Raw genomic sequence first — 47,154 nt, forward strand, 5'->3', positions numbered from 1 at the left:
TTTACAATGGATTTTTTTATTTAAAACAGTAACTTTTTAAACGACAACTTCTTCATTTTTATTATACATCAAACAAATATAACTATCTAATTCTTTTATTTTGAGTGTAAAACCTCTTTTTAAAGAAAATACTATCAAAAAATGATAGTATTTTATAATAAATATGCATTTTTTAAATAAATTCCCCTATCCCACCCATTTATCAGTTAATGTCTGGTAATAAACTTTACACAATGAATTGTACTCTTGTAACAATACTGAGTATATCAATAAAATAATTCTCACTCCGTTGAAGCTCTTTTATTTGTTAGTTCCATTCTCCACTAACTAGAGATAACATTCACCCTGATAAATTGACCAATTTTTTTAATCTTGTAATTCAGTTGTCCAGTTTAATTCTTGAATTTTCATGTCAGTTTCTCTCAAAATTTTTGAAAGCTTATCTATTTCTTTTTGTTTTTCACGAATATCAACTGTACTTAAAATTTTTACTTCTGTATTTGAATATCTATCTATTTTTTCACTTGCATCTGCTAAAAATTCTCTTTTGATAGACAGATTTAAGGATAAAACATCTCTCTCAGCAATTAAATCAGTAATAGTTTTTCCATTATAGAAAGAACAACTATTTGTTTTATTAATTTTTTTGATAAGAGTTTCTAATTCTATTAAATTACCATTTAATTCAGCTAATAAATCTTCAGGATTTTCAGACGGAACTTCTCCCTCTTGAACCTTAGAATTTTTTAAAAGTCTTGATTTTAATTGTGAAATTCTTTGTCTTAAATCTGCTCTAATATTTAACGCTTCTGCTAGTTTCATTTGGTTCCCCTCCAATATAAAAATTAACTAAATTATATTATATTAATAGTATAGTCTATAATTGTGATAATTGCTAGAAAAAATGTAAAATAATATAAATATTTAAATTCCTATTGCTAAGCATAATTTTTATTATTTAGATTTCAATTTTTTCAAAATTTTTCTTTAAATAAAATTCTAAAGATTTTTCTCTTATTAAATATTTCTAGCATAATATCAGCCTCTTTTAAAGTTCTTCAGTTAAAAACTTTTCAACAATTTCCTCACAATTATTTATAAAATAACTCCAATCTCCTATTTTATAAATTTCTTCGTGTTCTCCGTCAAAAATATACAATGTTTTTTCTTTAGAATACCATAAAAGATGTAGCCAATAATTTTCCAAATCTTTTACCAGAGAAAGATATTTTTTCCTTTTCCAAATCATTTCAACTGCATCTTCCAATTTAAAAAACTCAATATATTTGCTATCAATATTTTCAGAGAACTCTATCTTTAAATCTCCCTTATCAAAGAACTCTACCATATCTTTTGGTAATTTATATTTTTTTATTATACTTTTTCTAGCTTCTTCATTATGGAAATCTACTGGCTCTAAGCTTTTAATATACTCTATCATCTCTTGGTTTTTATTTAAGACTGCTATTGTATATGGTCTTTCTCCAAATCTGTTTTTAATTGTAATATCAGCTCCCTTTTCTACTAACCACTTTACTAATTTTAGAGAATTTTTTTGAACTGCTACCATTACAGGAGTTGAATTATCAGTAAAAACCATTTCATACTCGTGATAATTTATATCAGCTCCATAGTCTAAAAACATTTGAGCTAACTCTTTATTTTTATCATAGATAGCTTCTCTTAAACAATTATTTCCATATTTTTTAACTGTTACTCCATATTTTTCAAAAATATCTATATTTTCAAATTTTTTTCCATAGTAAATATCAGCAAAAATTCTTTCATATTGCCTTTTAGTTAAATTTTCTAATGCTCCGTGTTTTATTAATAATTCACACATCTCTGGAGATAAAAAACGTCCTACACTTGAAATAGGAGTTACCCAATCATCTATTTCAGCTTTTACTTTTACTCCTTTTTCTAAAAGCCATATTATAACTTCTTCTTTTACACATTGTACAGCTATCTCCAAAGGGGTCTCTGTTGTAAATTCACTTAAAGTAATTTTTTTATTTATATCCCAACCTTTTTTATACTCCTCTTCCAATTTTTTAATATCGCTATTTATAATATATTCTACTACTTGAGGTACTTTTTCAAAAGTTCCAAGATAACCAATCTTATACATAAGATCCCTCCAAAGTTTTTTATTCTCCTCTATACAAGATTATTCTATATTTCCTATCAAAATCCTTTAAAAGATAAAAAAATTAATTTAAAAACTTTTTAACCATTATTTTTTAATTTTTGTTTTTTATATTCTGTTTTTAATAAATTCCCATCTTCACTATAATATTTCCAAAGTCCTATTTCTTCCCCTTGAAAAACTTCTCCCTCTTCTTCAAGTTGTCCATTTGGATAATATCCTCTGTATTTTCCTTTTCTCTCTTTTAAATTTTGCTCAAATTTTAAATTTCCATTTTCATAAAAGACTTTTATATTTTTCATATCTCCATTTTTAAAACTTCCAATTTGAGATAAATTTCCATTCTCAAAAAACTCTTTAAACTCTCCATTAAGTTTTCCATTTTTAAAATTTTCTATTGAGTGTACTTGCCCATTTTCATATTTTTTTACTATCTGCCCTGTAAAATTTTCTTCTATCTGATAACCAAAAGAATAGATTATAAAGCTAAAAAATATTAGTAGTATTAACTTTTTCATAAATTTTACCTCTAATCAACATCATAATACAAAAAATATTTCCCACAATGTAAACATCTGAATAAATATCCTTGCATACTTTCACCATTAACCATAGTTTTTATTAATTCTATCTCTTTCTCGTCCCAATCATATTTCCATTGAGGATTTCCATTTTTAATTACTTCTTCTAAAATCCCCATTTCTTCTAATTCTTTAGCTCCTACATAACCAATAAAGGCACAAAAATCATCACAATGAGCTACCCAATATTCTTGTTGCCAACCACAATAACCAGGAGTTCTATGTATTAATTCATCTATTTTTTTCTCATCACTAACCTCTCCTATTGAGCAATCATCTTGAAAATCTCCTTCAAATTTTTTACTTGCTTCTCCATTAGCTATACATTCTGGACATAAATGTTCAACATCTTCAACTGAATAAAAAGGTCCAGTATAATAAACATCAGTTTCTTTTCCACAACAATCACATATTACAGTTTCGCCTGTTTTAAAAATTCCTGTTTTTAAAGGTTCTGGGTGATATTTAAAAAATGGTAATTCTTTTTTCATAAAATTTCCTCCTTATCCAGCTAATCCATTAACAAAAAAGTTTCCATTTTCGTCAATATAACATTCTATACAATGCCCTGCAAAATAATCAGGCTCAAAAGTAATATATATTGATATATCTTCTATTTCTCCATCTGAATAAATATCTGTTGCAATCTCTCCAAAATTCATACTCTTTTCAAAATCTTCTTCAGTTATTGGAATATAAACTTTAGTATCGTCTATTAGATAACAATTTTCTTCCCCTTCAACTTCTTCTGCTCCTTCTACCCAATCGGTTGCAAGATTTATATAATCTCCTTCTTTTAAAAGTTCCATAAGTTGTGGTTTATTTTTTTCAGCTTTTTCAAGAATATTATTTATTTTTTCTAAAGACTTATTTAAAATATTTTTTAATTCAATTTCAGAACCTTCCTCTTCTGTATCATAGATTAAAAGCACTTCTGATTCCTGTTCTAAAAAATTAATACAAGAAGTAAAATAATATCCCCAATCATTTTTCTCTATTTCAAAATCATCTACTCTTAATTTTTCCATATTCCACCTCTAATCAAAGAAATTTTTTATTTCTTTTCTCTTATCTAAGATTTCAAAAAGTTCGTCCATATCTAAATCAAACATCTTGCTATCATCATCTATATTAGAAAAATAATAATTTACTTTTTCCTCTCCAAAATCTTTTTCTAATTCTTCCCACTTCTCTTTAGCAAGAGGGACAAAAGCTAAAGTATCGTTTCCTAAACTTTCCATAAATAATTTTATTTCGTACTCTGGCTGTATTACCTTATTTAAAGTCTTTATAGTCGTATCTCTATCAGAACCCTCTTCGTTGGGATAAGATATTTTATACTCTTTTCCTTTCCATTCTATAATTATATTAAATCCCATTTTATTATCAGCATTTTCATTTTTCCCAATAAGTTTTCCAGTTTGAATAACTTTCTCCACATAATTAATTATACTGTCATCTTCTTCTCTCCAATCTATCCAAACAAGTTTTTTACAACTTTCCCACAAGTTATCAAAATTTTCTCTATCTTCATTTTTTAGAAAATCTTTTATATATTCCATAGTAATCTCCTTAACTTTTAAAACTCTCTAAATCACTATAAAGTTGTTTATTAATTCCAGATTCTCCATAGCCACAGATTTTAGCTATCAATTCCATTCTTTTTAAAGATAATAAAGCTTTTTCTTTTAACTCTTTATCTATCTTACCTGTTATTTTTATTTGTGCAAAGGCTGTAGCTATAACTACCTCATCACTTTCATTAATTATAGATTCTCTACTTAGTCCTTTATCTTTTATTTAATAAGTAGAACTTATTATTTTAAAGTTCAAATTTATATCTTCTTTTACTATGTTTGTTTCCTCTACTGCTTGAATTACAAATTCAAATGTTGGTTCATAATAACCATTTTCTAAAATTTCTCCACCTAAAATTTCAATATGATACCAGCCATTTGGAAGTTCAATAAGAGGTTTGTTATATTGTTTATAGTAAGTAATTAGATTTTCTATGTTATCATAAGTAAATTTCTCTAATATTCTCCATGTAAAAAGCATAAGTATATTATTATCTACTTTAAGATAATAACCATTTTTTCTAAATTGTAATTTATTTTCTTGTTTACATAATTCTGGTATATCATTAGAAAGATTAAATAAAACTATATAAGGATAATTTTCAATATCCATCATAGGAATAGCAATATTTTCATAAAAAATTCTATCCCCACTTTCATTTGAAATAAATTCTGTTCCTAAATTATTAGAAAGATTATTCTCTTCTTTCCATTTTTCTAATAATAAAATATCACTAAGAAAAAAATAATTAACTAAATCATTCAATACTTCTGTAAATTTATATATCATAATTATCTCCTTTTTTTAGTAACATTGAAGAATTAGCCATATATTATCAAAATTTCTATTTTTTAAATCTTCTTTTCTAATATTAAAATATATCTTTCCACAATCTCCAAAATATAGTCCATAATCTTCAAACTCAATCTCACTCATTTGCATAAGTAGTATCCAATTCTCAGCATTTTCCCTTATCTCATCTTTTAAATCTCCATATTTTATAGGAGCAGAGCCATAATAAAGATTTTTCCTAGCAACTCCCTCACACTCTTCAAAATACTCTCCTTGAATAAGTTCTGGGTGTCCTAAAAGTTTTGTTGTATCAGTTTTATATCCCAACTCCTCTAAATCTTTTTCAAACTCTTTCTCTTTTCTGCTTATCTCCTCATCACTATCCTCATCATCATAGTAATCTAAAAAGTCAATAGGATAATCATTCATACTTTCAAAATCTATTTTAACTTCAGGAATTATACAATCTTTTTCCATATCCTCTGGAAAATCAGTAGACACCAAATCTTCTATATCTCTATCATAATAAAAAACTCTTGCACTTCCTCTATCATTAGGAGAAAATCCCCAAGTCATAGTCATCAACTCATAGAAAAAATATAGTATTCCCTTTTCTGGTAAAAGACTTTCTTTATCATATTTGTGAACTTCTTCACAATTAATTTGCATTAAAAATGAAAGTGGTCTATTTACAACTCTTTTTTTATAATCTTCTCCATTGTAATAATACCATTGAAAATTTTTTGGCAAATCAGGTTTACCCCCAATCTTTGAACTTCCTTTTGGTAATTTTTCTTTGATTTCATCTTCAAAATAATTTATTAAAATTGCATTTCTTTTTAAAGATTCTAACTCTTTTTTATCTAGCATATTACCACCTCTAATCCCACCAAAAATACCAAACACTAGAATTAACTAAACTACCAGCATATTTTCCAATAGAATCAAAATTTTGGTCTATATCTGAACAATATCCATACATTTCAATAGCTGTTTCCATAGCAATATCTTTATCAGTTATAACTTTTTCAACTCTGTATTCCACCACATCATGTGTCATACTAATTGGTACAGCACCAAATTTTTCAAACCAATATTTTGATACTGCCATATGTTCTGATGTAGTAGGACACTCATTCCAATTTCCCATTGGTAACCAAGCAAATATCTCCCAAGGATTTTTTACAGGAACTTTTACTATAAATAGTTCTTCTGGCTTATCTGTTCTATAATTTAAAAATCCTATTGGAAAATTTAAACTATTATTTTCATCTTCTTCAAATTCCCCTATTATTTCCTTTTCCCAATCTATATCATCATCTTGAGCTTCCTCTTTTCTTATATTTATTAAATCATTTATTATATTTTTTCCACCCTTTGAATAGACAGATGAAATATATTTTTTTCTATATTCTCTTGCATCTTCTATATTAAACTCATCATCTTCTGATACATTCATAGTAAGACATTCCAAAAGAGTTTCATCAACAGTTACAATCATAGGAAAATATCCTTTTTCTTTTCCCTCTTCTACATATTTCTCAAATTTTTCCATAATTTCCTCATAAGTATTATTAGGAAAATACTCATATTCACAATCAAAATATTCTATAAACTCTTTTACTAAATCACTCATATCTAACATAATTATTCCTCCTCTTCTTCATCAGAATATTCTTTTTCAATATCTATAAAATGGATATAGAAGCCACAAAGTTCTCCTTTTTCATCATATCCAAAATAACTTGGATAATATCCATCTCCCCAACCTGATGCAAAAACAGGAATATTTAAGTCAGTATTAGGAATTATAAAGTTAGCCCAATCTCCACAATCTCTTTGATATTTAGGAAACTTTTTAAAACTTTCTTCTAACAATTCTTCAAAAATATCATCATAAGGATTGTCTACCTCTTCCTCCTCTTTAAGTTTTTCCCAATATTTTATATACTCCTCTTGTGTTTTTTTATCCACAACACAACCCATTCCAGCATCTACACCAAAACCATAAAATTCATCTTCCTTAGCTTCATCCATTTCTTCTTCATTTCCTGTTACAGCTAATTCATAAACTATTGGTTTATTTTTATTAAATTCTACTTTTACACAAGCATATCTATCTCCATACTCTTTACTTGGAACTACTGCTATTTTTACAGGATATTTTCCAACAGGAACTTTTTGAATATATGTTTTTGCATCTTCAAGCTCTACTAAAGGATCACAAGCTAAAATCTCCCCAGTAGGAAAATTTACCTTTCCAATATCTAAAGTATCAACTTCTATTTCTCCTATTTTCTTTTCATTAAAATAACTTTCTAAATCTATCTTACATCTAAATTTTTCTCTATTTCTTTCATACATTTCTAACCAATTTTTATCCATAACTGTTTCCCCCTCTGAATAATTTAAAATATCTATCTCTGTATTTATTTTCTTTCCTAATTCTCTTAATTTTTCTAAATTTTCTTTAGATATAGGGAAAATAGAATAACTATCAGAATTAGTATTGATATTTCCAATAAAAATATCTTTTTCACTTAAAATTTTGTTAAACTCTTTACTCCAAACCTCTATATCATCATCTTCATTTAAATTTAACTTATCAAGATTACAAATATTTTCATCTATACCAATTTTTTTTATTACATCAACAACCATTTCAAAATCTTCTAATTCACATCTCCAATCTAAATAACAGATATATCCATTTTCACTTAAAAGCAAAACCATAGCCACAACTTTTAAATTAATCATTTCTTTTTGTGAAATAGAATTTATATCATTAGAAATATAGTAAAAATTTTCATTATTTTTTAAATAGTTATGAAAATCTTCTAAAATCAACTCTAATTTTTTTATAATCTTTCTATCATTAGAAGAGAGAATTTCAGCTATTTTTAATAAAATTTTATCTGCATAAGAAGTTCTATCTCTTTTTACTCTTGGTTTTATAGCCCAACATTTTTCCAATCTATCATTATTTAATTTAAAAATATAGACTTTATCACTATTATAGTCATATTCAGAATAAGTAGGAAATTTTATATTCTTATCTTTTATTCCAAATGGATTTTTAAATAGTTCATCTTTTGATATTTTTTTATCAGATAAAAGAAAATCTAACTCTTCATTTTCAAAAGTTAAAAAGTAAAATTTACTATCTTGTAAATTATCTAAAACTTGTAATAAAATAAAGGTATCAATATTATCTGTTACCTTTTCCCAAGAATATAAATCGTCATTATTTGTCATATATACAGGGGGATTTTCTAAGGATAAATCCTCTTTTTTTATTCCAGCATTCCATACACCTTGATTTTCAGTCCAAAATATTAAAAAATTATCTGTTTCTTTTAAAATATTTTCTATTTCATTTTCAGAATACTCATCATCTTCTAATATCTCTCTTAATAAATTATGAGAAAAATCAATATCTTCTAAATTTAACATATCACTAAAACAATGATTTATATCAAAATCTCCACATTCGTGGTAATATCTTCTCAAAACTCTAGGTAAATTAACTTTTAATTTAATTTCTGTTTTATTTATCTGTTCCCAGCTTATTTTATAACCAGTTTTGTTATTACTGAAAACTTTTTTTAACATTGTGTTATCAAAGAAAGAATTATTGTCTAGATTATCCACTCTATTAATCTCTTTTCTATATAGTAACTTAACTATTTGTTCTGCTGATAAATTATATCTTTCCATATAGCCTTCCTTTATATAAAAAATGCCCATAACAAAAATATTTCTTGAATTTATCAAAAAATAATCCTTGTTATAGGCATCACCTCTCTTTAAGTTTTATTTATTTTTTACCAATCTCTTTCTCTTATAGCTTCTTCTATATCAATATCTATTCAAAAATAATTAAGAATATTTTCAACAGTTACTCCTATACTATCTCTTGCTACTGTTTCTATTTCACTATCATTTTCATCAAATTCTTCTTGTAAGTCATTAATTTTTTCATAAATTCCTCCTATTCTTCATCTAATGCTTCATAAAGTTTATCTAATATAGGAATAATTTCATCAGGTATTCCCTCTCCCCAATTTGGACTTTCTAAAACTTCTCCATCTAAAGCTATATACATCTCTTTAGGTATCTCAGCTTTCATATCACTTTCATCTACTTCCTTTGTCCAATCATAGCCAGAATATACATCATTTTTAGGATTAAAAGCATATTTTTGATTTTTATAAAATCCTGAAATATAATTTTTCTCAAGAGTTTCTACAATATCAAAATCTTCCAAAGCCCAACTATCATTTTCTTCCCACTCTTCTCTATCTTTATATTTTTTAAAATCTTGAGGATTCATATACCAATATAAAAATAGTGCAGTTCCCCTGTCTGTATCTTCTTGTTCTGCTATCCATTTAATAACTTCTTTTGAATTATCAAAGTTCCAATCTATTGCTAAAAGTTGTCTCTCTTTTGGAGAATTTTTCTTTAAATAATCAATAATTAATTCTGTTTCAATTTCATCAAACTCATCATCATCAATTTCTAAATTTTCCCAATCAAAATCTCCTCTTAAAATATCTTCCACTTTTAACATAAAATCCCTCCTATACTTTTTCTAAAATTTATAACCATTCTATATTAATTTCTTTTCTAGGAACAGTACGTTGATAATTTATATTTGGATATCCTAATAACATACAAGCACAGATAGAATTTTTATTTAAGTTAAACTTCTTAATAAGTTCTTCATTGTGCATAATTCCCATTTCTATGAATCCACTAAAAAGTACACCTAATCCCATCATATTAGCCATCAGTTCAATTTTATCTCCTGCTAATATTCCATTAATTTTATTTGAACTTGTAATAACTAAAACCATTGGAGCTTTAAAGAAAAGTTTATCATCTGTTTTATAATTATTGTACATTTCTTTAAATCTATTTTTATATTTTTTTAAAAATAGGCTTTTTTCATCTGAATTGACAAAATTATTTATTCCCTCCCATACAAGTGGTTTAAACTCTTCTAAACTATCTTGAATAACATAATATTTTACATCTTGTATATTAGCACCTGTTGGACTATATTTTCCAACTTCTAATAATTTTTCAACAATATCTTTATCTATTTTTTTATCTTTAAAATGTCTAATGCTTCTTCTTGATTTTACAAAATTTAAAAAAGTATTTGGTTCTATCTTTAAATTTAATTCTTTTAAATCTTTTGTCTTCTCATATCCTTCAAAAATTATTGCATTTGTTGGACACACAGCCACACAATGCCCACACATCATACATTCTCCCTTTATTTTTATTTTTTGATCTTCAAATATAATATTTTCTGGAAAACAATCCTTAATACACATTTTACATTTGATACATTTATTATAATCAACCTTAATCAATTTAATCCTCCTTAAAATTTTCAATGTTTCTTGTAATATACATCATCACATAAAGAACTGCCATAAGTAAAAGTGTTCCTGTCATTAAAGCATATTGCTCCATTTTTAAGATGGAATATAGTACTGCATATATTCCAGATAAAAATACAAACATTCCCAAACCATAATTTTTATTTTTTGTTACTGCTTTTATGTATAATGAATTTGGAATTACAACCATTAAAGTTGCTATGATATAAGCTAAATTAAAACTAAAATATTCAGACATTGAAAGTAGAACTAAATAAAATAGTGTCAATGAAAATCCAACTACACCATATTGAACATAGTGAGTAAATCTCTTACTAGTTACTTCAAAAATATATACTACAAAAAGACTTAACATTATAAAGAGCATACTATATTTTACAGCTCTCATAACTTGTCTATAATGAGTTATTCCCTCATATAAATCTACACCAATTTTCCCTTCTGATATATCAGAATAAAATCCATCAGCAAAATCTTGCTTATAATTTCTTACAAAAGAAGATACGTCCCATTCTGCTCTAAATCCATTTTCATCAATTAATTTTGTACTTGGTAAAAATCCATAAAAGCTAGGAGATTTCCAAGTTGATTTTACTTCAAAGTGATTTTCTCTTCCAAGAGGTAAAATTTCAATACCACCATTTCCCCTTAAACTAAGTTTAACAGAAAAATGTATCTTATCTTTTTGTAATAAATTTTCTCTTATAGTTCCAGATATTCCTGTATTCAATGGATATTGTTTAATACCTGTTCCAGACTCTACTCTTATATCTTTTCCCTCTACTTTTATCTCCTCAATCTTCATTAGAGATTTAGTATCTGTTATTCCTATTCCAACTCCTATATTATACGGGTATAAATTATCTGGTAAAATATCTTCTAATTTTGGAAATTCTCCCTCTAATATAATATCTCCATTATAAACTGTTGTTTTATATACTCCTCTTTCTCTTATCTCATCTTTTAAATTGATTTTTACATTTAATTTTTCTGGTAAAAGAATCCAATCTTTAGCCACTGTTCTTTCTATTTTCTTTCCAGAATCATCATAATCTACTATCTTATCACTATAAGGAATTATTAAAAATGCTCCTGAAATAGTTTGTTTTCTACCCCATTCATTACCTATTTCCTCTATCATATTTCTATATGAATAATCTCTTTCATCTATTATTCTATTTATAAAAAACATTGGTATTTGTAATAAAATTGCAAGTAGAAAAAGAAATCCTATTTTCTTTACAAGAGAGTTATTATCTTTTAAATTAATCATAAAATTCTCCTTTGTATTTTTCATTAAAATTTCTATTTAAAATATTTTAAATAATTATAAAGACAAATTAAGCCTAAACCTATTACAACACAGATAAATATAAATAGTGTATATTTAAAATTGTATCTTAATTGTTTTATAATAAAAATTCCAGAACCCACTATCATAAAAACAACTATTATACAATATACAAAAGCTACTATATCAAAATCTTTCATTTTTATCACTCTCTTTTATTAAGTTTGTTGATGAAAAACTGTAACAATCTTACAATCTGGGCATTTATATTCTAAATTCATAACTACCTCCTATATAAAAAACTAGACTAAAAAACAACCCATATAAATTATTTTTTTATCCATTCAAATATACAAATAATAATTATTATTGCCCCAAATAGTCCTGTAAAAAATCTAAAACCTCTTTCTCCAAAAATTTCATATACAGTTAACATAAATCTTTTTGAGCCTGTAGGATCACAAATCCATTTCCAATTAAAAATTCCTCCAAAGAAAAATAATCCTCCTATAATTATTCCCAAAAGATAAGGATATTTCTTTAAATAAGGCTCTATATTTTCCATAAATTTTACATATAAATCACTGATTGGATTAATCATATTCTTCCCTCTTTTTATGGTTATAAAAATTAAATAAAAAATGCTCATGACAAAAGTGTTTCTTGATCTCTCAAAAAACACCTAGTATCATAAGCATCACCTCCTACTAATAGAAGCCTTTTCAACAGTTAAAACTATTCTAATTATTCATATCTTGTCCAGTACTGTTTTTTCCCTATAATTCCTTTCTTATCTATAGACCCTTTTACAAGTAATTTTCCATCTTCTTGAAGTTTCATATAGCTATTATATGTTTTTCCATTTATTGGATTATATATTTTCCCATTTTCAAATTTATCTTCATTTTCAGAATAGTCAAAACCACTTACAAAATCTATCCCTCTTAAAGTACGATTTTTTAATTTTTCATCTGGATTTTTTAAGTCCATTTTTTCCTTTCCAACAAACTCTCCATCAGTATACACTGGCATAGTTAATTCAACTATTTTCCCATTATATTTTTTATCCTGTGTTTCATAAATTTCAACAATTATTTGATTTCCATTTTCAGCCTTCTCTGTAATCCATTTACCTATTACTTTTTCTGCTCCTGCCAATATAAGAGTTGAACTTAACATAAACATTAATAATACTTTTTTCATTTTCCCTCCTAAAAATAAAGAGTTTTCCTCAATATTTTATCTTCTCAATTTATATCTACATTTAATACATTACCTTTTATAACTATTTTTTGCCTCCTCATCATTAAGTTCTATGCAATAATTATACCATTTTAATATCTAATATACAATTTTTTTCCAATTCATATCCCATTTAAGAAAATAAAAGATTTTTGAAAGATTTTAAGATAAAAGACAATATATTTTTCTATAAGTTAAAAGAGGAATCATAGAAAATCTATAATCCCTCTCTGAATGGAATTTAAATAATTTATAATGAAATATTTTACATAGCTTTTATTTTTTTTATCTCTTCTATAAGTAATGGCACAACTTTAATAGCATCTCCTACAATACCTACATCAGCTACATCAAATATAGGTGCATCTTCATCTTTATTTATTGCAACTATATATTCAGATCCAACCATTCCTGATAAATGTTGAGTAGCCCCTGAAATACCACAAGCAATGTATAATTTAGGGGAAACAATTTTTCCAGATTGACCTACTTGATGAGAACGAGGAACCCATTCATCTTCTATAGCTGGTCTAGTTGCTCCTACAACCCCACCACAAACATCAGCTAGTTTTTTTACAAGTTCAAAATTTTCTTTTGATCCCATTCCACGTCCACCAGAAACTATTACTTCTGCTTCTTCAAGATTAACTTGCTCTCCTATCTCTTTTACTGCTTCTAAAACCTTTGTCAATAGAGTAGACTCAGGAACTGAAATATCTTCTTTTATAATCTCACCTTTTCTACTACTATCAATTACCTTGGAAAAAGCTCCTGAACGAATTGTCATTACAATTGGAGATTCTTTAATAACAATATCATTTAATACTGTTCCTCCATATACAGGACAAGTCATTACAAATTTATCATCAGTTATTTTTATATCTATTACATCAACAGCACAACCACTTTCAAATCTCATAGCTAAAACAGGAGTTAAATCCTTTCCTAGTGGAGTTGCCCCTGCCATAACAACTGATGGCTTATATTTTTTTATCACTTCAAGTAAAATACTTCTATATGCCTCTACTTGATTACAATCCCTATCTACAATAATAACTTTATCTGCTCCAGCTTGAATGCTAAGGTCTGTAGCTCTTTCTAAATCTTTTCCTATCAAAACAGCAATGACCTCTTCTCCTCTTGAACTAGCAATTTCACTCGCCTTTCCAAGAGCCTCTAAAGCACAATTTACAGGAGCTTTATCTGCTGTCTCAACATATACCATTATATTTTTTGTATCAGTAAGTTTCATTCCTATAACCTCCTAAAATACTTTAGCCTCTGTCATTAATTTTATTGCCTGTTCAACTGCCTCTTCAGCAGTTTCAGTTTTTATTTTAACCCCTGCTGAACGTTTAACAGGTTCAAATACTCTGACAACTTCCACAGTATTTTCTGGTTTTTCAGCTGGTTGAAGTTCATCAATAGTTTTTTTTCTAGCAGCCATCTTAGTTTTTATAGTTGGATATCTTGGCTCATAATTAGGTTTTTGAACTGTTACAACACAAGGAAGTGAAGCCTCTAGTATATTGTATCCATCCTCAGTTTCCTGTCTTATTTTAGCACTTTCTCCCTCTGTCTCAATATCTACTACATTTGTAACCACAGGAAGAGAAAGTTCATCTGCTACCAATAGCCCAACTTGTCCCAATGCATAGTCTGTAGCTTCTTTTCCACAGAAAATAATATCAAATTTTTTACCAAGATTTGCTTCTATATCCTCTTTTGCCTTTATTAAAAATTTAGATACAGATTTTGGATCAAGAGATTCAGAATCATCTTTTACAAGAAAAGCTCTATCTCCACCTACAGCAAGACAGTTTTTAAGAGAGTTTTTTACACTTTCATCCCCTATAGAAACTACAGTGATCTCTCCACCTACTTTTTCCTTTAGACGAGTTGCCATTTCAAGAGCATAGGTATCAAAGGCATTAACTATTTGAGTAACTCCTTCTAAATTTGGTTTACCTGTTGATGAATTAAGATTTATCTCTACTGAATCATCAGGAACTTGTTTAATACAAACTAATATTTCCATAATTTAATGTCCTCCTTAACTATCTTCCAATAGTGTTGTTTGCTACTACTATTCTTTGTACTTCGTTAGTTCCTTCAAAGATTTGGAATATTTTTGCGTCTCTTAAAAGCTTTTCAACTGGATATTCACGACTATATCCATAACCTCCAAATATTTGAATTGCTTCTGAAGCTACCTGCATAGCTATATCAGATGCATAACACTTAGCTATTGCTGATTCCATACTATGAGGTAATCCCATATCCATTTTAGTTAAAGCATGAGCAACCATTTGACGAGCAGTCTCTGTTTTTATCTGCATATCAGCTATTTTAAATTGAATTGCTTGATTTTTTATAATTGGTTTTCCAAATTGTACTCTTTCTTTACCATATTTTATAGCTTCATTTATTCCTCTCTGAGCAATACCAGTAGCTACACAACCCATCCAAGTACGAGCTTGGTCAAGAGTTTTCATTGCTATTGAAAATCCTTTACCTTCTGCTCCAATTAAATTTTTTGCTGGAATACGACAATCTTCAAATACAACATCACAAGTATTAGAAGTACGTATACCCATTTTATCCTCTTCTTTACCTGTACTTACTCCAGGAGTTCCAGCTTCAACAAAGAACATTGATATACCTTTTACTCCTGCTGATTTATCAGTCATAGCTGTAACACAATAGAAAGACGCCACTGCTCCATTTGTTATAAAGCATTTTCTACCATTTAATACATAGTAATCTCCATCTTTAACTGCAGTAGTTTTTCCTGCTCCAGCATCTGAACCTGCCCCTGGCTCTGTTAAACAAAATGCTCCAAATCCTCCTTCAAGTATTAGATCACAAGCACGTTTTTTTAATTCATCTGAACCAGCTATCAAAACTGGCTTCATTCCAAGCCCACTAGCAGATATTGTAGTTGCAAATCCTGCATCAGCAATAGCCATCTGTTCTATAAGTGCTGCTACATCTACTCTACTAAGTCCTGGTCCACCATATTCTTCAGGAACTTCCAAAGCTTGATAACCTTGCTCTATCGCTTTTTCATATATCTCTTTTGGCCACTCACCAGTTTTATCATACTCTTTACATTGCTCTACAACTTCTTTTTCACAAAAATTTTTAACGTCTTGTAATAAATCTTGAGCTTCCTCTGATATTAAATATGCCATAGTAATCCCTCCTAAAAAATCCAATGAATTTTCTAACTTTCTATTTAAAACTACAATTTATAACAAACTTTTCCAGGATTTAAAATCATTTTTGGGTCAAATACCTGTTTTATATCTCTCATTAAACGCATACTTGTCTCTCCAGCAAAATCTGCTAAATAGTTTACTTTACCATGTCCTATACCATGTTCTCCAGAAATAAGTCCTCCACATGCTGCTGCTTCTTTATATATAGTTGACATAAATTCATGAACTTGCTTTTTAAATTCTTCTTCATCCATATCATTTGCACACTCATAAATATGCAAGTTACCATCACCAGCATGTCCAAAACTTTTAATTTTGAAATCATACTTATCTTCTAGTGATTTTACAAATGTTAAATATCTAGCTATTTGATTAACTGGAACAACAACGTCACATTCATCTAGAAGTTTTGTTTCTGCTTCAATTGCTTCCAAGAATGAACTTCTTGCTGCCCAAGCATCTTTTTTCTTAGCTGGTGTATCTGCTACAAGAACATCAATAGCTCCTGCTTCTAACACAACTTCTGATGCTGCCTCTGTTATCTCTTCTAATTCCTCCATACTATTTCCATCAAATGTTACTAATAAATATGCTCCTATATCTATTCCTTCAAGTTGTTGTGGAAAAACACTTTTTCCTAAATATCTTTCAGAAGATAATACTATCTCTTTCTCCATAAACTCTAAAGCTTGTGGTTGTAAGTGTGCCATAAAAAATTTAGGTACAGTTGCTATACAATCCTCAAGATTTTCATATGGTATAATCAAGCTTATTGTTTCTTTTGGTGCTGGAATTAATTTTAGTGTTAAATCAGTTATTATACCTAATGTTCCTTCTGAACCAATCATTAAATTAAGAAGGCTATATCCTGTTGAAGTCTTTGACACAGTAGCTCCCAATTTTACAATTTCACCTGTTGGTAATACCACTGTCATTGCTCTAACATAGTCCCTTGTACATCCATATTTTACTGCTCTCATTCCACCAGCATTGGTAGATACATTCCCTCCAAGTGTAGCAAATTTTTCTCCTGGATCAGGTGGATATAAAAGTCCTTGTTTTAAAGCATCTTCAGCTAAATCATTTAAAAGAACTCCAGCTTGAACATGAACTACAAAATTTTCCATATCATAACTTAAAATTTTATTCATCTTACTCATATCTATCATAACCCCACCATGGATAGCTACGGCAGCACCTGTAAGTCCTGTTCCAGCTCCTCTTGGTATTACAGGAATAGAATTTTCATAACACAACTTTACAATAGCAGCAATATCTTCAGTTGTAGTAGCTTCTATCACAACATCTGGCATTCCCTTACCATAAATTGGCATTTCATCATGTGAATAATCATCATTGATATCTCCACTTGTATGAACCTTTCCTGGAACAATATTTTTAAACTGCTCAATTAATTCAGGTGTAACTTTGTTATAAACTACTTTTTCCATATTAAATCCCTCCTTGAATTTATATAAATAGTTTCAAATTACTCACTTAAAATATACCTACACCAAAATATGTTACAAGTCCATAAATCAATATAAAAATTATATAATATTTTATAACACCAGTAAGAATTTCACTCTCTTTTCCTACAATTCCTGCTGCTGCAGTTGCTACTGCTATACTTTGAGGAGATATTATCTTACCAGCTGTACTTCCTACAACATTTGATGCTACCAACCAAGTAGGACTCATATTGAGAACCACTGCTGCAGTGCATTGAAGTTTTGTAAATAATACAGTACTTGAAGTTGCACTTCCTGTTACAAATGTTCCAACTGATCCTAAAAATGGAGCTACAAACGGATAAAAACTTCCTGTTATATTGACAATAAAATCAGCTATTACTTGAATCATTCCACAATATCCCATAACTTTTGCAGTTGCTATAACAGACATAATTGTAATTACAGTTTTTGACATCTGCTTAATAGTTTTAAACAAAATTGCTATTATATCTTTTACTGGACATTTCTGAACTAAACCACCTATAAAGGCAGCTACTATAATCTGCACACCAGGAGTAGAGAGCCAAGCAAATGTATATGGTGCTGCACCTTTTCCACTATAAATAATTATACTACTTTTTACTGCTGCTAGTGGCTTATGTATTATTGGTACAAGTGAAGAGGTGAATACTAAAAATAAAAGTACAAATATAAATGGACTCCAAGCTATAAATGCTTGTTTCAAATTTACACTTGAAATAACCTTTTCAGTTTTTATATTAAAATCAGGATTATTAATTTTAAACATCTTAGTTAATATTATAATCACAGCCATACAAACTACAGATCCTAAAATAGAAGGTAATTCTGAACTAATAAACTTAGCTGTTATATATTGTGCTACTGTAAAAGATAAACCTGACATCAAAGTTATCAACCATATTCCTTTAAATGCCTCTAATCCCTTCTTACCTTTACTAAGTCCTGTCATATAAACTACCATAAATGGAACAAGAACTGACATTATAGATGTCTGAATAATAGTATGTAGAGCTATTTCTCCTGAATTCAATCCTGCTATACTAGCAGCTGTAATTTCTGGAACACCAATAGATCCAAAAGCGACTGGTGTTGTATTAGCAACCAAACATACCATAGCTGCAAATAGTGGATCAAAACCAAGTCCCATCAATATACCTGCTGGAATAGCAACTGCAGTACCAAAACCTGCCATACCTTCCATAAAAGCTCCGAACCCCCAAGCTATAATCAAAACTAAAATACGTTTGTCTGTAGATACTGATGCTAACATATTCTTTATTACCTCTATATTTTTAGTATATACAACTAAATTATAGGTAAACACAGCAGCAATAATTACAAGACAGATAGGCCATATAGCCATAACAAAACCTTCAATAGTTCCTGTTACAACATCCATACCACCCTGTTTCCAAATAAAAAGAGCTTCTAAAATTGTAATTAACAGAGCGAGAGGACAAGCTTTATGACCTGGTAATTTAAGTACCATCAATGCTACAACTAGAAAAATAATAGGCAATATAGCCAATAAGAACATAAACATATTGTTACCCCCCTTTATATATTTCAATCACATTAAATTGGTCCTACCAAAATTTATATCAAAAATTTAAAGGTAAAATAATTTACCTTTACTAAATATAACTGAAAAAATAAAAAGTCACTAACTATATCTTTAAACAACTACTGATACTTCTTTTAATCCATAAATTGGTAGTACCAATTTATGGATTAAAATTAAAAGTCAACCATTTCAAATTGACTTTTAACTTCCTAACAATTTTATTATATACCTTATTCTACTATATGTCTAGTTATTTTTAATTTGCTATGTTTTTTATGAGGACTTATTTCCATAAAACGGTGCATTTAAACAGATTAAAGAACTGAAAGTATACATCTTTAAGTTTATTTATATCTATAAATAATCCATAATAAAAATTTAATTTTTTTACTACATCCATTAATTATCTTGGTATTTCATTATATATTCAAAATGGTGATTTAATCCTTCTATACTCTTTTTCAAATTCCCTTCTATTACCCCTTCAACTATCATCCTATGTGCTCCACTTAAGGCTTTATCTCCCTTCATTCCTAAAATAATTTTTTCACGAAGACGTGGAATATAAAGATTCATAATCTTAGTTAAAGCTTGATAACTAGTTTTCATATAATCATTATTCGTTAATTCAACTAAAAGATAGTGAATTTTTTTATCATATATAACTGCCTCTTTTTCACACTCTGACTCCTCTAATTTATTCAAATAATAGATAAGTTCCTCCTTACTCTTTGTGGAAAGCTTTCCTGTAATAAGATTTACAGCTTCCCATTCAATAGCATATCTAAACTCTGTTATTTTTTTATCATCCATACCTTTTAGTATAAACATATAAGACATCACATCTGCTATAGTTTCTTCAAATTCTGCTGATATGAAATTTCCAGCACCATGTTGACTTTTTACAACACCTATATTTTCTAAAATTCGCAATCCTTCTCTTATTGAATTTCTACTTATGTCCAGACTTTTTGCAAGTTCTCTCTCTGGGGGAAGTCTATCCCCTAATTTCAACTCTCCATTTGAAATCTTTTCACCTATATAATCACTAACTTTTAAATAAGATTTTTTTTGCATTTATACCCCTTTATTTTATAAATTTAATAACAAATTAAGTTTTAATACTTTCAAGTAAAAATACTATTATAAATAAATTTTACTATTTGATATAATTTTACAATATTTTTTTCAAATTTAAAAGAATATTTTGATATTGTCATATTTTAGTTTTTATTATTCTTTTTTCGTTGACTTATATTTAAAAAAATGCTAATATTTTTATAAATAATATATTTTATCTTCAGGGCAGGGTGAGTAAAATCAATTCCCGACCGGTGGTGATAGTCCACGAGAATTTTTAATTCTGATTTGGTGAAATTCCAAAACCGACAGTATAGTCTGGATGGAAGAAGAGAGGATATTCTATTCTTTTTAATTATGCCCAGATTTTATCTGGGTTTTTATATTCCTTTCACACATTCCATATAAAATATATTTATATTTTATGGAGGTTTTTTTATGAATAAGTATTATATTGGATTTGATGCTGGAACTCAAAGTGTAAAAGTTGCTATCTACTCTTTAAATATGGAGTGTATATCTGAATGCTCCTATCCTACAACAATTCATTCTCCTCAAGCTGGATGGGTAGAAATGGATATTGAAGAGTATTTTGAACTTACTTTGAAGGGTATAAAAGAGTGTGTTAAAGATTTTAAAAATAAAGGATTAGATTGTAAAAATATACGTGGAATTTTTGGTGATGGAATCATCTGTGGAATTGCAGGAATTGGAAAAAATGGAAAACCTATTACTCCATACATCAACTATCTTGACTCTCGTTGTCAGTCTGATGTAGAAGAACTATCTCATAAGAATTTAGATATTTGGGCAAAGGAAACAGGAAATTCACAACCAAATTGTATGTTTCCAGCTATGATAGCTAGGTGGCTTATAAAAAATACACACTTCTCACAAGATGGAGCTAAATTTATGCATAATGCACCATACATACTTATGAATTTGGCTGGACTTTCTATTGAAAATGCTTTTATTGACTGGGGAACTATGTCAGGTTGGGGATTAGGATATGATATCTATAAAAAAACTTGGTCTGATGCTCAACTAAAAATCTTAGAGATCAACAATAAATATCTACCTAAAATTGTTAAACCTTGGGATATCATTGGATATCTTTCTGAAAAATCAGCTCAAATAACCGGACTTCCTACAGGTATTCCTGTCTGTGCTGGAGCTGGAGATACTATGCAATCTATGCTTGGTTGTGGTCTTTTAGAATCAAATATGGCTGCTGATGTAGCTGGAACTTGTGCAATGTTTTGTGTGTCTACTAATGGAATAAATGAAGAGTTGAGCCGTCCCGAAACTGGTTTAATTTTTAATAGTGGTAGTCTTGAAAATACATATTTTTATTGGGGATTTATAAGAACTGGTGGACTTGCTCTCAGATGGTTTAAAGATAATATTTGTAATGAGATAGATAACAATTCATATTTTGATACTCTATCTAAAAGAGCAGAAAAAATTCCTGTTGGCTCTAAAGGAGTTTTATTTCTTCCATATTTAACTAAGGGAGTTGGAGAGCTTTCTCAAGCTAGTGGAGCTTTTTTAAATCTTGGACTAGATAGTGATCAAGCTATCTTATGGCGTTCTGTTTTAGAGGCTATTGGCTATGACTATATTGGAATAACTGATATCTATAAAAAAGGTGGGGCAAATATAAGTGAGATCACTATTACTGAGGGTGGAAGTAAAAGTAGATTATGGAATCAAATAAAAGCTGATATGTTAAATACAAAAACAAAAACATTAAAAAAAGCTGGTGGGGCTATAATGATGAATATTCTTACAGTTGCCTATGCTCTTGGAGATATCTCTGACTTAAAGCAAGAGATCTCTAAATTTTTAGAGATAGATCAAGAATTCTTACCAAATGAAAAAAATTCTCAATATTATAGAGAGGTATTCAACCTTAGAAAAAAACTTTTAAATGAAGATATGTCAAATGTTTTTAAAACATTGAATATGATAAAATAATTTTTCTTGACTTTTTTATATTTTTGTATTATACTGAAGAAAATTTAATAGTTCCGGTAGGTAAGGCTACTACAGGGATATGGGTTACTGCCGCAAAATAGTGGAGACACTATGCGTTGGTTTGAACAGGCAACATCGAAAACAAGGTGTTATCTAATGTAACTTCACCGCCCTGCAGAGTTGAAGCTCAAACGGTGGCAAGATTTTATTTAAATTTTGTATTTATTTGGATTTAATCCATACCATCGTTTTATTGGTATGGATTTTTTATTTTCTTGATTTTTTAGGAGGTGCAAAATGGACGTAGAAAATGGCAGTAGTATATATTTAAACTTCATATATGATTCAGACATTTACTATGTCTGTTTTTAAGTTCGCACTATTTTAAATATATACTACCTTGTATTTTTATTTTAATCTAAATGGAGGTAGTTATGAAAAAAAATATTAAAACAAATTTCAATTTAAAAAATGAAGAGAGTAAAAAAATAAGAGAGTTTTCTCAAATGAGAGTAGAGGAGAATTTAAAACTTCTCAATACATCTTTTGAAGGACTAAAAAAAGAGAATATAGAAAGTATGCAGGAACTATTTGGAAAAAATATAATTACTCATGGTAAGAAAAAATCTCTTACTTCAAAGATAGTTGAGGCGTTTATCAATCCATTTACTGCTGTACTTTTCTGTTTAGCCATAGTATCTTTCTTTACTGATATGTTTATTCCTTGGTACTATAATGATATGGACGAATTCTCTCCTATCACTGTGATTATAATTACTACTATGGTTACCATATCTGGAATATTACGTTTTATTCAAGAGGAAAAGAGTAATAATGCTGCTGAAAGCTTAGCTTCAATGATTACTACTACAACCTCTGTTAAAAGATTTGAACAAACTAGAGAAGAGTTACCTCTTGAAGAGGTAGTTGTTGGTGATATAGTCTATTTAGCTGCTGGAGATATTATTCCTGCTGATATTCGTATAATTGAATGTAAGGATTTTTTTATCAGCCAAGCTTCATTAACTGGAGAAAGTGAACCTGTTGAAAAAACTATTATCTCAACTAAAAATGATAACTTAGCTATTACAGAATTAAATAATATAGTTTTTATGGGAAGTAATGTTGTTAGCGGTTCTGGAATTGGAGTTGTTATAGCTACTGGTGATTCTACTCTATTTGGTTCTATTTCAAAATCAATTACTACTAGTGTTGCTGTAGAATCTGCTTTTGAAAAGGGTATAAACTCTGTTTCTTGGTTACTTATTCGTTTTATGTTAGTAATGGTTCCAATTGTTTTTTTTATCAATGGATTTACAAAGGGAAATTGGATACAAGCACTTCTTTTTGCTATTTCAATTGCTGTTGGTCTGACTCCAGAGATGCTTCCTATGATTGTCACTACTTGTTTAGCCAAAGGGGCTGTATCTATGGCTAAGAAAAAAACAATTGTAAAAAATTTAAATTCTATTCAAAATTTTGGATCTATGGATATATTGTGTACAGATAAAACTGGTACCATCACTTTGGATAAGGTTGTTTTAGAGTACCATATGGATATACATGGTAAAGAGGATAATCGTATATTACACTATGCTTTTTTAAATAGCTGGTTCCAAACTGGATTAAAAAATCTTTTGGATCTTTCCATCATTGAGAAAACAGAGGAAGAAGGAGAAAAGGATGACTCTTTAAAAAATTTGAATAAGATATATACAAAAATTGATGAGATTCCCTTTGATTTTTCAAGACGTCGTATGACTGTTGTGGTAAAAGATCAATTAGATAAAAGATTGATGATAACTAAAGGTGCTGTTGAAGAGATGTTATCAATCTGCAAATATATTGAATATAATAATGAGATAGTCTTACTTACAGATGAAATAAAAAAAGAGATCTTAGAAAGAATAGATTCTTTTAATGAAGATGGACTTCGTGTAATCGCTCTTGCCTATAAGGAAAATCCCTCTTCTATAGAAACTTTTGGTGTTAGCGATGAAAAAGATATGATCCTTATGGGATACTTGGCTTTTCTTGATCCACCTAAACCAACTACTGCTAAAGCCATTGCCACTCTTAAAGAGTATGGTGTAAGAACAAAAGTCTTAACTGGTGATAATGATAAAGTTACCAAAAGTATTTGTAAAAAAGTAGGACTTAATAATAGTACAATTCTTTTGGGTAGTGATATTGATAGATTAAATGATATTGAACTTGCACAACTTGTTGAAACTACTGATATTTTTGCAAAACTTTCTCCATTACAAAAAACTAGAATTGTAGAGATTTTAAAGAAAAATAACCATACTGTAGGATTTTTAGGTGATGGTATCAACGACGCCTCTGCTATGAAAACAGCTGATATTGGTATCTCTGTAGATACTGCTGTTGATATAGCCAAAGAATCTGCCGATATCATTCTTTTAGAAAAGGATCTAATGGTATTAGAAAAAGGAATTATTGAAGGACGTAAAACATATGCCAATATGATAAAATATATTAAAATGACTGCATCATCTAATTTTGGAAATATGTTTTCTGTTCTTATTGCTAGTGCCTTTCTTCCATTTTTACCTATGATGAGCATACACCTTATTTTACTTAACTTAATTTATGATCTTTCTTGTACAGCTATCCCTTGGGATAATGTGGATACTGAATTTTTAAAAATTCCAAGAAAGTGGGAATCTTCATCAATAGGTAAATTTATGATTTGGATTGGTCCTGTTAGCTCTATCTTTGACATTACAACATATATTTTAATGTATTTTATTATCTGTCCTCTTGTTGTTTCAAATGGTACACTTTATAACTCTATCCCTTTAAACAACGAGATTTTAAGAGAAAGCTATGAAGCTGTATTTCAAACTGGTTGGTTTATCGAATCTATGTGGACACAGACATTAGTTATTCATATGATCAGAACACCTAAAATATCATTTGTTCAGAGTATTGCTTCACTTCCTGTGATGATTTTAACTGTAATTGGAATCCTTTGTGTTTCAATTATCCCCTACACAAAACTTGGTAACTATCTTGGTTTAACTCCACTACCATTTATATTCTGGATTGGATTAATATTAACAGCTATACTATATATGTTAGTTATTACTTTTGTAAAGAGAAAATACACTACAAAATATGGAGAATTACTCTAGATGTGTATGCTAAAATATGTTACAATATAGAGGAGGTTTACTCCTCTATTTTTTTGAAAGGATTTGATTATGGAAAAAAAAATTCGTGTCACTATCAATAAAAGTGCTTTTGATATAATAGAATCTGATGTACAAAGTTTTAAAATCACAAAAAATTATCTTATAAACTATATTTTTGATATACTAAAAGAGGAAAAAATAGAAACTTTTCATCAAGATGAGGAAAAAAAAGAGATTATTCAATTTAATCTCAATAAAAAAAATAAAAATATCTACTACGATATATTATTTGAAAATAATATTCAAATTGAAGCAGAATTTATAAGAAAAATGATCTATAGATATACTTATCAATCTAAAAGTTCTAGAGAACTATTCCTCTATAGAGATATTGTGGATAGATTAAAATATTCAATAAAAAATAGAAGAGTCATAAAAATCAATTTTGATGATGATAGAAAAACTTCAATCCTTCCATTCTATATTGGAACTTCTAAACTAGAACTTGGAAACTATATTTTTTGTTATGATCTTTTAGAAGATAGATATAAAAACTATAAACTTAGTAATTTTAAATCCATCTTTATTACACAAGAGAAAAGAGAGTGGCAAAATAAAGAATTTATAAACAATGTTATTAAAAACTTTGATCCATTTTTATCTCAGGGTAAAAAAATAAAAGCTATATTAAGTGAAGAAGGTAAAAAAATACTCTCAACTATAGCTTTAAATCGTCCTGAAACAATCTCTTGTAATGGTGATATCTATGAATTCAAGTGCTCTGAACAACAAGCTAAAAGATACTTTGCCTATTTTTTTAATGAGATAGAGATTTTAGAACCCCTATCTTTAAGAGAATGGTTTATTGAAAAATACAGATCTGCACTCAGAATTTATGAAAATACAAAAACAAAATAATTTAAATTATAAAAAAGGAAAAAATTACTTCCAGTATTATTAATCTGGTAATTTTTTCCTTTTTATCTGCTTTTTATAAAACTATTTTTAAATTTTTTTAGAATATTTCTTCTTCCATTTTAATTCAAAAACAACAAATATCAGAATCGCTTCTATTGTCCATTGAAAAGCTGTAATTTTCCAAAATGTTGTCACTGGAAATCTATTCAAATATAAGAAGTAATAAACTAACGGTAATCTAATTAGCCAGTTTGTTATAAATACAACTTTAAATGGTGTCTTAGTATCTCCCATTCCTTTCATAGCCCCTTCTAATGCCATAGCTATTGACATAGGAATCTGCTCTATAGCTGCTATCGTAAGACAGCTAACACCTAAATCTATTACCTCTTGTTCACTCTCTTTTATAAAAAGAGAGATTAATTCAGTTGGAAATGTATAAAATATGACAGCTGTAATACCCATTACTATCACTGAAAGAAGAATAGTATAATTTATATAATTTCTAGTTTTTAAATAATCCTTTTCTCCTACTGAGTGTCCAGCTAATGTAGTCAAAGCTACTGCAAATCCCCATCCGGGCATAAAACTAATACTTTCTATTGTTATTGTTATCTGATTAGCAGCAAAGGATAAACTACCTAAAGTCATAATAATAGCCACATTAATTAATCTATTTATACTGAAAGCTGCCTCTTGACAAGCTGAAGGTATTCCAAGAAAAACAAGCTCTTTTAAATCTTCTTTTTGAGTTTTGAGTTTTAAATTTAGCTTAAATGGCAGTTTTTTCAATTGAGATAGTGAGAATATAAAAGCTGAAATTATTCCCAAAACAGTTGCTATTGCTGCCCCTTTAACACCTAATTCTGGAGCTCCAAATTTACCAAATATCAAGATATAATCTAGAGACACATTTACCATATTCATTATAGCTGCACCATACAATGGCGTTTTTGTATTTTTACATCCTCTGTACACACCATTAAAAACGTTGGTTAGTATATTAAAGATCACTCCAAAAGCACAGATCTTTAAATACTTAGTTCCTAAAAAAATTACCTCTTCTCCAGCTCCTGCAACTTTTAGTATATTTTCAGCAAATATAAAGAAAATAAAGCTAAAAATCACTCCTAACACAATCCCAATTTTCACAGCAATATTAGATATTCTCTCTGCTTTTACTATATTTTTAGCTCCTAAAGAACGCGACACTATAGAGGTAACAGATATTGAGATTCCCATAGCTACAAATATATTAAAAAATGTATAGATTATTTCAGAACTCAATCCTACAGCAGAAACTCCAAGTTGTCCACTATGCTGCCCTATCATAATAGTATCAAATACCCAGATCATCATATATAATATCATCTCTCCCACAGCAGGAAGAGCTAATTTTAAAATCTCTCCAACTATTTTAAACATAGAATCATCCCTCAATTAAATATTTTTTACATCTGTTATACACTTCATTATTTACAACAGCAGAAATCTTTAAACCCTCTCCTTCATACTCTTCACTTTGAATTATTGAATTTCTATGTAAATATGCTCCCATAGATGAATCACTATATGGTATAAGATATGTGCAAACTCTTGTTGTTTGAGGCAATAACTCCACTACCAATTGTAAAAATTCATCAATATTTAACTTAGTTTTAGCACTTATCTCTATTGTTTTGTAATTTGGGAACTTCTCTTTTAAACTCTCTAACTGCTCTGGAGTTGCTTGATCACACTTATTTAGTGCCAAAAACATAGATTTATCCATAGCATCTAACTCTTTTAATACCCTTTCAACTGCTACTATCTGCTCAATCGCAGTATCACTAGAAGCATCAACCACATGTATTATTAAGTCTGAAAAACTAACCTCTTCCAATGTTGATTTAAAAGCCTCAACTAAGTCGTGTGGCAATTTTCTTACAAATCCAACTGTATCTGTCAATGAAGCCACTCTTTTATCTGGCAATAATATTGCTCTTGTTGTTATATCTAAAGTTGCAAATAACATATTTTCAGCAAAAACTGACTCTTTTTTAGAGGTATTATCAGCTGGGTATAGATCTACTAAAAGATTTCTTAGGGTAGATTTTCCAACGTTAGTATATCCTACAAGAGATATTTTAGGAATTCCAGACTCCTCTCTTTTCTCCCTTTGTGTAACCCTTGTTTTTCTAATTTTTTCTAATTCCTGTTTTAAATCGTAGATAGTCTCTCTAATTCTTCTTTTATCTATCTCTAACTTCTTCTCTCCAGGTCCTTTTGTACCTACTCCTCCACCTGTTCTAGACATTGTACTTCCCAATCCTAAAAGTCTAGTACTTCTATATTTCAGCTGTGCTAATTCAACTTGAATCTTAGCTTCTCTAGTTCTAGCTCTTCTTGCAAAAATTTCAAGAATTAGAGTTGTTCTATCTATAACTTTACAACCTGTAATCATCTCTAGATTCTTTACCTGCATTCCTGTTAACTCTTCGTCAAAAATTATCAGATTAGCCCTCTTTATTTGTTTATATACAGCTAACTCCTGTGCTTTTCCTGTCCCTATAAAAAAGCAAGAATCAATTCTATTTTTCTTCTGCATAAATCTTCCAACTACCTGTACATTACAGGCTCTAGCTAACTCTGCCAACTCATCTAAACTTTCCTGTGTATCTATTCCTACTAGTACAGCATACTCTGTATCATTCTCCACTATATCCCTTTTTCTAAGAATAGACTCTATCTCATCAAATTTATCAATCATAGGATAATTAGTTGCTTCCTCTACACTCAATGGTCCTACTATCTCTTGAACCAATTCATTATTTTCTACACTACAAAATCCTAGGGAAACTCCAGTTATTCTATCCTCAGTTATTCCAATAGCTGCTATACAATCAAGTTTTAACTTTAACAAAGCAGATATATCTATATTTGAAAGGTTTGAACTTCCACTTGGATGAGTGTGTATCACTCTTATTCCCGACAACCTTCTCTCTTGAATATCCATAATAGGAAGCTGTACACTACTACTATCCCCTATTGAAATCTCTGTTACATTTCCTCTTCTATCAATGGCAATATTGATCTCTCTATTTATCTTATTACTAATTTGAGCTATAAGCATCAACATCTCTGGCTCAATCAATCTATTTTTTTCTACACTCACATCATAAAGAGAATCCAATTCTTTTAAAATATAGTCCTTAATTCCCTCTGTATTTCCTCTTATCATTAAATATCAACTCCAACAATTATTCTCTTTTATATTATAACACAATAGTCATATATTTTATAGCTTAGTAATCTGTTCATTCTGAAATTTATTTATCTTTATAAAAAAACTATATAAAAATTTTAACTCCTCTTCACTAAAATTTTCCCACAAGAACTGGTAAAAATCTTTCTCTATATTTTCTATTTTATCACAGATCTCTTCATAAGCTATCCTTCCATTTTTTGTCAATTCAATATACACATCTTTTTTATTTCCCTCTTCTTGATATGTTCTTATATATCTAAGCATCAATAATTTCTTTATAACCTTACTAGTATATCCTTTACTGTTTTTTATCTTTTTAGAAAGTTGAGTTATATTTATTTTTTCACTTGAACCAATACAATATATATGATTGTAATCAGCAAAATTTAACTCTCCATTTAGTCCCTCTTTTAGTGAGGACATATATTTATCATTGGCATAAACAAACTCCTGCATCTCCAAATATATCTCTGGAATATATCCTTCACCTCTATCTGATTTTAAAAAATCTTTATAAAACTCTTTGCTATCCTCTATCAAATTAAAAAATTTTTTTATAACTTTGCTAGAAATTTTTTTCACCTCATTCCGAATTATGATAGTTTCATAGGAAACATTATACTCTAAAACACTCAATTTTTCAATGTTTTTCTAAGTATAAAGTCAAAGTGTATTAGAACAGTATTGTTTCCTAGACAACTATTTTTTACAGTTCTATTTGTGAAAACACGTCCATTTTTGACATATTGACTTATATATATTAGTTCAGTATACTTAAAATATATAATTTTATAATTTTTAGGAGGGATTATTTTATGAAAAAAGGTTTTTCTATCCTACAAAGAGTAGGTAGAGCTTTTATGCTTCCAATAGCCGTTTTACCAATGGCTGGAATATTGTTAGGAGTTGGTGGTGCTTTTACATCTAAAGCTATCATTGAAACTTATCATCTTACATTTTTAGAGCCAGGAACAATATTGAATAAAATACTTGTTCTTTTCTCAAATTCAGGTTTATTTGTTTTTGCCAATCTATCTGTTATATTTGCAGTTGGTGTTGCCATTGGATTAGCAAATCAAAATAAAGAGACTGCTGCTCTATCTGGTTTATTAGGTTTTCTACTTTTCCATACAGTAATTGGAACTGTTTTAGGATTTATGGGTTATACTCCTGAAACTACTACTGTTCAAGCTTTTATGGATCAAGGTTTCTCTTATGATATAGCTGTTGGAAAAGCTGCCCTATATACAAAAGAGTTGGGTATATTCACTCTACAAACTGGAGTTTTAGGTGGAATTATATGTGGTTGTGTATCTGCTATGATAACTAACAGATTTTCAAATAAAACATTACCAGATTATCTAGCTTTCTTTAGTGGAAATAGATTGGTGCCAGTATTAACAATGGTATTTTTTATTCCTTTAGGAGTAGTAGTTCCATTTATTTGGCCTTCAATTTTTGCTGGTGTTGTTAAAGCTGGAGCAGCATTTACAGCAATGGGGCCTATCGGTACTTTCCTTTATGGATTTACAGCTAGACTTTTAAATGTATTTGGATTACACCACGCTGTTTATCCTTTATTCTGGTATACTGAATTGGGTGGAACTATGGAAGTAGCTGGGAAATTGGTATCTGGAGGGCAAAAAATCTTCTTTGCTCAATTAGCAGATCCAACTATTCTACATTATTCTGCTGATGCAACTAGAACAATGACAGGTGGATTTTTACCTATGATGTTTGGTTTACCTGCTGCTGCCTTTGCTATGTATAGATGTGCTGATGCAAGTAACAAAGCAAAAGTTAAAGGAATATTAGCTTCTGCTGCTCTTACTTCTTTCTTGACTGGAATAACTGAACCATTGGAATTTACTTTCCTATTTGTTGCTCCACCTCTATATGTTTTACATGCACTTTTAGAAGGTATTGCTTATGGTGTATTACATTTCTTAAACGTTGCTGTTGGTATCACTTTTTCGAGAGGAATTATAGATTTTACTTTCTTTGGACTTTTACAAGGAACAGCTAAAACTTCATATCAATGGATTCTAATCTTAGGACCACTTTACTCTATAATGTACTATTTCATATTTAAATTTATGATTGAAAAATTTAACTATAGTACTCCTGGAAGAAATGAGAGTGAAGCAAAACTTTATACTAGAAAAGATTATCAAGGAAATTCAAAAGAAGACCTAACTGATGAGATTGTTGAAGCTCTTGGTGGAGTTGAAAACATAAAAGGGATAGACGCTTGTATTACTAGACTTAGAGTTACTGTAATAGATAGTAGCAAAGTTGCTGATGATAGTAGATGGAAAGAGTTAAAATCTCAAGGAGTTATCAGAAGTGGTGAAGGAATACAAATAATCTATGGAACTCAAGCTGAGATCTATAAAAATAAGATAATTAAAAAATACGGTTTATAATAACTATAAAGGCATCTAGGGAGGAGATTATTTTGAAAACAAAAGAATTTTTATTAGCTTTTGGAATAACTTCTACATTAATTTTTGGTAATGAAATTCCTTTCAATGTAGTTGGAGAAGTTTTTGATTATGGCCCACAGACAACACAAATAGTTGTTAATTTTAAAGAAAATTTAGATCCAAACTCTATAAATATCAATAGCTTTAAAATTTTAAATACATCTTCTAATGAAAGAAAAATAACTGGTATTAACTTTTTAAATAAAGATACTCTTGTTTTGGAGCTTGAGCATGGTCAAGGAGTAAAGGGTGCAGGGATGCTGTATTGGGATAATGAGAAATTCTCTAATATAGAGCTTCCTATTAAATACTCTTTAATACAAAATAAAAATCTAACAACTGAAAGTGGTAAGATAATAAAAAATGATGAATTTTCATATAAGATGGAATCATTAAAAATTAAAGAGGTTGATAAATTTACCTCTGGTGAAAAATATGGTTTACAGTACAGAGATTTTAAACCTGAAAAAAATAGTAAAAAACATCCTCTAATTATTTGGTTGCATGGAGCTGGAGAGGGTGGTGAAAGTAATATCACTCAAATTTTAGGAAATCGTGGTGGAGTTGCTTTCTCTGAAGAAAGTTCTCAAAAGATATTTGATTCTCCCTATATTTTGGCTCCTCAAACTCCTACTTTCTGGATGAAATCATTTATGGTAGGAGATAGAGAGCTTGTAGGTAAAAAAGACTACACTCCTGATTTAGTGAAACTAATAGAGGATTATATTGAAAAAAATCCTGATATTGATAGAGATAGAGTATATATCGGCGGTTGTTCTATGGGTGGATACCAAACATTCAAGACACTAGTACACTCACCTAATCTATTTGCAGCAGCTTTTATTACTTGTCCTGCCTATGAACCCTCAAAGCAGGAGCTAGATAAAATAAAAAATATACCTATCTGGCTAGTGCATGCTTCAGATGATACAACTGTTTCTGTCAATAATTCAAGAAATTCTTTTAATTACTTAAAAAACAGTGGTTCAGATGTTATTTATACTGAATATAAAAATGTTCAACGTGATGGCTATCATTATGATCCTCATGGTTCATATTTTTATACTCTACACAATGATCCTGTAAATGAAGAGGGAACACATATTTTTCAATGGATAGCTTCTAAAAAGAAAGCTAAATAAAATATAATTAAAACAGAACAAATTATTTAATAGTTTGTTCTGTTTTTTTATAATTTTTCTACTATATAACCTTCATCTCTTTCAATATTCCCTTAAAAGCTTCAAAACTATATTTTAATACTTTTGGATCAAAATCAAATTTAGGACTGTGTAGTGGATATATAAATCCTCTCTCCTCATTTCTTATTCCTAACAGGAACATAAATCCTCTATTCCCCTCTTGTAAATAAAATGAAAAATCTTCAGAACCAGTCAATCTAACATCTCTTACTATTTGCTCTTCAGGAAGTACTTTTTCAACAATATCATAAAGCTCATCAGAGTTAATAACTGGTGGATAAAATGGCATAAAATTCATATTTATCTTAACTCCAAAAGCTCTTTCCAATCCTTCATTTATACTTGTTACTCTCTCTCTTAAAAATTCAATAAGAGATGTATCAATAAGTCTTATAGTTCCTAAAATATTAACTTTATCAGGAATTATATTTCTAACCTCACCAGCTTTAAAGCTACCAATTGTGACAACTACAGTTTTATTTGGATCAATATTTCTTGAAACAATTGATTGATAAGCCTCTACAAGCTTGGCTCCAACTAATATAGAATCAATCCCTTGATGAGGTTGAGCACCATGGCAACCTTTTCCTACTATTTCAATATCTAAATTTATATTTTGAAAACTTAAAGCACCTCTAGCTATTGCTATTTTTCCCTCTTCAAGTTGTGGCATTACATGCATACCGAAAATACCTTCAAATTTTCTACTCCTAAAATTATCAGATTGAGCAATAAATCTAGCTCCTCCTCTTCCCTCTTCTCCAGCTTGGAATATGAGCATGATTGATTTTTTTAATTTAATCCCATTATCAATCTGTTCCTTTATCCATTTAGCAAAATATAGAAGATTAGTAGTATGTCCATCATGTCCACAAGCATGCATCATTCCGTCAATTTTCGATTTATACTCCTTTTCCCCCTCCTCTTGTAGAGGAAGTGCATCAATATCAGCTCTAAATCCTAACCAAATATCCTCTTCTCCTCTAAAAATAGCAAGAGTACTTGTTCCTATCTCTTCATAATCTATTTTTAAATCTTTTAAAAACTCTCTTATAAATGCAGCTGTGTTGTACTCACTCAAAGCTATTTCAGGCATTTGATGTAATTTTGATCTAGTTTCGTAAAAAAAATTCTCCATAAAATCTCTCCTTTTAAATTACTGAAATTTATTAACCGTTTATTTTATATACAATTCGATTATATATTTTTACAACTCTGATGTCAATATATAAACAAGAAATTAAAAAAACAAACATTATCGTGAAAAATATTTTTTAAATTTTTATTTAAAAAAATTTTTTTTATGTTATAATCATATTAGGGTGCATAGATTTTATTAACATAAGAACTATAGGAAGGAAAAAATATGAAAATATATGAAAATATAGTAGGAAAAACAAATGCTGACTTTGTTTATAAGAATTTAAAAAGGAATATTTTAGAATTAAACTTATTACCAGGTGCGGAGATTAAAGAGCAAGAACTTTCAGCAATTTTTAATGTTAGCCGTACCCCTATAAGGGAGGCTCTTCTTCTATTAAAACATGATGGTCTAATAAAAACACTCCCTCAGAGTGGTACTTTTGTAAAGAAGATAGATAAAGATAAATTTGAAATTGGACAAATTTTAAGAATTTGTGTTGAAGTAAAAATGATACAATTAGCTTGTAGTAACTTTCCACAAGAGTATTTAGATAGATTAAAGGAAAATATAGAAAAGCAAAAGTTTATTTATCACACAACCAAAAATGCTGAAGAATATCACAAATTGGATGTTGATTTTCATAGAATTATATTTACAGGAGTGGGTTTTACTGAGCTTTATAAAATAACTTCTAAAGAGTTTTATGACTATCTTAGAGTTAGAAAACTAAACTCTTCTAACAAAATTAAAGATGATTATATTTTAAAAAGTCATGAACAAATATATGAAATAATAAAAAATAGAAGACCTGAACTAGCTCAAGAAGCTTTAGATCAACACTTCGTTAGATTGAAAAAAAAGCTCCCTCTACTTATTGAGGAATACCCTGAGTATTTTAAATAATAATTTAACAAACTATTACTATGTATCACTTAAAAGTATCGTGTTTAAATTCACGATGCTTTTTTTTATTCAATATTTAATTTATCGACTTTATGTTAATAATTTAGTTTAAAAGTTGAACTAAAATATATTAATTTTATAACTTTAATAAATTATTGAAGAAAAAAACATTGACATAAAACACATATTAATATATTATATTGATATATTAATATATTAGGTTCGTATTTTAAACTTTAAAGTCAAAAATAAATCAAATAGACGTAATTATTATCAATTTAAGGAGAGTGAATAATGAAATTTAGCTATTATCCTGGTTGTACATTAAAAACAAAAGCTCAAAAGCTTGAAAAATATGGACTAGATTCAGCGAAGGTTTTAGGGATTGATTTAATTGAACAGAAAGAGTGGCAATGTTGTGGAGCTGTCTATCCATTAGCAAGTAATGAGATTGCTACAAGACTTTCTGCAGTTAGAAGTTTGGTAGATGCTCATACTGAAAAAAGAAAGTTAGTAACAATTTGTACTGCTTGTCATCATGTATTAAAAAGAACAAATGAAGATCTTAAAATAGATGAAAATTTTAGAAAAAAGGCCAACAATTACCTTGAACTAGAAAATATATATAGTGGAGAGGGAGAAGTTATTCACTATTTAGAGATGTTAAAAAATGAGTTTGGATTTGATAAACTTAAAGAAAAAGTTGTTAATCCATTAAATCGTAAAATCGGAGCATACTATGGTTGTATGTTATTAAAACCTCATAAACAGATGCAGGTAGATGACCCTGAAAATCCAACTATTATTGAAGAATTCATAGAAGCTCTTGGTGGAATACCAGTAGTTTATCCATATAGAAATGAGTGTTGTGGTGCTTATCTTGCTGTCAACAATAAAGAGCTTACTGAAAAGATGAGCAATAATATCATAGCATCAGCTGTTGAAAATAATGCTATGGAACTTGTCACAGCTTGTCCATTATGCAAATATAATCTTGAACTTAAAAATGAGTTACCAATAAAATATTTTACTGAGATCTTAGCAGAAGCTCTTGGAATAGAAGAGATTATTGGTTAATTTAGGGAGGAAGAGTGGAAAGAGAGAAAAAGGTTTTCAATAAAAATAAAAAAGAGATCCTTTTAATTGAGGAGATCAGCAAGGAAAAAATAGCTAATTGTATGCAGTGTGGAAAATGTAGTGCTGGCTGTCCAGCTACTGATGGAATGGATATTCTTCCACACCAAATCATTAGATATCTTCAAATGGGAGATTTAGAGTCAGTAAAGGAGAGTAAAACTATTTGGACTTGTGCTTCATGTTTTAACTGTGCTTCTCGTTGTCCAAGAAATGTTGATCTATGCAAATTAATGGAAGCAGTGAGGTTAACTATTATAAGAAAAAAAGATGAGAATAGATTAAAAGTTGAGGATATACCAAAATTGATGGCAGATAAGAAAATACCTCAACAAGCTTTTATGAGTGCATTTCGTAAATATAGTAAATAAAGTTGTTTAAATTAGTAAATTAATTACTTTATATGAGGAGGAAAAATATTGCAAAGAGTTGGAGTTTTTGTATGCTGGTGTGGTAATAACATAGCAGGAACAGTAGATGTTGAAAAAGTTGCAGAAGTTGCTAAAGATATACCAGGCGTTGTATATTCAATGAATTATCAATATATGTGCTCTGAGATTGGTCAAACAATGTTAAAAGATGCTATCAAAGAACACAATTTAACTAGAGTAGTAGTTGCTTCATGTTCACCAAGAATGCATGAAACAACATTTCGTAATGCAGCTGAAAAAGCTGGATTAAATCCATATCTTGTAGAGATAGCAAATATTAGAGAACACTGTTCATGGGTTCACAAAAATAAAGAAGAGGGTACAGAAAAAGCTATATCTCTTGTTAAGGCTGCAGTTGCTAAGGCACTATTAAATGCACCACTTACAGCTGGAGAGAGTCAAGTAGAGAAAAGAGCCTTAGTAATTGGTGGAGGTATTGCTGGAATACAGACAGCTTTAGATATTGCTGATGCAGGTTATAAAGTTGATATTGTTGAAAAACAACCAAGTATCGGTGGAAAGATGGCTCAATTAGATAAAACTTTCCCTACATTAGACTGTTCTGCTTGTATATTAACACCAAAAATGGTTGATGCTTCAATGCATCCAAATATCACTCTACACACATATAGTGAAATTGAAGCTGTAAATGGATATGTAGGAAATTTTACAGTTTCTATTAAAAAGAAAGCTAGATATGTAGATATGGATAAGTGTACAGGTTGTGGTATCTGTGTAGAGAAATGCCCTTCTAGAAAAGCTACAAATGAATTTGAAGAAAATCTTACTAATAGAGGAGCAATCTATAAAGCTTTTGCTCAAGCAGTACCAAATGTTCCAGTTATTGATACAACTCAATGTATAAAGATGAAAACTGGTAAATGTGGTATCTGTGAAAAACTTTGTACAGCTAAAGCTATAGATTTTACTCAAAAAGATGAGATAATAGAGCAAAAATACGGGGCTATAGTTGTGGCAACTGGTTATGATCTAATAGATCTTTCTAAGTTTGGAGAGTATAACTATAGTCATCCAAATGTAATTACTTCATTGGAGTTTGAGAGATTAACAAATGCAGCTGGACCTACTCATGGTAAACTTCTAAAGCTTTCAGATCACACTAAGCCTAAAAAAGTTGTCTTTGTACAATGTGTTGGTTCAAGAGATACTAGTGAAAGAGGAAAATCATACTGCTCTAAAATATGTTGTATGTATACTGCTAAACATGCAATGTTATTAAGAGATAAATATCCTGATATAGAGGCATATGTTTTCTATATAGATGTAAGAACACCTGGTAAAAACTTTGATGAATTTCAAAGAAGAGCAGTTGAGGAGTATGGAGTACAATATATCAAAGGTATGGTAGGAAAAGTATTCCCTCAAGGGGATAAACTCATGGTAAATGGTGTAGATGCTCTCACAGGTCAAACTGTGGTAATAGATGCTGATATGGTTGTATTAGCAGCTGCAACTAAAGCTAAAGATGATGCTGTTGCTTTAAAAAGAAAATTAAATATAAGTGGAGACACAAATAATTTCTTTACTGAAGCTCATCCTAAATTAAAACCAGTAGAAACAGCTTCAGCAGGAATATATTTAGCAGGAGCTTGTCAAGGTCCTAAAGATATACCAGAGACAGTAGCTCAAGCAAGTGCTGCTGCTGCTAAAGCTATTATCCTTTTGAGTAAGGATAAACTAGTTACAAATCCTTGCGTTTCATCAGTTAATACTGATCTTTGTAGTGGTTGTGGTCAATGTGCTGAAATGTGTCCATATGATGCTATTACATTAAAAATGACAGATCTAAATGATCATGGAAAAATTGTTAGAAAACTTGTAGCTACTGTAAATGAAGCTCTGTGTCAAGGTTGTGGAGGTTGTACAGTATCTTGTCGTCCAGGGGCACTTGATCTAAAAGGATTTTCAAATAAACAAATTATGGCGGAGGTAGATGCAATATGTCGTCTGTAGAAAAAATAGAGAAAGAGGAGTTTAAACCTTTAATAGTTGCATTCTGCTGTAACTGGTGTAGTTATGCAGGAGCTGATCTTGCAGGAACTAGTAGATTGAATTATCCTGCAAATGTAAAGATTATAAGAGTTCCTTGCTCTTGTAGAGTTAATACCAATTTTATAATAAGAGCTTTTCAAAAAGGGGCTGATGGAGTAGTCATAGCTGGTTGTCATCCTGGAGATTGTCACTATTCAACAGGAAATTACTACACAAGACGTCGTTTCTCAATCTTTATAAATCTTCTTGAGTATCTAGGGATTGAAAAAGAGAGATTCAAAATTGACTGGATATCAGCAGCTGAAGCAAATAAGTTTGCTACAGTTATGAATGAGGTTTTAGAAAATGTTCATAGACTTGGACCAAATAAAAAGTTGAAGGATGGTAGATGGAAATAATGACTGAAAAAATTAGAGAAATAGCCAAAGAAGCTCTTTTAAATAATAAAGTTCAGATGGTTATTGGATGGGAAAAAGGTGACTTTTCTTTTGAATCTACTCCTGTTTTTATAACTGAAGCTGATAAGGTAGATTCCCTTGTGTTCGATAACTACTGTGTAAATAATTTAAGTAAATACTTAATTGAAGAGAGTAAAAAATATGAAAAGATTGGAATTTTCTTAAAAGGGTGTGACTCTTTAGGATTTAATCAACTATTAAGAGATAACAGAATTGAGAGAGATAAAATATATGTTTGGGGTCTGCCTTGCTCTGGAATGTTAGATTCTAAAAATAAGAAATATAGTAAATGTGAGAATTGTCTTCATCCTAATCCCGTAGTTTACGATGAACTAATAGGAGATGAAATAGTCTCTTCTGGTGATCCAGAGGAGAGATTTAGAGAGGTTAAAATCCTTGAAAATATGAGTGCTGATGAAAGATATGAGTTTTGGTCAAATGAATTTTCAAGATGTATAAGATGTAATGCTTGTCGTAATATCTGTCCAGCATGTAGCTGTGTAAAGTGTGTATTTGATAATGATGATATAAATGTATTGGGAAAAGCTAACTTAGAAACTGAAAATGGATTTTTCCATTTAACAAGAGCTTATCATGTCGCAGGAAACTGTGTAGATTGTGGTGAATGTGCAAGAGTGTGTCCAGCTCATATAAGGCTAGATCTTCTCAATAGAAAGATAATAAAAGATCTAAATGAAACTTATGGTGAATGGGAAGCAGGAATGGATTCAACTACACCTTCACCACTAGTATCTTATACTTTAGAGGATAAAGATAATTTTGCAGTAAAAAAAGGAGGGAAATAATGAAAAGAATTTTAAAGAGCAATTTACCAGAGCTATGGGAAAGTATCAGTAACAACTTTGATTTATTTCTTCCAATGGAACAAGGAACTTTAATTAATTTTGGAGCATATGAAACAGATAAAAATATAAGGTTAGATATTTTGAAAACAAATTCATCTGTTAAAGAGTTTGTCTTTCCACAAACTGAAACTTATCTAAAATTTAAACTTAATAAGAAAAAGCTTGAGCTTACACCAGTAGCTGTAGAAGATAGAGAGTATGTCTTATTTGGAGTAAGAAATTGCGATGCAGCAAGTTTTAAAGTTATGGATAATATCTTTTTAAGACAACCAGTAGATACTTACTATAAAGCTCACAGGGATAGAGGAATAATAGTTACTTTGGCTTGTAACAATCCTGAAGAGACTTGCTTTTGTTCAGCTTTTGGAATAGATGCATCTGAAGCCTCTCCACTTGCAGATATTGCTACTTGGGAGAAAGGAGATTACCTCTATTTAGATGCTAAAAGTGAAAAGGGAGAAAAACTATTAAACTCTGTAGCTATCCTTTTAGAAGATGGGGAGAGTTCAGAACTTGTAGAGTTAAAAAGAGAGATAAAAATCAAATTGGAAAATCTTTCATTAAGAAAGTTAGATCCTAAAAAAATAACAAAGACACAACAAGATATTTTTGAAATGGAAGATTTTTGGGAAGAATTAAGTAAAAAATGTTTAGCTTGTGGATCATGTACTTTTGTCTGTCCTACTTGTCACTGTTATGATGTAAAAGATTATGATGGTGGAAATAGTGGTGAGAGATATAGATGTTGGGACTCTTGTATGATTTCAGATTTCACACGTATGGCACATGGAAATCCAAGAACTTCTCAACTTCAAAGAGTAAGACAAAGATTTATGCATAAACTAGTGTATTATCCTAAAAATCATGATGGATTATACTCTTGTGTAGGGTGTGGAAGATGTATAGAAAAGTGTCCTGTAGGATTAAACATAGTAAGAGTAATTAAGAGATTGGGGGAGGAATAAGATGAGCTGTAATTGTGGTTGCCATGATCATGATAATGATCCTTTAATGCCCAAAGTGGCAGTTATAACTAATATTAGAAAAGATACTCCTGATGTTACAACATTCAGAATAGAGAGTCTAGAAGGAGGAAAACCCTTTGATTTTATGCCTGGACAGTGTGCTATGATCTCAGTTCCACCTATTGGTGAAGCTATATTTTCTATAACTTCCTCTCCTACAGTAAAAGAGTATATAGAGTGCAGTATAAAAAAATGTGGAATAGTAACTGATTATATTCACCAACTTGAAGAGGGATCAGAGATAGGTATAAGAGGTCCTTATGGAAATAATTTCCCTGTGGAAGAGTCTGCTTTAAAGGGAAAGGATCTTCTTTTTATAGCTGGAGGTATAGGACTTGCTCCACTTCGTTCTGTAATTAATTATGTGATGGATAATCGTGAAAACTATGGGAAAGTTGATATAGTATATGGTTCTCGTACTCCTGATGATTTAGTACATCAAAATGATATCTTCAATGTATGGCCAACTCAAAAAGATACAAAGGTTCATCTCACTGTAGATAGAGAGTTTGAAGGTTGGAATGGACATGTTGGGTTTGTTCCAAACTATGTGAAAGAGCTAGGATTAGATAATAATAAAGTGGCTCTAGTATGTGGCCCTCCTATTATGATAAAATTTGTATTACAAGGTTTAGAGGAGATTGGTTTTAAAAAGGAGCAGGTATTCACAACACTTGAATTAAAAATGAAGTGTGGAGTAGGGAAGTGCGGACGTTGTAATATTGGTGATAAATATGTTTGTAAAGATGGACCAGTATTTAGATGTGATGAGATTCAAGAGCTTCCAAACGAATATTAATTAAAATAGTAAGGAGAGAGAAATGACTGAAAAACAAATGGTTGATGTATTTATATTAGGAAAAAAATATTCTGTTCCTTCAACACTTACAATAATGGATGCAATGGAATATGCTGGATACCAACTTATAAGAGGTTGTGGATGTAGATCAGGTTTCTGTGGAGCTTGTGCTACTGTATATAGAACAAAGGGAGATAATGAATTAAAAGTAGTCCTTGCTTGTCAAAGTAAAGTTGAAGATGGAATGTATCTTACTCAAATACCATTTTTCCCTGGAAAGAAAGCAGTGTATGATATGGAAAAAATTGAACCTACAGCTGAGACAATGGGAGAGATGTATCCAGAACTATATAAGTGTATAGGTTGTAACTCATGTACCAAAGGGTGTTCACAAGGATTAAATGTAATGCAGTATATTGCTTATGCCCAAAGAGGAGAGTTTGAAAAATGTGCTGAAGAATCTTTTGATTGTGTAGGTTGTGGTATCTGTGCTACAAGATGCCCTGCTGGAATTACTCATTTTAATGTAGGTTTATTAGCTCGTCGTATTACAGGAAAATATATCGCTCCCAAAAGTGAACATTTAGATATAAGAGTTCAAGAGATTGAAGAGGGAAGAATGGCTGCAGAACTTGATGAGTTAATGAGTAAAAGTATTGATGAACTTAAAGACTTATATAATCATAGAGATATAACTAAATAAAATGTATAAATTGGAGGTTTGTTGATGTATACAGCAGAAATGAGAGAACTTATAAAGAAAGTTGAAGCAACTCGTTCAAAAAGACTTGGACATGATTTTCCTAGATTATCTCCTGAAGCAAAACTAGAAATATTAAAGAAAAATCACCCAGACTATATTGAAAGTGGCTTTAGAACAATAAATTTAGGAGTGAATAAAGGTGAAAAAGTCCCTTTGGAATTGGCAAATTTAATAGAAGCTAAGAGTAGAATTGAGATGGACAAGATCAACCTCGAAAAAATTGATCATGATGTTGATGTCCTGATTGTTGGAGCTGGTGGAGCTGGTGCTTCTGCTGCAATAGAAGCAGTTAAAACAGGGGCAAAAGTAATGATAGCTACTAAACTTCGTTTTGGTGATGCCAATACAATGATGGCAGAAGGTGGAATACAAGCTGCGGATAAAGCAGACGACTCTCCAGCAAAACATTACCTTGATGTAATGGGTGGAGGACACTTTACAAATGTTCCAGAACTAGTTAAGGCACTTGTTCAAGATGCACCTGAAGCAATTAAATGGTTAAATGATTTTGGAGTGATGTTTGATAAAGAGGAAGATGGAACTATGCTCACTAACCATGGTGGTGGTACTTCAAGAAAGAGAATGCATGCAGCTGCTGACTATAGTGGAGCTGAAATAATGCGTGTCCTTAGAGATGAAGTTAGAAACTTAGGAGTAGAAGTTGTTGAATTTTCTCCAGTAGTTGAGCTTATTAAGGATTTAGATGGAAAGGTAGCAGGTGCTATTTTATTCAATTTAGAAACAGAGGAGTACTCAGTAGTAAAAGCTAAAACTGTTATACTTACAACAGGTGGAGCTGGAAGATTACATTATCAAGGTTTTCCTACATCAAATCACTATGGAGCTACTGCAGATGGTCTTGTATTAGGATATAGAGTTGGAGCTGAACTTGCTTTTGCTGACACAATACAATATCACCCTACAGGTGTTGCCTTCCCTTCACAAATATTTGGAGCTCTTGTTACTGAAAAAGTAAGAGGTCTAGGAGCTACTCCACTAAATATTGATGGAGAACAGTTTGTATATCATCTTGAAACAAGAGATATTGAAGCTTCAGCTATAATAAATGAATGTAAAGTAAATAAAAAAGGAATAAATACTCCTACTGGTGAAGTTGGAGTCTGGCTTGATACTCCATTGATTGATATAATACATGGAGAAGGAACATTGGAAAAAAGACTTCCTGCAATGTATAGAATGTTCAAAAAGTTTGGTATAGATATGACTAAAGAGCCTATCTTAATCTATCCAACTCTTCACTATCAAAATGGAGGACTTTTAATCAATGAGTTTGGAGAGACAAAAATAGAAAATCTATATGTTGCTGGAGAGTGTGCTGGTGGTATACATGGTAGAAATAGATTAATGGGTAACTCTCTATTAGATATAATAGTATTTGGTCGTAGAGCTGGTAAAAATGCTGGAAAAAGAAGTAAGAGTGTGGTAATAAAAGATTTAACTCTTGGACATGTGGCTGACTATCACAAGGAGTTAATTAAAAATGGTATCGAAACTGACAGAGTTTCTCCACTTTTACTACCTCGTTATAGACACGGAGCAGATAAATAATTTTAATACCATAAATTTTTAAATTAACTATAACTATATTATCTAAGGGGGAATAGAATGAATTTTATTGTGGCAATTTTAATTATTTTAATTGTAGGATATTTAATTGTTAAAAAATACCATGCTCAAGGAGTTTTAATCTTAGGTGGAGCAGCTCTACTTCTTGGGGGTATAATCTTGAATGATACCCCTGTGATGGCTAAAAGTGCTACTGGATCCCTATATTTAGATATTTTTGCTCAATTGAGTAAAAACTTTATAAAAACTTCTGGTAGTCTTGGTTTAGCTATAATGATTGTATCAGCTTTTGCTAAGTATATGGATCATATTGGAGCTAGTAATGCTCTAGTAAAAGTTTCTATTAAGCCTTTACAAAAATTGAACTCACCATACATAGTTTTAGCTCTATCATACATAGTTGGACAGATATTAAATGTCTTTATCCCAAGTGCTTCAGGATTAGGTGTATTATTGATGGTAACTGTATATCCTATCCTTGTATCATTAGGGGTATCTCCACTATCAGCCACTGCAGTTATAGGGACTGCTGCTTGTTTAGATCTAGGACCTGCTTCTGGAAATGCTGTCCTTGCTTCAAAAACTGCCGAAATGGATGCAGCTCTTTATTTTGCTAACTATCAGATACCTGTTGCACTAATAACAATAGTTGTTATTACAGTTTTACACTATCTTGTAAATAAAAAAATGGATAGTAGTTTAGAGATATCAAAAGATGATGCAAAAGTTGAAAATCAAGGGAGTGAAAAAGTGGTTCCTAAATTCTATGCACTTCTTCCTATAATTCCACTTTTGATAATACTTACATTCAGCCCACTAACTGGAAGTACTATTAAAATAGGTGTTATAGAAGCTATGTTTATGAGTATAACTTTGAGTATGATAATTGAGGGTATTAGAAGAAAAGCTTTTAAATCTACACTTGCTGAACTTAAAATTATTTTTACTTCAATGGGAAATCAATTTGCAAATGTAATTACTCTTATTGTAGCAGGAGAATTCTTTGCCTTAGGATTGACTAAAATAGGAGTTATCAATGCCCTTATAGAATCTACTAAATCAGCTGGATTGGGAGCACAACCAATGATATTAGTTATGACAGCTATAATAGTTGTCTCATCTATCTTAATGGGTTCTGGAAATGCTCCATTCTTTGCCTTTGCTGCTCTTGCTCCAGCTGTAGCTAACTCTGTTGGTTTAAATCCAATTATTATGCTTATGCCTATGCAATTATCAGCTGGAATAGCTAGAAGTGTATCTCCAATTACAGCAGTAATTGTTGCTGTAGCTGGAATCTCTGGTGTTTCTCCATTTGATGTCGTAAAAAGGACTGCTATTCCTATGTTAGGTGGATTAATAACTGTCTTACTTTCAAATATGATATTTTTCGGATAATATTAAGGGGGAAAATCTATGGATATGCAAAAATTTTTAAAAGATTTGGAAAGATTGGTAAATATTGATTGTGGAAGCAACGTTGCTGAGGGTGTACAGGAAGTTACTGAGATATTTAAAAAAGAGTTAGAAAAAGATTGGTTAGTTAAAATCTATCCTCAAAATGATGGAAAAAATCCTGTATTAGTTGCTAAAAATAGAGATTCTGAGGATATAGATCTAATGTTTTTAGGTCACAATGACACTGTTTTTCCAAAAGGTACTGTTCCAGCTTGGTCATATAAACTAGAGGGAGATATAGCTACTGGTGCAGGTGTATATGATATGAAATCTGGTGTACTATCAATGGTTGAAGTTGCTAAAGCCTTTAAAGATGAAGATATAACAATAGCTCTTGTTATGAATACTGATGAAGAGATTAGTTCAATTCACTCAAGACCAGTTATAGAAGAAATTGGAGCAAAGGCTAAATATGCTATGGTATTTGAACCTGCTCGTAAGAATGGAAATGCTGTTATCGAAAGAAAAGGGCTTGTTAAATACCAAGTGGAATTCTTTGGTAAATCCTCTCACGCTGGTAACTATCCACAAGAGGGAATCAATGCAATAGTTGAAGCTGCTCACTGGGTTGAAGAGATCTCTAAACTACATAATTGGGAGATTAAAAACTCTTTAAATGTCGGATTAATTGAAGGTGGATCTGGAGTTAATATCGTTCCTGACTATGCTTCTATAAAATTTGAGGGAAGATCTCATCAAGTTGAGTTTTTTGAAACTATAAGAAAAACTATGAAGAATTTAGAGAATAATCCAAAAGTATCTGGAATCAAAGTAAAGATTACAGAGATTGGATATAGACCTCCATTAGTTCTTAATACTAAATCTGCTCTTCTTCGTGAGCTATTTGATGAAAGTAAAAAAGAGATGGGAATAGAATATAACTGGGAAGTTGCTGGTGGATGTTCTGACGGAAATTTTTTAGGAGTATTAGGAGTAGGAGTTGTTGATGCTGTAGGTCCTGTTGGTGGAGATGCCCACAGTAGAAATGAGTATCTTGATATATCTACAGTTGAAGAGAGAATAAAACTTGCTAAAAATGTTATTCAAAAAATGATTGATAGAAAAATAATTTAAGAGTACTCACTCAGTTATAAATAAAAATTAAAGGGGCTGTTGCAAACTGATGATTTTTAAATATCAGTTGCAACGCCTTTTTCTTTTTTTGCAAAAAAAATAGAAA

At 29.9% G+C, this 47,154-nt stretch carries 44 protein-coding genes and 2 riboswitches; of the genes, 17 read left to right on the top strand and 27 right to left on the bottom strand.

All coding sequences use genetic code 11. The features are described from left to right. Positions 1 to 366 precede the first annotated feature (366 nt). From ABNK64_RS07315 to ABNK64_RS07425, 23 genes are all read right to left on the bottom strand, one after another. Complete coding sequence (locus ABNK64_RS07315; protein WP_349763968.1) at positions 367 to 822, bottom strand: DIP1984 family protein; 456 nt, start codon at positions 820 to 822, stop codon at positions 367 to 369. Between the two features lie 226 nt (positions 823 to 1,048). Then, entirely contained in the window at positions 1,049 to 2,131 is a 1,083-nt protein-coding gene (locus ABNK64_RS07320; RefSeq protein WP_349763969.1) for an ankyrin repeat domain-containing protein, read from the bottom strand. 98 nt (positions 2,132 to 2,229) lie between these two features. Continuing rightward, positions 2,230 to 2,667, bottom strand: coding sequence for a toxin-antitoxin system YwqK family antitoxin (locus ABNK64_RS07325; RefSeq protein ID WP_349763970.1), 438 nt, complete (start codon positions 2,665 to 2,667; stop codon positions 2,230 to 2,232). Between the two features lie 11 nt (positions 2,668 to 2,678). Continuing rightward, complete coding sequence (locus tag ABNK64_RS07330) at positions 2,679 to 3,221, bottom strand: CbrC family protein (RefSeq protein WP_349763971.1); 543 nt, start codon at positions 3,219 to 3,221, stop codon at positions 2,679 to 2,681. A 12-nt stretch (positions 3,222 to 3,233) separates the two neighbouring features. Continuing rightward, positions 3,234 to 3,758: a DUF2262 domain-containing protein gene (locus tag ABNK64_RS07335; protein WP_349763972.1), complete on the bottom strand. Its 525-nt coding sequence runs from the start codon at positions 3,756 to 3,758 to the stop codon at positions 3,234 to 3,236. A gap of 9 nt (positions 3,759 to 3,767) precedes the next feature. Further along, on the bottom strand, positions 3,768 to 4,292 hold the full coding sequence (locus tag ABNK64_RS07340) for a hypothetical protein (RefSeq protein ID WP_349763973.1): 525 nt from the start codon (positions 4,290 to 4,292) through the stop codon (positions 3,768 to 3,770). 238 nt (positions 4,293 to 4,530) lie between these two features. Next, complete coding sequence (locus ABNK64_RS07345) at positions 4,531 to 5,097, bottom strand: hypothetical protein (protein ID WP_349763974.1); 567 nt, start codon at positions 5,095 to 5,097, stop codon at positions 4,531 to 4,533. Between the two features lie 15 nt (positions 5,098 to 5,112). Beyond that, the gene (locus ABNK64_RS07350) at positions 5,113 to 5,970 is read right to left on the bottom strand and encodes a YwqG family protein (protein ID WP_349763975.1); all 858 of its coding nucleotides are present in this window, start codon (positions 5,968 to 5,970) and stop codon (positions 5,113 to 5,115) included. Between the two features lie 10 nt (positions 5,971 to 5,980). Continuing rightward, positions 5,981 to 6,745: a DUF4253 domain-containing protein gene (locus ABNK64_RS07355; RefSeq protein ID WP_349763976.1), complete on the bottom strand. Its 765-nt coding sequence runs from the start codon at positions 6,743 to 6,745 to the stop codon at positions 5,981 to 5,983. 2 nt (positions 6,746 to 6,747) lie between these two features. Beyond that, entirely contained in the window at positions 6,748 to 8,817 is a 2,070-nt protein-coding gene (locus ABNK64_RS07360; protein ID WP_349763977.1) for a DUF6630 family protein, read from the bottom strand. A gap of 152 nt (positions 8,818 to 8,969) precedes the next feature. After that, positions 8,970 to 9,095: a DUF5713 family protein gene (locus tag ABNK64_RS07365; RefSeq protein WP_349764004.1), complete on the bottom strand. Its 126-nt coding sequence runs from the start codon at positions 9,093 to 9,095 to the stop codon at positions 8,970 to 8,972. Further along, positions 9,092 to 9,673 (bottom strand): DUF4274 domain-containing protein, encoded by a 582-nt coding sequence (locus ABNK64_RS07370; protein WP_349763978.1) that lies wholly within the window; start codon positions 9,671 to 9,673, stop codon positions 9,092 to 9,094. The genes ABNK64_RS07365 and ABNK64_RS07370 overlap by 4 nt, the downstream gene beginning before the upstream one ends. A 28-nt stretch (positions 9,674 to 9,701) precedes the next feature. Beyond that, positions 9,702 to 10,484, bottom strand: coding sequence for a nitroreductase family protein (locus ABNK64_RS07375; RefSeq protein WP_349763979.1), 783 nt, complete (start codon positions 10,482 to 10,484; stop codon positions 9,702 to 9,704). Position 10,485: 1 nt separating this feature from the next. Then, complete coding sequence (gene creD, locus ABNK64_RS07380) at positions 10,486 to 11,787, bottom strand: cell envelope integrity protein CreD (protein ID WP_349763980.1); 1,302 nt, start codon at positions 11,785 to 11,787, stop codon at positions 10,486 to 10,488. A 32-nt stretch (positions 11,788 to 11,819) separates the two neighbouring features. Continuing rightward, positions 11,820 to 12,005 carry a hypothetical protein gene (locus ABNK64_RS07385; RefSeq protein ID WP_300343445.1) on the bottom strand — a complete coding sequence of 62 codons (186 nt, stop codon included), beginning with the start codon at positions 12,003 to 12,005 and terminating at the stop codon, positions 11,820 to 11,822. Between the two features lie 128 nt (positions 12,006 to 12,133). Then, a complete protein-coding gene (locus tag ABNK64_RS07390; RefSeq protein WP_349763981.1) occupies positions 12,134 to 12,406 on the bottom strand; it encodes an Imm17 family immunity protein in 273 nt (90 codons plus the stop codon). A 143-nt stretch (positions 12,407 to 12,549) separates the two neighbouring features. Then, entirely contained in the window at positions 12,550 to 13,008 is a 459-nt protein-coding gene (locus tag ABNK64_RS07395) for a DUF2147 domain-containing protein (RefSeq protein WP_349763982.1), read from the bottom strand. Positions 13,009 to 13,312: 304 nt separating this feature from the next. Beyond that, positions 13,313 to 14,299 (bottom strand): electron transfer flavoprotein subunit alpha/FixB family protein, encoded by a 987-nt coding sequence (locus tag ABNK64_RS07400; RefSeq protein WP_349763983.1) that lies wholly within the window; start codon positions 14,297 to 14,299, stop codon positions 13,313 to 13,315. A 12-nt stretch (positions 14,300 to 14,311) separates the two neighbouring features. Next, positions 14,312 to 15,085: an electron transfer flavoprotein subunit beta/FixA family protein gene (locus ABNK64_RS07405; RefSeq protein ID WP_349763984.1), complete on the bottom strand. Its 774-nt coding sequence runs from the start codon at positions 15,083 to 15,085 to the stop codon at positions 14,312 to 14,314. A gap of 19 nt (positions 15,086 to 15,104) precedes the next feature. Continuing rightward, positions 15,105 to 16,241: an acyl-CoA dehydrogenase family protein gene (locus ABNK64_RS07410; protein ID WP_300389477.1), complete on the bottom strand. Its 1,137-nt coding sequence runs from the start codon at positions 16,239 to 16,241 to the stop codon at positions 15,105 to 15,107. Between the two features lie 50 nt (positions 16,242 to 16,291). Next, a complete protein-coding gene (locus tag ABNK64_RS07415; RefSeq protein WP_349763985.1) occupies positions 16,292 to 17,719 on the bottom strand; it encodes a D-lactate dehydrogenase in 1,428 nt (475 codons plus the stop codon). Between the two features lie 46 nt (positions 17,720 to 17,765). Continuing rightward, positions 17,766 to 19,307 (bottom strand): L-lactate permease, encoded by a 1,542-nt coding sequence (locus tag ABNK64_RS07420; RefSeq protein ID WP_349763986.1) that lies wholly within the window; start codon positions 19,305 to 19,307, stop codon positions 17,766 to 17,768. A 420-nt stretch (positions 19,308 to 19,727) separates the two neighbouring features. After that, positions 19,728 to 20,405 (bottom strand): FadR/GntR family transcriptional regulator, encoded by a 678-nt coding sequence (locus ABNK64_RS07425; protein WP_349763987.1) that lies wholly within the window; start codon positions 20,403 to 20,405, stop codon positions 19,728 to 19,730. A 215-nt stretch (positions 20,406 to 20,620) separates the two neighbouring features. Further along, positions 20,621 to 20,746, top strand: a riboswitch (FMN riboswitch). A gap of 100 nt (positions 20,747 to 20,846) precedes the next feature. Here ABNK64_RS07425 and ABNK64_RS07430 point away from each other — a divergent pair. The 3 genes from ABNK64_RS07430 (at position 20,847) to ABNK64_RS07440 (ending at position 26,461) form a co-directional block, all read left to right on the top strand. Then, on the top strand, positions 20,847 to 22,385 hold the full coding sequence (locus ABNK64_RS07430) for an FGGY-family carbohydrate kinase (RefSeq protein ID WP_349763988.1): 1,539 nt from the start codon (positions 20,847 to 20,849) through the stop codon (positions 22,383 to 22,385). 45 nt (positions 22,386 to 22,430) lie between these two features. Beyond that, positions 22,431 to 22,592: riboswitch (M-box (ykoK) riboswitch) on the top strand. 227 nt (positions 22,593 to 22,819) lie between these two features. Then, positions 22,820 to 25,543, top strand: coding sequence for a magnesium-translocating P-type ATPase (gene mgtA, locus ABNK64_RS07435; RefSeq protein ID WP_349763989.1), 2,724 nt, complete (start codon positions 22,820 to 22,822; stop codon positions 25,541 to 25,543). 69 nt (positions 25,544 to 25,612) lie between these two features. Further along, the gene (locus tag ABNK64_RS07440; RefSeq protein ID WP_349763990.1) at positions 25,613 to 26,461 is read left to right on the top strand and encodes a WYL domain-containing protein; all 849 of its coding nucleotides are present in this window, start codon (positions 25,613 to 25,615) and stop codon (positions 26,459 to 26,461) included. Positions 26,462 to 26,548: 87 nt separating this feature from the next. On the opposite strand, the gene ABNK64_RS07445 is transcribed toward ABNK64_RS07440, so the two are convergent. Genes ABNK64_RS07445 through ABNK64_RS07455 form a run of 3 tightly spaced genes read right to left on the bottom strand, consistent with a single transcriptional unit; the run spans position 26,549 to position 30,290 of the window. Next, positions 26,549 to 27,886 carry an MATE family efflux transporter gene (locus ABNK64_RS07445; protein ID WP_349763991.1) on the bottom strand — a complete coding sequence of 446 codons (1,338 nt, stop codon included), beginning with the start codon at positions 27,884 to 27,886 and terminating at the stop codon, positions 26,549 to 26,551. Between the two features lie 4 nt (positions 27,887 to 27,890). After that, a complete protein-coding gene (gene hflX / locus ABNK64_RS07450) occupies positions 27,891 to 29,681 on the bottom strand; it encodes a GTPase HflX (protein ID WP_349763992.1) in 1,791 nt (596 codons plus the stop codon). A 57-nt stretch (positions 29,682 to 29,738) separates the two neighbouring features. Further along, the gene (locus ABNK64_RS07455) at positions 29,739 to 30,290 is read right to left on the bottom strand and encodes a MarR family transcriptional regulator (protein WP_300341465.1); all 552 of its coding nucleotides are present in this window, start codon (positions 30,288 to 30,290) and stop codon (positions 29,739 to 29,741) included. A gap of 233 nt (positions 30,291 to 30,523) precedes the next feature. On the opposite strand from ABNK64_RS07455, the gene ABNK64_RS07460 reads away from it, so the two are divergent. Together ABNK64_RS07460 and ABNK64_RS07465 are read left to right on the top strand one after the other, a co-directional pair. After that, entirely contained in the window at positions 30,524 to 32,134 is a 1,611-nt protein-coding gene (locus tag ABNK64_RS07460) for a PTS transporter subunit EIIC (RefSeq protein WP_291258956.1), read from the top strand. Positions 32,135 to 32,166: 32 nt separating this feature from the next. Beyond that, positions 32,167 to 33,336, top strand: a complete 1,170-nt coding sequence (locus ABNK64_RS07465; protein WP_349763993.1) for a prolyl oligopeptidase family serine peptidase — start codon at positions 32,167 to 32,169, stop codon at positions 33,334 to 33,336. Positions 33,337 to 33,397: 61 nt separating this feature from the next. Here ABNK64_RS07465 and ABNK64_RS07470 read toward each other — a convergent pair whose 3' ends face one another. Beyond that, positions 33,398 to 34,534, bottom strand: coding sequence for a M20 metallopeptidase family protein (locus tag ABNK64_RS07470; RefSeq protein WP_349763994.1), 1,137 nt, complete (start codon positions 34,532 to 34,534; stop codon positions 33,398 to 33,400). 228 nt (positions 34,535 to 34,762) lie between these two features. Here ABNK64_RS07470 and ABNK64_RS07475 point away from each other — a divergent pair, with 228 nt between their 5' ends. The 12 genes from ABNK64_RS07475 to ABNK64_RS07530 all read left to right on the top strand — a co-directional run bounded on the left by ABNK64_RS07475 (position 34,763) and on the right by ABNK64_RS07530 (position 47,048). Further along, a complete protein-coding gene (locus ABNK64_RS07475; protein WP_349763995.1) occupies positions 34,763 to 35,443 on the top strand; it encodes a GntR family transcriptional regulator in 681 nt (226 codons plus the stop codon). A 294-nt stretch (positions 35,444 to 35,737) separates the two neighbouring features. Then, entirely contained in the window at positions 35,738 to 36,520 is a 783-nt protein-coding gene (locus ABNK64_RS07480; protein ID WP_349763996.1) for a CoB--CoM heterodisulfide reductase iron-sulfur subunit B family protein, read from the top strand. 14 nt (positions 36,521 to 36,534) lie between these two features. After that, complete coding sequence (locus ABNK64_RS07485) at positions 36,535 to 36,948, top strand: 4Fe-4S dicluster domain-containing protein (protein WP_349763997.1); 414 nt, start codon at positions 36,535 to 36,537, stop codon at positions 36,946 to 36,948. Positions 36,949 to 36,996: 48 nt separating this feature from the next. After that, the gene (locus ABNK64_RS07490) at positions 36,997 to 38,982 is read left to right on the top strand and encodes a CoB--CoM heterodisulfide reductase iron-sulfur subunit A family protein (RefSeq protein WP_300341479.1); all 1,986 of its coding nucleotides are present in this window, start codon (positions 36,997 to 36,999) and stop codon (positions 38,980 to 38,982) included. Beyond that, on the top strand, positions 38,970 to 39,419 hold the full coding sequence (locus ABNK64_RS07495) for a hydrogenase iron-sulfur subunit (RefSeq protein ID WP_291255456.1): 450 nt from the start codon (positions 38,970 to 38,972) through the stop codon (positions 39,417 to 39,419). The genes ABNK64_RS07490 and ABNK64_RS07495 overlap by 13 nt, the downstream gene beginning before the upstream one ends. Further along, the gene (locus tag ABNK64_RS07500) at positions 39,410 to 40,285 is read left to right on the top strand and encodes a 4Fe-4S dicluster domain-containing protein (protein ID WP_349763998.1); all 876 of its coding nucleotides are present in this window, start codon (positions 39,410 to 39,412) and stop codon (positions 40,283 to 40,285) included. Before ABNK64_RS07495 ends, ABNK64_RS07500 begins: the two co-directional genes overlap by 10 nt. Continuing rightward, the gene (locus tag ABNK64_RS07505) at positions 40,285 to 41,310 is read left to right on the top strand and encodes a 4Fe-4S dicluster domain-containing protein (protein WP_349763999.1); all 1,026 of its coding nucleotides are present in this window, start codon (positions 40,285 to 40,287) and stop codon (positions 41,308 to 41,310) included. The genes ABNK64_RS07500 and ABNK64_RS07505 overlap by 1 nt, the downstream gene beginning before the upstream one ends. A 1-nt stretch (position 41,311) precedes the next feature. Continuing rightward, a complete protein-coding gene (locus ABNK64_RS07510) occupies positions 41,312 to 42,169 on the top strand; it encodes an FAD/NAD(P)-binding protein (protein WP_300389777.1) in 858 nt (285 codons plus the stop codon). 22 nt (positions 42,170 to 42,191) lie between these two features. Further along, positions 42,192 to 42,872 (top strand): 4Fe-4S dicluster domain-containing protein, encoded by a 681-nt coding sequence (locus tag ABNK64_RS07515; protein WP_349764000.1) that lies wholly within the window; start codon positions 42,192 to 42,194, stop codon positions 42,870 to 42,872. Between the two features lie 24 nt (positions 42,873 to 42,896). Beyond that, complete coding sequence (locus ABNK64_RS07520) at positions 42,897 to 44,501, top strand: FAD-binding protein (RefSeq protein ID WP_349764001.1); 1,605 nt, start codon at positions 42,897 to 42,899, stop codon at positions 44,499 to 44,501. 57 nt (positions 44,502 to 44,558) lie between these two features. Continuing rightward, positions 44,559 to 45,914, top strand: coding sequence for a C4-dicarboxylate transporter DcuC (gene dcuC / locus ABNK64_RS07525; RefSeq protein WP_349764002.1), 1,356 nt, complete (start codon positions 44,559 to 44,561; stop codon positions 45,912 to 45,914). Between the two features lie 18 nt (positions 45,915 to 45,932). Then, complete coding sequence (locus tag ABNK64_RS07530; RefSeq protein WP_349764003.1) at positions 45,933 to 47,048, top strand: M20 family metallopeptidase; 1,116 nt, start codon at positions 45,933 to 45,935, stop codon at positions 47,046 to 47,048. Positions 47,049 to 47,154 lie beyond the last annotated feature (106 nt).

It is taken from the genome of Fusobacterium sp. SYSU M8D902, assembly GCF_040199715.1.
GTDB lineage: Bacteria > Fusobacteriota > Fusobacteriia > Fusobacteriales > Fusobacteriaceae > Fusobacterium_A.

Coding starts and splice junctions, on each gene's coding strand:
- ABNK64_RS07315 (WP_349763968.1), bottom strand. CDS start 822: ATGAAACTAGCAGAAGCGTTAAATATTAGAGCAGATTTAAGACAAAGA.
- ABNK64_RS07320 (WP_349763969.1), bottom strand. CDS start 2,131: ATGTATAAGATTGGTTATCTTGGAACTTTTGAAAAAGTACCTCAAGTA.
- ABNK64_RS07325 (WP_349763970.1), bottom strand. CDS start 2,667: ATGAAAAAGTTAATACTACTAATATTTTTTAGCTTTATAATCTATTCT.
- ABNK64_RS07330 (WP_349763971.1), bottom strand. CDS start 3,221: ATGAAAAAAGAATTACCATTTTTTAAATATCACCCAGAACCTTTAAAA.
- ABNK64_RS07335 (WP_349763972.1), bottom strand. CDS start 3,758: ATGGAAAAATTAAGAGTAGATGATTTTGAAATAGAGAAAAATGATTGG.
- ABNK64_RS07340 (WP_349763973.1), bottom strand. CDS start 4,292: ATGGAATATATAAAAGATTTTCTAAAAAATGAAGATAGAGAAAATTTT.
- ABNK64_RS07345 (WP_349763974.1), bottom strand. CDS start 5,097: ATGATATATAAATTTACAGAAGTATTGAATGATTTAGTTAATTATTTT.
- ABNK64_RS07350 (WP_349763975.1), bottom strand. CDS start 5,970: ATGCTAGATAAAAAAGAGTTAGAATCTTTAAAAAGAAATGCAATTTTA.
- ABNK64_RS07355 (WP_349763976.1), bottom strand. CDS start 6,745: ATGTTAGATATGAGTGATTTAGTAAAAGAGTTTATAGAATATTTTGAT.
- ABNK64_RS07360 (WP_349763977.1), bottom strand. CDS start 8,817: ATGGAAAGATATAATTTATCAGCAGAACAAATAGTTAAGTTACTATAT.
- ABNK64_RS07370 (WP_349763978.1), bottom strand. CDS start 9,673: ATGTTAAAAGTGGAAGATATTTTAAGAGGAGATTTTGATTGGGAAAAT.
- creD (WP_349763980.1), bottom strand. CDS start 11,787: ATGATTAATTTAAAAGATAATAACTCTCTTGTAAAGAAAATAGGATTT.
- ABNK64_RS07385 (WP_300343445.1), bottom strand. CDS start 12,005: ATGAAAGATTTTGATATAGTAGCTTTTGTATATTGTATAATAGTTGTT.
- ABNK64_RS07390 (WP_349763981.1), bottom strand. CDS start 12,406: ATGATTAATCCAATCAGTGATTTATATGTAAAATTTATGGAAAATATA.
- ABNK64_RS07395 (WP_349763982.1), bottom strand. CDS start 13,008: ATGAAAAAAGTATTATTAATGTTTATGTTAAGTTCAACTCTTATATTG.
- ABNK64_RS07400 (WP_349763983.1), bottom strand. CDS start 14,299: ATGAAACTTACTGATACAAAAAATATAATGGTATATGTTGAGACAGCA.
- ABNK64_RS07405 (WP_349763984.1), bottom strand. CDS start 15,085: ATGGAAATATTAGTTTGTATTAAACAAGTTCCTGATGATTCAGTAGAG.
- ABNK64_RS07410 (WP_300389477.1), bottom strand. CDS start 16,241: ATGGCATATTTAATATCAGAGGAAGCTCAAGATTTATTACAAGACGTT.
- ABNK64_RS07415 (WP_349763985.1), bottom strand. CDS start 17,719: ATGGAAAAAGTAGTTTATAACAAAGTTACACCTGAATTAATTGAGCAG.
- ABNK64_RS07420 (WP_349763986.1), bottom strand. CDS start 19,307: ATGTTTATGTTCTTATTGGCTATATTGCCTATTATTTTTCTAGTTGTA.
- ABNK64_RS07425 (WP_349763987.1), bottom strand. CDS start 20,405: ATGCAAAAAAAATCTTATTTAAAAGTTAGTGATTATATAGGTGAAAAG.
- ABNK64_RS07430 (WP_349763988.1), top strand. CDS start 20,847: ATGAATAAGTATTATATTGGATTTGATGCTGGAACTCAAAGTGTAAAA.
- mgtA (WP_349763989.1), top strand. CDS start 22,820: ATGAAAAAAAATATTAAAACAAATTTCAATTTAAAAAATGAAGAGAGT.
- ABNK64_RS07440 (WP_349763990.1), top strand. CDS start 25,613: ATGGAAAAAAAAATTCGTGTCACTATCAATAAAAGTGCTTTTGATATA.
- ABNK64_RS07445 (WP_349763991.1), bottom strand. CDS start 27,886: ATGTTTAAAATAGTTGGAGAGATTTTAAAATTAGCTCTTCCTGCTGTG.
- hflX (WP_349763992.1), bottom strand. CDS start 29,681: ATGATAAGAGGAAATACAGAGGGAATTAAGGACTATATTTTAAAAGAA.
- ABNK64_RS07460 (WP_291258956.1), top strand. CDS start 30,524: ATGAAAAAAGGTTTTTCTATCCTACAAAGAGTAGGTAGAGCTTTTATG.
- ABNK64_RS07470 (WP_349763994.1), bottom strand. CDS start 34,534: ATGGAGAATTTTTTTTACGAAACTAGATCAAAATTACATCAAATGCCT.
- ABNK64_RS07475 (WP_349763995.1), top strand. CDS start 34,763: ATGAAAATATATGAAAATATAGTAGGAAAAACAAATGCTGACTTTGTT.
- ABNK64_RS07480 (WP_349763996.1), top strand. CDS start 35,738: ATGAAATTTAGCTATTATCCTGGTTGTACATTAAAAACAAAAGCTCAA.
- ABNK64_RS07495 (WP_291255456.1), top strand. CDS start 38,970: ATGTCGTCTGTAGAAAAAATAGAGAAAGAGGAGTTTAAACCTTTAATA.
- ABNK64_RS07500 (WP_349763998.1), top strand. CDS start 39,410: ATGGAAATAATGACTGAAAAAATTAGAGAAATAGCCAAAGAAGCTCTT.
- ABNK64_RS07505 (WP_349763999.1), top strand. CDS start 40,285: ATGAAAAGAATTTTAAAGAGCAATTTACCAGAGCTATGGGAAAGTATC.
- ABNK64_RS07510 (WP_300389777.1), top strand. CDS start 41,312: ATGAGCTGTAATTGTGGTTGCCATGATCATGATAATGATCCTTTAATG.
- ABNK64_RS07515 (WP_349764000.1), top strand. CDS start 42,192: ATGACTGAAAAACAAATGGTTGATGTATTTATATTAGGAAAAAAATAT.
- ABNK64_RS07520 (WP_349764001.1), top strand. CDS start 42,897: ATGTATACAGCAGAAATGAGAGAACTTATAAAGAAAGTTGAAGCAACT.
- dcuC (WP_349764002.1), top strand. CDS start 44,559: ATGAATTTTATTGTGGCAATTTTAATTATTTTAATTGTAGGATATTTA.
- ABNK64_RS07530 (WP_349764003.1), top strand. CDS start 45,933: ATGGATATGCAAAAATTTTTAAAAGATTTGGAAAGATTGGTAAATATT.